Source organism: Zhenhengia yiwuensis (assembly GCF_014384995.1).
In the GTDB taxonomy this organism is placed as follows: domain Bacteria; phylum Bacillota; class Clostridia; order Lachnospirales; family Cellulosilyticaceae; genus Zhenhengia; species Zhenhengia yiwuensis.
In genome coordinates this window covers 173,015-219,099 of record NZ_JACRSY010000002.1, presented here as the reverse complement: position 1 = coordinate 219,099, position 46,085 = coordinate 173,015, and the positions used below count along the sequence as shown (strand labels likewise).

The window sequence follows — 46,085 nt, the reverse complement described above, 5'->3', positions numbered from 1 at the left end:
CGCTACAAGAACAATCATAAAGTGTATTTTTGTCCTTGGAATGAGGCCTTTTTAAGGCTTTTATGAGGCCTTTATGAAGCGTTTTTGAGGCAATTATGAGGCTTTTATGAATTAAATTTGAATAAAGTGTGAATGATGTAGGAAAATGGGTAAAAAAAAGAGGCCATGCACAATGCCTGACCTGTATATTCCCCTTACTTTATCTATTTCTCATCTTCGCCAATGGACTAAAGTCCTGATAGCTTTGTCTAATATCTTCATCTGTTAAATCTAAATATGCCTGCTCAGTTACTGTAACACTGCTATGCCCCAATATTTGACTTAACGTAAAAATATTGCCTCCGTTCATTAAGAAGCGTTTGGCAAAATTATTTCTTAATGTATGTGGTGATACATTCTTTAATCCTATTCGATTACAATAATTTTTGAAATTCTTTTCAAACACAGCATTCTTAAAGCAATTTCCTTGTTGTGTAGAAAAAAGATATTCACTGTTTGTGTAAATATCCTTATATTTCAACCATCTCTTTAATAATAAGTTCATTTCATTTGAAAAATACACTAGCCTATCTTTTTTCCCTTTTGTATTCTGTGCTGGAAGAAATATAGCTCGCTTATTTAAATCTAGGTCTTCTACCTTGATAAGTAGGCATTCTGTTATACGCATTCCTGAATCCATCAAAAGATTTGTAATCGTATAATCTCGAAATTCTACAAAAGAGGATAAGTTAAATGCTCTTAATAGCATCTTAAATTGTACATCGGAGATAAAATCCCTTGCTTTTCTCTTATTAGGCATTGCTTTTAATGTATCGGTTGGATTCTTTTTAACAATTTGGAACTCCATGCAATAAGTATAAAATGCCTTTATATTTCTCAGATAATTATTAACAGTAGCAACTGACACCCTTTTCCCTAAGTCTGCTCTATTATGAGGATTATTACTTTTTCTACTAAGCTCATCAGATACTGTAGTATACTTTCCTCTATCCCTTACATATGTCAGATACTCTACAACAACTTTTTTTGTTACCTTCTGTGCTTTTTCAATTTTGTGTTCCTCTTCACAATATCTTACAAACAATCCTAAGCTTTGCTCATAAGATTTAATCGTTTTGTCGGCTAATCCTTTCGTTCTACAATAAACTAAATAATCTTGTACTTGATAAAAGAATTCTGTAAACATGCAAAAACTCTCCTAACTATTGGAATTTATGCTATCCAATAAATCAAGAGAGTTTATAGGTATATTCTTAAAATGTTAGTTGTCCTAGACATGAAAAAATCCGCTTATAGACCAACTTATAAAAATGTTAGTTGGTGTCACTATTGCTCATAAATCTAGCATTCCCAATACTTTAACTTACTTGCATCTCAAGTCTTAATCTATCAGCAATAAGTGCAATGAACTCGCTATTAGTAGGCTTTCCCTTACCATTGTTTACAGTATAACCAAAGAGTTTATCAATAGTATCCATTTTTCCACGGCTCCATGCTACTTCAATAGCATGACGAATAGCACGTTCTACACGACTTGGTGTTGTATTATAATTTTTAGCAATGGATGGATAAAGTTGTTTGGTAATAGAATTTAAAATATCCATATCATTAATAGCCATAATAATCGCATCTCTTAAATATTGATAACCTTTAATATGTGCTGGAATACCAATCTCATGAATAACACTTGTCACTTCTGTTTCAAGGCTATGTTGAGTGACAACTGGCCTTTGCGCCTTCATACCCATGCTACTATTATTATTTGTAGATAAAATAGCTGAACTTGAGGCAGATGTTGTCATTGTGTCTGCTTTAGTTTGAATAGAACCACCTGTCATAGCTTTAAGCTGTCTAATACGCATTGTAAGCGTATCCATATCAAATGGTTTCACAATATAATATGCTGCCCCTAAGCCTAATGCACGTTCTGTAATTTTATCTTGTCCCACTGCGGAAAGCATCACAACCAGTGGTTTATTAATGTTATTCATCAATTGAATGTTTTCTAAAACACCAATTCCATCTAAATATGGCATAATTACATCTAAAATAAGCACATCTGGCTCACAACTTTTTACCAGTTCACATGCTTCAACTCCATTAGCCGCACACCCTACTACTTCCATATCTTCTTGTTTGTTCAAAAATTCTCTTAAAATCTGACTGAAATCTTTATTGTCATCAGCCAATACGATTTTTATTTTTGTTTCCTGCAAAACGACTCCCCCTACCTGTATAAACTCCAATATTTTACCGAAATATAATAATATTATATCTAATTTTAAACTTTAAATCAATACCATATTCTGGAATATTTTATTTTTTTTACAGTATCTCTATTTTATTTCATTATTAATCATATTTTCGATGAAAATCCCATACCCTTTTGTAGGGTCTTGAATGAAAACATGGGTAACTGCTCCTATTAATTTACCATTTTGTATAATAGGGCTACCACTCATCCCTTGTATAATCCCATTGGTCATTTCCAAAAGTCTTGGATCTGTAATCTCTATAATCATTCCTTTTGCAGGCTCACTTGTATAACGTGCTACTTTTCTAACTTCTATACTATATGCTTTGACTTCATCCCCAATAATATTACTTAAAATTACTGCCTGACCTTCTTCTATCTCATTTTGATAAGCAATAGGCATCGCATTTTTTATAAAAAGTGCCTCTCCTCTCTTATTAAGCGTTCCAAAGATACCAAGTGCTGTATTGGTTTCAATATTACCTAATATATTTCTTGGTGTATATTCAATAATTCCCTTAAGTTCACCAGGTTCTCCTTTTTCTCCTTTTCTAATAGCTGTAATAGTAGCCTTTGTCACCTCTCCTGCTTTAATAGGTAGCAATCTTTTTATATCGGCATCATTAATGCCATGACCCAGTGCACCAAATACTTTAGTTTCTGGATCAAAATAGGTAACTGTTCCAATACCTTGTGTACTGTCTTTTACCCATAAGCCTAATTTATAACTGCTTTCATTTTCACAGTACTCAGGTTTTAAAACAACTTCCATAACTTCCTCTCGACGTTTTACTTTAAGCATTATATCTTGATCTTCATTTTCTTTAATTAGATCTCTAAAGTGCTCCTTTGATTTTAGAGGAACATGCTCTACTTCTAAAATAATATCTCCTTTTTCTATTTTATTTTTACATGGAGATACTTCTTTCCCTCCTGATGTAAAAGAGCTTGTACCCAGAACACATATGCCTTCTGCTTCTACCTTTACACCAATAAGATTCCCACAAGGGACTAGTACCTTAGGCTTTACAACTTCTACATTAACGGTTTTAATAGGAATGTATCCAAGTAAAGAAAGCTCTAAATCATCATTAGTATCTTTTTGTGCCTTAAACGGCCATTTAAAAAGTTCCTCTTCTATTGTACCTTGTGCAATTTGAATATGGTTAGGTAAGAATTTAGAAATAATCATTGGGCTACATATCATAAAGAGAAGTATTAGTGATATGTAACAGAACCATTTCTTAAGTTTTTGATTGTCTTTCATTTTCTGCCACATCCTATCTGTCCTATTTTGCTGTCATATGTTTAAATTCTCCTTTTTAAAATACAATTATTCAGCTTCAAGATAGGTTGACAAGGTAAGATTTACATATAAAAAAAGCATCGCTTATGCGATGCCTTGTTTATAACGATTTGCTGATTCTTTAAGCTCTTTTGCACTTTTTAAAGTACTCTCTGTAATAAAACCACCCATTAAACGGCAAAGTTCTTCTTGAAGCTTGTCATCTGGTAGTGTCATTAGCTGTGTTTTAGTCTGATTGTCTACAGCACTTTTTTCGATTAAATAGTTACGGTCTCCCATAGCTGCAATCTGAGGGAGATGCGTAATGCATATAACCTGTCTTGCTCTTGAGATAACTGCTAGCTTCTCGCCCACTTTCTGCGCCGCAAGCCCACTAATACCTGTATCAATCTCATCAAAAATAACAGTTTCTATACTATCACCTAGTACAAGGACGGTCTTAATAGCAAGCATTACTCTTGAGATTTCCCCACCTGATGCAATTTTTGCAAGTCCATGCATATCTTCACCTAAGTTAGTACGAATGAGGAATTCTACTTCATCTTGCCCATTACGGTTAAACATTTCACTTTGCTGTATAGCCACCTTAAACTGTGCATGGGGCATTTGAAGGTCATGCAGATGCTCATTAATTTGTACTTCTATACTCTCAGCAATATTTTTTCTGCCTTCTGTAAGTTCTAATGCAATAGTATTTAATTTATTTTCTAAATCTGCTATTTCCTGCTCTAATTTTTCTTTATTATGCGTGCTACCTAATAGCTCTTCAAGCTCTTTTTCACAGTTTTGTTTATATACTAGAATTTCACTAATAGAACTACCATATTTTTGTTTTAGTCTATAGATTGTATCAAGTCTTGTCTGAATTTCTTGTAAGAGTTCTGGTGAATATTCAATCTGGTCTGCAAAACGTCTTACTTGATAAGTAATATCTTGAAGATCAGCTTCTACTGCTAAAAGCCTTGCATGAAGGCTCCCTAATTCTTCATTAATATGGCTAACATCTTGTATATGTTGTGTTGCCTTGCCTACAAGTTCTATAGCACCTGCGTGATGCCCATCTGCCTCTAGGGCATCATAAGCCTTCTGACATTGCATAAGAATCTTCTCTGCATGGGATAAAATCTCATATTGACTTTTAAGTTCTTCTTCTTCATGAGTTTTTAGTTTACATGCAGCAATTTCATTAATCTGAAATTCTAGCATATCTTGGAGCTGTAGCTTCTTACGATCATCTGTACTGATTTTACTTAGTTCATTTTTCAAATTCATAAGGCGCTCATAATGTGTTTTATAAGCTTCCTTAAGATGAAGAAACTTTTCGTCTCCAAAGCTATCTAACATATGGACATGGGTAGACACATCTAATAAAGATTGAGGTTCATGTTGACCATGAACATCTATAAGTAGTGCTGCTAAATCTTTCACCACTTGTCTATTACATGTAATACCATTTATTTTATAAACTGTTCGCCCTGATACATATAAAATGCGTTCCATTTCAATAGTTGTATGTGTATAAGGGTAACCATTTTCTTCTAAGTAAGCAATTCCTAGTCCTTTATCATCCTCAAAAGTGAGGCGTACATAAGCACACTGCTCACCTTTCCTGATAATTTGTTTAGAAGTACGGTTACCTATAGCAAATTGAATAGAGTCAATGAGCATAGATTTTCCCGCACCTGTTTCACCGCTAAAAATATTAAGATGATGATGCAAATTCAGTGTAATCTCTTCGATTAGAGCAATGTTTCTAACATGTAAACACGTAAGCATTTTATCACTCCTTATCTTATGAGTTTAATACTTCTTGAAACTTGGCAATCACGTCACCTATCTCTTCTATATTACGAATCGCACAGAAAATCGTATCATCTCCTGCAAGTGTTCCTACAATTTCTTCATAATTAAAGCCATCAATAGCTGCTGCTACAGCATTACCCATACCTGTTAAAGTACGGACAACTAAAATATTTTGCGCTACATCCATAGATACAAAACCAGCTTTAAAAACACGAATGACTTTTTCTGAAATTTGATTTTCATAGTTGGTTAATGCTACATACTTTTGAGCATTATTTTTACCTGCAACTTTTGTAAGCTTAAGCTCACGAATATCTCTAGACACTGTGGCTTGTGTTACTTTAAACCCTGCTTTTTCAAGGTTTTCTGCAAGTTCTTCTTGTGTTTCTATTTCTTGTTTTTGAATAAGACTTAATATTTTCGATTGTCTTTGTTCTTTCATTCCCATAGTTTATTTACGCCTCTCCACTATTTTTTTTCTTAAGATTTCAAAAAAATGCAAGTCAGAAAGCTTAATGAGTTTTGTTGTATAAGGTGCTTTTCTTACTTCAATAAAATGCATAGGAGTAATATTCATTTTCATCTGACCATCTACTACAAGCTCAAGCGTGGTACCATCATAGTTATTAGTTTTAATCTGCACAGCATCTGTATCAGCTACAATAACCGCTCTTGAATAAATGGAGTGCGGGCAGATAGGGGTAATCATTATCTGACTAGCTGATGGTGCTACAATAGGTCCTCCTGCTGAAAGATTATAAGCCGTTGAACCTGTAGGGGTAGCAATAATAATACCATCTGCTGGATAAAGATCTAGAAAATGTTCGTTCACCTTAATCTCGAATTCTGAAATTCTTGAAGAACTCCCCCTTGCAACATAGGCATCGTTAAGCGCATAAAATTTATGTGCCTCTCCTGATGGGTCAATGACTTTGATCATAAGCATCATACGTTCTTCTATTGTATAATCATCTGTTAAAAGTTTTGATAAGAACTGGTCTATCTCAGACATTTCTACATCTGCTAAAAAGCCTAGTCTACCTAAATTGATACCTATAATAGGTTTATCATATAAACAAGCTTTTTGTGCTACGCTTAAAATAGTGCCGTCTCCACCAATGGTAATAAGGACCTCACAGGTTTCATAAAGATGCTCTTCTTCTAAGGTTTGAATAGATTCATCGAGTAAGGAACCTATATGCTGTGTCATATAAACATTAAAATCATGTCCTAAAAGCCAACTTATGACCACCTTTGTTGTTTCTAAATCTTTATCTTTTAAAAGATTGGGTATAATCCCAATATGTTTCATACTCCCCACCTACCTATAATGTATCGTGTGATGCACTCACCACTTTTTCAATAAGTGTGTCCGTTTCTAATGGAAGCTCCTCTGTTGCTTTTTTAAGATAAATTAAATATTCAATATTTCCTTCTGGTCCTTTAATGGGTGAAAAATCAAGCCCACGAATGCTAAAACCAATGCTCTTTGCATATTCCCATACTAAATGAATAACTTGTTTATGCACTTTTGGATCTCTTACAACACCGTGTTTTTCAACTTGTTCACGACCAGCTTCAAATTGTGGTTTAATAAGGGCTACTACTTCTCCACCCTCTTTAATTAAATTATAGACAGGAAGTAAGATTTTTGTCAAAGAAATAAAAGATACATCGATTGAACTAAAGTCGATTTCTTCTGGAATCTGTTCATGGGTTACATAACGCATATTTGTTTTTTCCATACATACAACACGTTCGTCCTCTCTTAACTTCCAAGCAAGCTGTCCGTATCCTACATCAATAGAGTAGACCTTTACTGCACCATTTTGAAGCATACAATCTGTAAAACCACCTGTTGAAGCACCTACGTCCATACAAGTTTTCCCTTCAAGTTCAATAGGAAACTGTGCCATTGCTTTTTCAAGTTTAAATCCACCACGACTTACATAACGCATTTTTTCACGTACTTCTATAGATGCTGTCACATCGACCTTAAGTCCTGCTTTATCTTCTTTTTGTCCATTTACATACACAACGCCTGCCATAATATAAGCTTTAGCACGTTCACGTGATTCCGCAAGGCCTCTTTGCGCAATCAAAATATCGAGTCTTTCTTTATCTGCCATTATGCTCTCTCTTCCTTTATCATTTCTGTAATTGTACTTACCATATCTAATACACTTAAGTGTTCACTTTCTAATAAAGATGGAATATCTCCATGCTCTACAATACCTGTTTTATAGGCAAAGTTATGCAGCTTAGCTTTTAAGCCATGTTCTAACATAAAGGCACCTACTTGCATACCAAAGCCACCTTTTTTCACATGGTCTTCCATTGTGAAGATATAATCATACGTTTTAGCCACTGTCTGAATACCTTCCTCATCCATTGGCACAATACAAGGTGCTTCTACAACTGCTGCTTCTATACCTAAATCTAATAAGGCTTCTCTTACTCTTAATGCTTGTTCTACCATCTTACCTGTTGCCAGTAAGCAAACAGACTGACCTTCTTCTAAAGTTACCATACGAACGTCATCATATTTAAGTTGGTACTTAGGATCTAACTTCACAGTTCCTCTTGGATAACGAATGGCTACTGGGCTATTAAGACGCTTCGCATAACGGAGCGCCCCTTCCATCTCTTCAGGCATTTTGACAGAAAGTACTGTCATATTTGGCATATGGCTTAAATAAGCAATGTCAAATATACCTTGATGTGTTGCGCCATCTTCACCCACTAGACCTGCCCTATCTATTCCAAAGATAACAGGTAAATTCTGAAGACATACATCATGAAGAATCTGGTCATAGGCACGTTGTAAGAAAGATGAATATACTGCAAATACTGGTCTAAAACCTGTAGCTGCCAGTCCTGCTGCAAAAGTTACAGCATGCTGCTCTGCAATACCTACATCGAAGAAACGTTTAGGAAACTGCTTTTCAAAATGGTTCAGTCCTGTACCATCTGCCATAGCTGCTGTAATCCCTATAAGTTTTTCATCTTCTTCACCTAAACTTACCATAGCATAGCCGAAAGCATCTGAAAAAGTATAGCCGCCTGCTTTTTTAGGTGCTACCCCTGCTTTAATATCAAATGGTCCTACTCCGTGATAGCTACTTGGGTTTTCCACTGCTGGTTTATACCCTTTACCTTTAACTGTTTTCACATGGATTAAAATAGGTCCCTTCATCTCTTTTGCATTCTCTAAAATCTCAATAAGGTCATTAAAATTATGTCCATTTATAGGCCCTAAGTATGTAAAGCCCATTTCCTCAAACAATGTATGCTCAATTAGAAAAGTCTTTACACCATCTTTTGTCTTACGCACAGCGCCTACTAACTGACCACCTATAGCTGGAATACGTTTTAACACATCTTCTACGCCTTCTTTTGCACGTAAATAATCTTTACTCGAACGAATATGGTTAAGGTGTCTACTCATACCACCTACATTTTCTGAAATACTCATTTCATTATCATTTAAAATAACAATAAGATTCGTATGCCCTCTACCTGCATTATTCAGTGCTTCATAAGCCATACCACCCGTTAAAGCCCCATCTCCTATAACAGCAATAACGTGACTATTCTCTCCTTTAAGGTCTCTTGAGATAGCCATTCCAAGTGCAGCTGAAATAGAAGTTGAACTATGTCCTGTTTCAAATACATCATGTTTACTTTCTTTACGTTTTGGAAATCCACTCATTCCACCTGTTTTTCTTAAAGTCTTAAACCCTTTTCTTCTACCTGTTAATAATTTATGCACATAAGCCTGGTGGCCTACATCCCATATCATTTTATCTTCTGGCGAATTAAAAACATAATGAAGTGCTATGGTAAGTTCTACAACACCTAAATTAGATGCCAAATGTCCACCTGTTTTAGAAAGAGACTGTATTAAGAATTGACGTATATCTCTTGCTAAAAAGCCTAGTTCTTCTTGATCTATCTTCTTGAGATCCTCTATATTTTTAATACTATCTAATATTTTTAGCATGTTCTCACACTTTCATTAATTACTTATTGTAAATTTATTCATATTTATTAATCATACTAAAAATGACAACCCATAAGATTGTCATTTTAACATTATGGTATAAAAATTAATGCAGTTACAATACCAAGTACAGCACCTGCGGCAACTTGAAGTGGTGTATGTCCAAGTAATTCTTTAAGTCTTACTTCTAGTGTCACATTAGGGTCCTGCATCACGTCAATAATACGATTTAAAAGTGCTGCTTGTTTACCAGCTTCTAAACGCACATTTGCTGCATCATACATAACAATAAAGCTTAGTACTGCTGCTACTGCAAAAATTGCACTATCATACCCATGAAGTTGACCAACACCAATAGCTAACGAAGTAGAAATAGCACTATGTGAGCTAGGCATTCCACCGGAAGAGACAAGTTTATTAAGATCAAGTTTATGATCGTTAATTAAAGTTAAAATGACCTTTAGTACTTGTGCAATAAACCAACTTAATAAAGCTACCATTAAAAGATCATTGCTAAAAAGCTGTGTTAATTGTTTCATTTTTGCCCCCTAATTCCTTCTTTGAACCAGGCTGAATGCCACATGCTCAAGTAGGGATGTATCACCTTCTACACGTTCTAAGCATTTAATCGCTTTCGTTGTAAGTTCCTCTGCAATACTATAGCAAGTGTCTACATCGTAGAAAGATAAATACGTATTTTTTTCATTTTTCATATCACTATGAATAGGCTTCCCTAATTCTTCTACTGTTGATGTAGCATCTAACACATCATCAATAATTTGAAAAACTTTTCCTAAATACTTACCATAAAACGTAAGGGCTGTCACTTCATTAGATGAAGCGCCACCTAATAGCGCACCCATATGAACGGCTGCTGCAATAAGTGCACCTGTTTTATGTAGATGAATACTATCTAGAGTATCTTTATCAATTTGCTTACCTTCACTTTGCATATCCAGAATTTGTCCACCAATCATACCTCTAGCACCACTTGCCTCTGCTAAAACATGTGCTGCCCTAACACGATTCATATCGTCCTGGTTAAGTGCATCTTCTAACATCATTTCAAAAGCACCATTTAAGAGTGCATCTCCAGCAAGAATAGCTGTTGCTTCTCCAAATACTTTATGATTGGTTGGCTTACCACGTCTAAGATCATCATTGTCCATAGCAGGTAAGTCATCATGGATAAGTGAATAGGTGTGAATCATCTCAATTGCACACAAATAAGGGGTAATGGTTTCTTTTCCCCCTACTGCTTCATAAGCAAGCTGCATAAGTAATGGGCGAATACGTTTGCCACCTGCATAAAGGCTATAAGCCATGGCTTCATAAAGCTCCCCAAAACTTCCATGATTATTTGGAATGGCTTCTTTAATCTGGTTTTCTATTCTTTCCCTATAAAGCTCCAGTTTATTCTCCATTATTATCTTCCCCATTCATTTTACTTATTGCATTATGCTCAAGTACATATATTTCCTGCTCTGCCTTTTGAAGTGCTTCACTGCAAAAAGCTGCAAGTTCCATACCTTTTTTATAAGTTTTAATACTTTCATCAAGTGAAAGTGAGCCATCTTCTAAGCTATAAATAAGCTTTTCAAGCTCTTCCATTGCACTTTCAAAGTTTTTTGCTATTTTTTTAGCCATAACCTTATCCTTTCTTTACTACCTCTGCATGTAAAGTCCCCTCTTTAAGTGCTACCTTAATGTAATCGCCTACTTCTACTTGATCCTTATGTGTAATCATTTCACCCGACTTAGTAGTTGTAACACTATAACCTCTTTTTAATGTAAGAAGAGGTGAGAGTTTTTCCATCTTGGTAATCTTATCATTTAAGACATTTCTTGTGAAAGTAAGATGTTTTGTATAGGCCTTTATGAGTTGCTCTTCACTATAGTCTACTCGAATCATTAAATCTCTAAAATATTTTTGTTTATTTTGATAAATCGGGCGTGATAAGAGCTGTTCTAACCTTCTTTTTTCTAGATCTAAGTGCCTTGTTAAATGATGCTTAAGAAGTTCCTTAGACCTATCAATTTTAAGAAGATAGCTTTCTTTATCTGGAATAACAATTTCAGCCGCTGCTGATGGTGTAGCCGCACGTTTGTCTGCTACAAAATCAGAAATGGTGAAATCTATCTCATGTCCTACAGCCGAAACAATAGGAATTTTAGAAGCAAAAATAGCACGTGCTACTGCTTCCTCATTAAAACTCCATAAGTCTTCAATAGACCCACCACCTCGTCCTACAATGAGCACATCTACTAGCCCATCTTGGTTAGCACGTTCAATGGCACTTACAATACCATTTGTAGCGTACTCCCCTTGAACTGCTGTAGGATAAATATAAATAGGAATGGCGTTGTTTCTTCTTTTTGAAACTTGCAAAATATCTTGAATGGCTGCACCTGTGTTTGAAGTAATAACCCCCACCTTCTGCGGATAAGTTGGGAGAGGCTTCTTATATCTTGGGTCAAAAAGCCCTTCTTCTTCAAGCTGCTTTTTAAGTCTTTCAAACTGTTCGTATAAAGTACCCTTGCCCTCTTTTTCTACTTCAATCACATAGCACTGATACTGCCCTGTCTTCTCATAAAGGGAAATACGCCCTCTTACATAGACTTTAAGGCCTTCCTTCAAGGTGAAATCCAAGGTAGCTGCATCTTTGGCGAACATCACTGCACTGATGCCTGCACGCTCATCTTTGATTGTAAAGTAAATATGACCTGACTGATGGTATTTACAGTTGGATATTTCACCTGAAAGCCATACATCAGATAAAAGATAGTCTTCTTCTAATAAATGACTTACATATCTATTAATCTCGGATACAGCTACAACTTTTCGTTTCATTCTTACTCCTCAATTGATTTCGCAATATTTCCAAGTATACCATTGATGAATTTTGGTGATTTATCTGTACTATAAACTTTCGCAATTTCAATGGCTTCGTTAATAGCTACTTTTTGTGGGATATCTTCTCCCCATTTCAGTTCATAAACTGCCATGCGTAAAAGCATATGGTCTACTTTTGCAATACGGTTTATGGACCAGTTTGTACTGCTCGCTTCGATGATAGAGTCGATTTCTTCTTGATGCTGTAATACACCGTTAAATTCATTTACGATAAAGTCTTTTACTTTACCTTTCATATCTTGTGTGTAACCTTCTAATAAAAGGTTTGCATCCTTTTCTGGATGGAAAGTCATCTCATAGAGCATTTTCATTATAAGTTCTCTTGCTTCACGTCTTGTCATTTTTATCTCCTCATTAATGAAAGCTAACCCCAAAAAGAGGTTAGCTCACTGTGTTTAGTGTTCTTCTTGCGCTTTAGTTTTTGAAAAATCAACACCTACTACATGTACATCTACAGATTGTACGTCAAGTCCTGTCATTGTTTCAATAGAATTTTTCACTTTTTCTTGTACTTTTAAACATACTTCTTGTATTTTAACACCGTATTGTACCACAATAGAAAGGTCTGCAAATACTTCATGATCACTTACTTCAATTTTCATACCTTTTGAAGCTTTTTTGCCTCTAATTGTTTGAACGATATCATTTTTGTTACCTGCGATTGCATAAACACCCTCTACTTCTAATGCAGCAATTTCAGCGATTACTGCTATAACATCATCAGCAATTTGAACCTCGCCTACTTCTTTGTTATCTAAATCTACATCGATTACTTTATTTTCTTCCACAGTAATTGCCTCCCATTTTCTTTATTTATATAAATACCCAACTTGCAAACTAATCATACACCTTGGGCATTTAAAGAATATGTACTTTTATACTTATTATATCAAAATATACAAAAGTTGCAAATTAGATTTGTACGAAAAAAGGGCCAAAAGGTAAATTTTTACCCCTTGACCCGTATATGTATTAGTTAGATGCTGATTGATTATTCACTTTTAAACAAGATATTTTGATTTTACCTACTGAATAACCTGTTTTTCTTTGAACGATTTCTTCAATTTGAGCAATCTCTTCATCTGTTAAAGCATCATCTTTATTAACGACTACATCTACTGTATCTTTATCCATTCTTACAAAGACATCTTTAAAGCCTTTTGCACGAAGAAGTGATTCAGCACCTGCTTCTTTCTCAATGCGATCTTGAATGGTTAAAAGACTTTCAGCAGCTTTTGCTTTTGAATCTTTATCAAGATTTGGATCTGCTACATACTCATTAAGCTTTTCAATTTGCTCAGCTCTTGATTGCTCTCTAAGCATTTTTTCTTCAGCGAAGTAGCTTACTTCTACTACTTTTTGATCTGTTAGCCCTTCTTCTTCTACATCTTTATTAGTTTTGTTAGCAATAACAACTTCTTTGCTTCCTACTGCAGCATCTGGTGTAGATACTTCTACACTTAACCCATCCATATCCTCCATATCCTCCATTTCATCTGGAGGAAGTGTTTCCATCACACCATATTCATCGAAGAAGTCTTGATCAAGTTCACTGTCTGCAACTGGAATAGTTGCTTCATTCATATCTGGAACGCTTAAGTTAGCTGGTGCTTCTGTTAAACTTAGGTACGCTGCAATAGCGATCATAAAAACAAGTACTGTTACAATAACCTGATTTCTCTTAAACTGAAACATATAAGAACCCCCTCTTAATTATTGACCATCTTATAGACAGCTATTTTATGTACTGGAACATCTAAGAGCGATGACACAGATTGTATAATGGCATTTTTAATATTCACATCATCCGCTCCTTCTGCTAAAACAAGTACACCTTCAACTTGTGGCTTGTTTTCTTTGATGATGAAAGGTGTTCCGCCCTTTTCCATCACCACTTTGCGCTCTACATCTTCTTTTTCACTCGTTTTTTTTGTGCCTGACCCAGTTGTTTCCTCTGTACCTTGCTTGTTTTGAACCACTTCTTCTGCCACTACTTTTTCAGTTGACCCTGATGTTGTAATCATGACTTTGGCATTGCCAGCACCATCAAGATTTCCTAAAATCTCTTCCATTCTTATCTCGAGTAATTCTTCATAAGTCATTTGTCCTGTACTACCTGTGTTTCCTGAGCTAACTTGTACCATTTCTGTACCTTCACTAATGACCGTTTTGGCCGGTTCTGGCAAATAAGTAAGGAGTATGCCTCCTATAACAATTCCCAGAAGGGCAACCCCTATGGTGGTGTTGGCCTTAAGTTTTGGTTTATCCTTACTGCCACTTTTACCCTTCTCCTCGCTCTTATTAGCCTGCCCCTGCCCTGCGGCTATTTGCTGATTGACTCGCTCTCTTACAGGCTGTTCGAGTTGACTAATGCTGCCTACATTAATGGTAAATTGTCTCTTTTCATCTTCTTTATCTACCACTTCATTTCCTCCCCTACTTTAACTATCTTGTACTATAATATATATATTAGTGTTGTCCACGTTATAGAAGTTATTTATGCATTTTTTTATTTCTTTTTCTAATGCACTCTGATCAAGGACCAAACTCTCCGTCTTATCACCTATCCCCACTAGCCCCCCTTCCTCCTTCAAAGCTACTTCTATTTCTAGACTTTCTAAATTAAAATGGCTTCCATCAAGAGTTGCTTTACTTGAAAGTGCTTCGACCTCTACAGGTAAGCTTGTTTCTATAAGACTCTTTAACTGATTTTCTATCTGCGCCTTATAAATAGTGAGCATACTTTCCTCCTGTTTTTTGCGCTCTTCTTCATAAGGTGTATACTTCCCCTCCCTAAACTGCGTTTCATAAAACTGTACATAGCCTGATAGGCTACCCGCTTCTAAAAGAGGGGTACTGGTGATAAGTTTAATCATAGGACTGGCAATCATGTAGACCATTACAAATCCAAGTACTATTTTTAAATATTTCTTTAAATCTGAAGATGGAAAAATCATTTCTACTACAATAACAAATAACATAGTCCATATAATCATCATTAAATACTGCTTCATCTTATCCCCCTCCTTTATGTCATACTTGTTCCTATGCTTGCACAGATAATCATCGAAGCAATGGTCAGCACCACTACAATACCTACTGCACTTAAAATAAATTCACACCCCTTAGCTAGAATTGTCGCAATCTCAGCCATTTTCTTATCACCTATAGGCTGAATTAAAGCGCTTGCAATATGGTAGAGCACCACATGGCTTAAAATCTTAATCAGTGGAATGGCTGCAATGAGTACAACCCATATAATAACGCCTATAGCAAAAGCATTCTTAATAAGTGCACTACAAGACATAATAAATTCTAGCGCCCCACGACTTGCATCGCCTACAATCGGAATAAAAGCTGTAGAAAGATTAATTGCACCTTTCTTAATCGCTACATCTACATAAGGAAGCGTTAGCTTATAAATCCCCATAATGGCAATACTTAAAACAAGTGTTCCCCTCAAAAGCCATTTCATCCCTTTATAAAAAAGGCCTACCAGCTTATCTACTTTGATTTCTTCACTCATTGTACTAACGACTTGCAGCACTATAATGCTAATGATGACAGGAAGCAAAATCTTCTGAATGAAAAAAGTCATCATATTAAATGCCCCAATAATAACAGGCGCTAGTGCACTTGATGATGTAATATAGCCCGACACTGCCATAAAAGCCAATAAGGTTGGAAGTGTAACTTGCATCATTTGAAACAAGTTAGAGATGGTGCTTTGAGCTAACTCTACAATGACAAATAAAGATTGTGTAAGGGTATAAATAACAAGTACATAGCACACGAGAAAAGCTGCCTTTGTCGTGTTTTGGGACTGAAAGGACTGACTTAGCACTTGCAAGATGCTGCATAAGATAACAATTAAAATAAATCTTAAGATAATTTTAAAATATGTATTAAATTCTTTGATGAAGAGCTGTCCTATCTGCATCATAATTTCCTGTAAAGAAAACCGTTCTTCCCCAGTAATCAACTTTGTGACCTGCTCACTTAGATTAAAGTCTTGCATATAGGGTACAGATTGTTTCAGTTGGTCTTCAAGTTCCTTGATTTCCTCCCAGTTTAAAAGGTCAAATTGCTGCTGCAAAATGCCTTGTGTAGAAAGCTGGGATTCTTCCTTTGCCATACAAGGTAAGCATAAGCATACCATAGCAAGTAAAAAGCTTATAAGTACTATTATCCTCTTTTGCATATGACTCCCCCGTCTATCAAATTAACTGCGTAATAAGTTCAATAAGTGCCAGCACAATAGGTGAAGCAAGTACCAAAATAAGTACCTTTCCTGCTAACTGTACCTTACTCGCTATAGCTGACTCTCCTGCATCTTTACAAAGCTGATAGCCGAACTCAGCAATATACGCAATCCCGATAATTTTAAATATAATCTTAAGATAAGTATCTTCTAGACTCATCTTTGTGGATAGATCATTAATAATAGCAAAAATCACTTGCAGCTGTGGCAAAAGTAAAATGAGTAACAAACTACATGCAAAAATACGAATGAGATTCCCCGACATTTTATGCTGTTCCCCAATAAAGAGGGTAAGAATTACAGCTGCTAGCGCGAAGCCAACCAGTTTCATAATTTCCATCTTTCTACCTCCTAGAACATAAACATGGTCTCCACCACTTCAAATAGCTGTAAAATATAGTTCGCAATAATAATGAGTATAAGGGCTGTCCCTCCTAGCGATACCATATTGGCATAAGAATCTTTACCCGCCTGCTTTAAAATCATACTCATAAACATAACCGCCATTGAAAGGCCCCCAATTTTTAAAAGCTCTATCATTTGATCCATCTTTTCTCTCCTCCTAAATAATCAGTATACTGATACAGGCACCAATTAAAATGCCCATCCCTGTTCTAAGTTTGCTTGATTTCTCCTGCTCTTTAAGTGCCTTGTCCAAGATGTTTTTAAATTTGCTTAAATAGAGTTCAATATTAACCTCTTGCATATGCTTATCCAAATATCCTAATCCCCTACCGAACTCATCGAGTTTGTTATAGTCATCTTCATTAAAATGCAGGCTATAAGCCGTTGATGTTAAGGATTTTTGCCATAAGGTGTACACATCATCAATGCTCTTTTCATTAAGATGTCCTGCAAAAGTGGTAAAAATCTCTCCTATACCATATCTCATCTGCTGCCCTATGATAGCACTCGCTTCTTGCAAGGGAGATAATTTATAGCTGATTTCACCCTTTAAGCATTCTAATGCATAAATCAATTCTTCTAGTTCCTTAACTCTTTTTCTATAGTTAAGGTCAATCATAATCCCTGTTAAACTACAACCTGTAAAAACCATTAAAATACCTAAGATTTTTAACATACTTTCACCCTGCTTTTTCTGACATCTTCTATGGCTTCAACAGTACATGGGCCCCTTCTATTAGAAAGCACAACGATTTTTTCAAACAACCCCTTTTCAAGCATGCTACTTAGTACTGGCTTTTTCATACAATCTTCCAGGTCTTTCCCATGTGTACTGCATAAGAGGGTTACACCTGCTCCTAGTACTTCTTCTATAGCCTCCATATCTGCCTTACTACTAATTTCATCCACTGCAATAATATCTGGTGCCATAGCCCTAAGTAGCATACGCATACCTTCTACTTTTGGGCAGGCATCCAGTACATCTGTACGCATGCCCATATTATTTTGTGGTACACCCATATAACAGCCAGCTATTTCTGATCTTTCATCTACTACTCCTACTGTATAGGGGCCAAACCCACTAAAGCCATTACTTAAATTACGGATAAGGTCACGTAATAAAGTGGTCTTGCCACACTTAGGTGGTGAAACAATAAGTGTATGATAAACCTTATCCCGTGAAAGCAGATAAGGCAGGACCTTATCACTGCATCCAAGCACTTCATGTGAGAATCGAATATTGAGTCCACTTATATATTTAAGTGTTTTAACTTTCTGCTCCTCTATTACAGTCTTGCCTACTAGTCCTACTCTATGTCCGCCTTGAATGGTGACATACCCTTGCCTCAGCTCATCTTCTAAGGCATATAAGGAATATCCACTTAAAAACTTTAAAATAGCTTGTACATCTTGAAGCGTTGCCACATAGCCTGCTCCTACTTGGTCAAGACCCTTGTTACTTAACCCATATTCTTTTCCCTCTACAAGTACGATGATCGGCTTATAAGCTCTTACCCTCATTTCCTGAATACTATTACATATAGGATCTTTTATTTCAAGAAGCATACTTTTGAGATTTATAGGCATAATCTCTAAAATGCTGTTCTCTATCATAAAGTTCCTCCTTTGTATAATTTGATACTTTACTATATGCTTAAGCTTGTCTCAGTAGAACTAAAAAACAACAAGAAAAAAAGGCATACAAGATATAAAATCTTGTATGCCTAAGTTCACGCTCAATATGAGGTTTTATGCACGACCCATGTATTCGCCAGTACGTGTATCAATACGAATCATTTCACCTTGTTCAATGAATAATGGAACCATTACTCTTGCACCTGTTTCAACGATTGCAGGTTTTGTAGCACCTTGTGCTGTATCACCTTTAAGACCTGGTTCAGTTTCTGTGATTTGAAGGTCAACGTTGATTGGTGGTTCTACACCAAATACACTACCTTGGTGAGAAATAACTTTAACCATTTCATTTTCTTTAACGAATTTTAAAGAATCACCGATTGCTGTTGCATTTACAGCAATTTGGTCATAAGTATCTACGTCCATGAAGTGATATAATTCACCATCTGAGTATAAGTATTGCATATCTCTACGGTCGATATGAGCTTTTGGTACTTTTTCAGATGGACGGAATGTTTTTTCTACCACACCGCCTGTTTTTATGTTTTTAATTTTACAACGTACGAACGCTGCACCTTTTCCTGGTTTTACATGTTGGAATTCAATAATTTGATATAAGTTACCTTCAAATTCAATGGTAACGCCGTTTCTAAAATCGCCTGCTTGAATCATGGGCTTTCCTCCTAATGTGTTTTTCCTAATATAGTGTAAACTAGATTATTAGATTTTTCAACGATTTTTTGCATCATTCTATAATGATAAGCTCTTTTTTAGAATGTGTAAGGTTTTCTATGCCCTCTTCTGTTACAACTACCATATCTTCAATACGTACTCCACCAAAACCTGGAAGATAGATTCCTGGTTCTACAGTAAGTACCATGCCTTTTTCTATAGTACGTTCTTCAGCTACTGAGAATCTCGGATTTTCATGAATATCAATACCTACGCTATGTCCTAGTCCATGTCCAAAGTAATCGCCGTAACCTGCATCTGCAATAATTTTTCTTGCTACAGCATCTACTTCCTTACCCTTCATGCCTATCTTAATTGCTGCAAGTGCTGCTTGTTGCGCTTCTAAAACCGTATTATAGATTTCAAGATGCTTTTCAGATGGTTGGCCAATCACTACAGTACGTGTCATATCAGAACAGTATCCTTCATAAATACAACCAAAGTCCATCACAACAAAGTCACCTTCATGTAAAGTTTCTTTACCTGGTACAGCATGGCAAAGTGAAGACTTGCTACCTGCTGCTACAATAGGATTAAATGAGTTACCACTTGCACCATGCATACGCATAAATCGTTCAAGTTCAAGGGCAATATCTGTTTCAGTTAAACCATTTTTATACTCCATTGTAATAAAAGGAATGATATGTGAAAAGGCTAGATCACCAATTCTTTCAGCTTCTCTTAATTTCTCAATTTCAGCTGCATCTTTGATTTGACGAAGGTTTTCTACCACTTCTTTTGTTGGCACAAAATTAAAGCAGCTACGCTCCTTAAGTGATAAGTAGGTACTATAATTAGTATGATCACTTTCAAAACCAATATGCTTATCCTTATGACTTTCAGCAATTTCCATAGCTGTTCCAATTAATCCCTTTGTAGTTTGATTTACAATTTCAAATTCTGGGCATTGCATAGTAGCCTGCTCAATATAACGGAAATCTGTAATCAAAATTTGTTTATCCTTTGTAATGTAAACAAGTGCACTTGAACCTGTAAAACCACTTAAATAACGTATATTTGAACGATTTGAAATAAGTATACTATCTAGATTTAAAGCTTCCATTTGCTCTCTTAATTTTTGAACTCTTTTATTTATCATCTTACTCTCTCCTTTATTTTATTTTCAATATTTAGCTATAAGTCTTCTCTTCTTTATCCTTTTCAATACTCAGTACTTGCCTAGAGTTATCTCTTTCTTTATACTTCCTTATTGCTTCTTCTCAATTTTTTATTTCTTTTAAGTAACTTCCTCTTATTCATTCTTTACTTTTTTGATTTAAATATTTTACAAGCCCTGCCAAAGCCATAGTATAACCATCAAATCCAAATCCACCAATAATACCTATACTATTAGCGGCTGTTACTGAATGACTTCTAAAACTTTCTCTTGCATGAATATTTGAAATATGTACTTCTACTACCGGAATAGATACACTTTTAATAGCATCTGCAAGGGCATAGCTATAGTGGGTAAGTGCTCCAGGATTCATAATAATCCCATCTACCTTATTATAATAGCATTGCTGCATAAAATCTATAAGTGCTCCCTCACTATTTGACTGAAAAAATTCCAATTCTACTCCTTTATATTTTTCACTTTCATTCTTAAGCATATGTTTATATTTTTCACTTTCATTCTTAAGCATATGCTCTAAGTCTTTTAATGTCTCATATCCGTAAATTTGTGGCTCACGTATGCCTAGAAAATTGAGATTAGGCCCATTAATTACTGCAATCCTCATCTGTTTTGTTTCCTTTCTCTTATTTTTCCTGTAAAAGTTTTATGATTTTTTTTACCAGTAAATATGGCGTCTCATCTTGACAACCTATAGTATATACTGCACTTTCCTCATAAAGCGCACGTCTATATTGATAAAGTTCTAATAACTGCTCATAACTTTTTGAGAGTGGTCTCTTTTCATCTCCTGCTATCCGGCTATAAAGTACTTCAAATGGCCATTCTAAATAAAAAGTCATCTGCGCCTTTAGAAACTGTCTATTCACTTCTCTCCCTACAGCTCCACCCCCTGTAGAAACAATAGTATTTTTAAGGTTACTTGTTTCTTTTAGATAGTAGGTCTCTAAGTCTCTAAAATATTCCTCCCCTTTTTCATCAAAAAGTTCACGAATAGATTGCCCTGCCTTCGCTTCAATAAGCTGGTCTAAATCCATACAATGCATATTTAATGCTTCCGCTAAATTCTTGGCAAGGGTGCTCTTGCCACACCCCATAAACCCAATTAAATAAATGTTATTCATCTTTAGTTAATCCTTTTCTATATTTCTTCTAACGGATAGATGGTTACAAGTCCTGTTACAGGTCTTACAGTTATTCTAATTTGATAAGGTAAATAGCGATGCTTAACGATAATGGTTCCCGCATAAGAGGGTGACATATCTTGTGCAAATTCTATTTTTGAAGCATCTACAGAATCTCTTTTAAATTCTACGTTAAACTGACTCGGCACTTCATATTGTAAAATACGCGCTCGTTTACCTATAACCTCCATGTAGTTCTTGTCCTTTTCTACACCTTTACTTAAAGCATATGTTGCATTTTCTATGGAAGCTTTTTGCTGCATGACTTGGATTGTTTCTCCAATATGCTCAGCAAATCGCTTCATCTCCTGCCTAGTCTGATAAGTATATCCTCCTGCAAATATCATACTCACAATACTTATAATAGCTATAACGGTTACCATCTCTATTAATGTAAAACCCTTTTTATTCATTGCTATCATCCTAATCAATTCATTTGTCTATCTTATTGAATGATCTCATCAATTTCTCTAACAAATTTACTTCATTTGCTCTAGCTGATTTATAATGCCGCGCTTGATATTTTCTAAAGATGTACGTTCCAGTGTGCAATGATGCATGAGCTCATAAGCTAAAACCGCTTGATAAAATAACATATCAAATCCATTAAGTGTTAAACATCCCTTTTCTTTTGCTTCCTTAAGAAAGCATGTCTCGTCTGGATTATAAATTAAATCCACAGCAATCTTAGCCGTTTTAAGCAAGGTGCCTGTACATTTTGGTATTTGATTTTCTAATTTTCCCATACCTACTCCTGTTGTTTGAATCACATAATCAATAGGTACTTTAGGTAGTTCTTCTTCACTATATACTTCTATCTTATTATAATCTTGTTCTTCAAAATGCTCTTTAAGGAGCTGTGCATTGGCCTTTGTACGGTTAAAAACATGAACACTCTTAGCCTTATCCATAACACTTACTACACTGGCATAGGCTGCTCCTCCACTTCCAATGATTGCTACATTTTTATTTTCATAATCTAAATGGTGACATTCTAATGCCATTCTTAGCCCCATAGCATCTGTGTTATAGCCTTTATAGCCTGTCTCGGTACTTACAAGTGTATTGACTGCCCCTACCTTCTTAGCCATTTCATCTAATGCTTCTACATACTCCATAACTTCTTTTTTATGAGGCATCGTCACATTTAACCCCTTTATATTCAGAGCACGTGCTCCCTTAATCGCTTCCTCTAAATGTGCTGATTCTACTAAAAACGGGACATAGTCTAAAGCTTGTCCCATATGTGCTGCTAATGTATCATGAATAAGTGGCGATAAAGTATGCCCTATAGGATTACCTATTACACCACATACTGCTCTCTTATTTGCCATGTTTTTCATAAAGTTTAATCACCCTTTGCTCAAGTCCCCTCTTAATCTTTGTCATCCATTCGTCCTTATCACTTACCGGCTGAACCAAAATGGTCTTAACCCCCATTCTATTTCCTCCATAAACATCTGTAAAGATTTGATCACCTACAATAGCTACTTCTTCTTTACTTAAATCCATTAACTCTAATGCACGCTTAAAACTTTTAATACGTGGTTTACCCGATTTATGGATAGCAAATACCTTTAAATTTTGGTTAAAGCGCATTACTCTATCTTCTACATTATTAGACATCAAACATATTTTAAATGTTTCATTTCTAAGTGTATTAAAAAGTTCAATAATCTCTTTTGTTGGCTCTGCTACATCATAAGGTACCAGTGTATTATCAATATCAAATATAAGTCCTTTAATACCTTCTTTTTTTAATGCTTCTAGGTCCAGTTCAAAAATAGAACCTAAATAAAGTTTAGGATAAAGCTTTCTCAACATGTTGTCATTTCCTTTCTCTATTAAAGAGGCTCTTTCTTTATAAACTTTATACTTGTAACAGCCTCCTTATTTAATGTCACTAAATATTCGTAATTATAGTATAGCTTATTATGATAATCGCGCAATACTTCTGCTGGAATATTTACACATACGTATTTGAAGTCTTTAGTCGTAGCAGGCCCTATATGAAAACTTATTTGATCCATATCCCACCTAATCGTTTCATCTTCTAACCCATAAGGTGATAAATTTAAGCTGTAGTTTTCCCTATAAGCCCTTTCATCTATTTTAATTTGCTTATAAAAAGCAGGTGCCTGCGTGAGGAATTTTACCCATTCCTCATATCCTTTTAACCAACTCCGTTCATAATTTTTAAAAAACGCTTGGTCCTTAGCTAATAAAAGAGATAAAACTTCTTTAATTTTATTCTGCTCTTTTACGCTGATTTCATCCGTATAAGCCACTTGCTCTGTAGCATGACTCACAAACGGACTGGTCTTTACTATACTTTTCATATTGGCAGCCAGACTACTAGGTATACTTTTATCCATGACTATATCATATTTTTGTTTGATACACTTTCTATCTCCATTTGATATAGGTACCTCCATTGTCACCTCTATGGTATACTCTAAATCTATTTCTCTTGGTCTCATACTGTAAAGTTCTATAGCTCTTACGCTACCTGCTTCTAATCCTACTGTTCTCGTAACTGCTTCATTTTCTATCAATTTCTTTTGTTTTTTGTAAAGCTGCAATAATTCACCTGCATCACTTAAGCTTCGTTCTAAAGGTTGACCTAATACTTCTTCTTGTTGTGCTTTAGTATCATATACACTCATCTTTAAAACCCCAAATACAACAAGTATTAAAGATATACTAACCATTATAATAATTCTTTTTAAACCTCTATTTAAATTCTTATTAAACCCCTTAAACATTTGACTAACTCCCTACTTTCCTTCACATATAGACATTTTGCCCAACCTTCTCCCCTATAACGTCTAATTTGAATTTTTCTTAGCTTTTAAATAACCTACCTCAAGCTCATAAGGTAATGTAAAATAGTAGACCGCATTTTCTACCTTCTTTTCACAATTTGCTGCCTTCTTATTTAGTTTTAAGGTAAGATAAACCGTCTGTGAACTTAAAATACTAAAACCACTTTTAATTCTTGCAATGCTCTCTACTTCATATAAAGGCTTCGTAAGCATCTCTTCTTCTAAAATACTAAATTGTGGTTTTAATCCCTCTAAGATTTCCTGCTTTTTTATAGGTTCCATTTCTTCAATTGACCTTTTAATCCCTTTATCAATTGTCCCCAATGTCTTTTTAATCTTTTCTAGGTTGACTAAATCCTTTTTTAAAGGATTAGATACATCTTGCATATTATAGGGATGCGTCCGGCTTTCTACTTCTAGCACAAGCTCTTGACTCTCTCGATCTCCTTGAATTATATATTTAGGCTTGACCTGATTACTTTGATAAAAATACCCATCTTTGGACTGCGTATGAAATAAACTCTTTGTTACTTCCATGCAAGTCTTGGCTGTATAATACAAATCACAGTACTCCTCTTGCCATTCAGATAAAACCTTAAAAACTTCTTCCTCCTGCATCAATTCATAACCACTCAACTTATTAAAGCGCCCTGCAATACGCTCTCCTTCATTAATTGCCATAGTCTCGGCTGCTAAATACGTATTGGCTGCATACTTTTTTCCCACTACTAACATCTTATAAAGATCTACCTTAGTAAATAGATAAGCAGACCAAGAAAGCATGAGTGACATAATTATAAGTGTATAGAAGAGGGTATAGCCCTTCTCATTTCTTCTCTTTATTTTCTGCTTCATGCAACCCCTCTCCTTTGCTCACTTCTTTTTATCCTCTAGCATCTTTTCTATGACCTGACTTCTATTAACGACCTCTCTTTGCTAAATGCTCCTCGTAGTTCCTTTCCTTCTATCACTCCATACTTCTCTACTGCATGACTACATACGTTTTAAGTATCTTATGCTCCTCATTTTCTTGTTTCGTCACGGCTTCCATTAATATATAACGTGAATCTTTACCAGGTTTTTCCTCTAGCAGTTTAATCATTAGTAGTGGACTTCCTTCTTCCACTGTAAAACGTATGCCATCCAATCCCTTTACATCTCCTACTAAACCTAGAATAATCTTACATGGTGTATGATTAATCCACTCTATATCAAGATTTCTACCCTCTAAGTAGTCTATCCCTTCCCAAATTATAAAAATGGGTTGCACTTCGTTTAAATCTAGAACTTTTGCATTAACTTCTATATGCACTTTATCTCCCCCTAAAGCTACTTCTAAGTCAATCAACTCTCTTGCTTGTTCTATTACTTCACCCTGTGTAATCATAACTGGCCTAAGGGATGTAGATTGTAATGCAATTCCCTCATAATATGAAGGTGTAGCTGCTTTATTACTTGTTCTTCTAAGTGTTAGCGCTCCCTCATCATACAATCTTTTAAAAATCTCTAAGTCAAATACCTCTCCCGATGTAAAATGTACACCCTTTTCAATCTGCTCCCACGTAAGTGTTGTTCCCACTGGAATGTCTTCCATAAGAATACAGTGATATTCATAACGTTGTACTTGCTCTTCTCTGCTATCCACATAATCCTTAAGTATATCTGGTGTTATATACTCTCCCTTTTGTATAGACCTAAGCATAGTTTGCAGTACTTCTTTTCCATATAGAGTAGCTTCTTCAGCCTCCTTCAACTTTTGATAAGATCTTATAGTATAATACATACCCATACTAAAAATTTGTATAACACTCATTATAATTCCTAGACTTACAACAACTTCTAAATAGCTAAAACCTCTATACTTTTTTGTCCCTACCTTCATCCTTATCTCCCTCTAAACGTAGTACAAAAGTTAAATCTGACTTAACCATTGGCTGATCTAAGTTAGTCATTAAAATCTTTTGTAAATTAGAAGCACCCGTTACTCTGAGTAAGTTCTGAACGATTTCGTAAGATTCATAAAAAGTACTCTCATAAGTAATCTGGTAAACTTCTTCCCTAAGTGTTAGTACTCCATCATCCTTAGCTCTACTATTCTGCCTTGTTACTTGTAGATTTTTAATAGGATAACGACTTAAAAAGGTGCGTAATCTTTCAGTCCCTATATAATCTGTCTCATAACTTAAAAACTCTTTTTCATAGCTTTTGATTTGTAAATTCAGTACAGCTTCATAGGCTATGGTCTCTTCATAATGCTCCTGCTGCCTCATATAGTCCTCATAGTATTTCTGCTGCATATCTGCCTGTCTCTGAATCTCCATAAGCTCTCTTAACTGAAAGGGAAACATTCCCCCAAAATATATACCTACTAATATTCCATAAACAGTCACTAATCCTTTACGACATCTTATACTACTCAACATATTTCACTCCCCTAGTCTATCTCTATCCAAATAGTAAAGAGTAGCTCTTCTTTTTGATCACTACTTATGGTATCAAATGTTATCTCTTTGAAATGAGTTATTTCTTTTATCCAATCTATATAGTCTAAGAGATTTTCTCTATAACCTGTATATCCCTTAATCTCTAATGTCTTATTTTCTTGATTTAAGTCATATCCCTGTATATGTAGGGCATTTGTATGTGCTGATTTTAAGTACTCCAAATGTCTTAGTGTCTGCAATTTCTCATTTTGTAATTTTATGTTAGTATTCTCTAAGTCCTTCAAATGCTTTTCCTGATCCAGTATACGTTCTTCCATCTCTACCATACTTTCATAGCTTCCTTGTTTAAGGAACTGACTAATTATCCCTAACTGTTTCGTAATCTGTTCTCTTTTAAGTGTAATCGAAAGACTCATAGCTAGGCTTATAAGGCTCATGGCTAGTAATAACCTAAAGGCTATCTTCTTATTTCGCTGCTTAACATAGTATTTCTTATAGGGTATAGGTACGAGATTCATGCCTTTTTCCTCCCTCGCTCATTTGATGAATTAATCCTATTAAACCGATATAGTTTAACGGACTAGGGCTTAATATGTCCTCAATCTTCTTATTTAACAAACTACCAACTTCTTCCACAACCTCTTTGTTCATATCCCTCTCATACTTATCATTTGCCTGAAGATAAAGCAGCTCTTTTAATTCTCCTCTATTTTCATAAGGATACATAAACTGAATCACTTTAAAAATTTCCCATGCTTCATTCTTTTGTCCTTCTACATTTTTTCTTATTATATGTTCATAAACACATTGGTCAGCTTCATAGAAAATGACATGCCACACCTCTTCTTCTGAGCACAATAGACAATAATGCCCTTCTCTTTTTAGATCTCTTATAACATAAGGTAAGGTATCTCCTAAAGTTGTAATGATGAGTGTATGAAACCCTAAATCCTCTAACCAAAATGTAAACGGAACTAGAAATGTATGGTCTATTCCTCTAATCTGATATCTTTGATACATCCTATCTGACTGCATTCTACACATTTCATAATCTATAGTAGATGTATCTGCAGCTAGGGGTAAAAACTGTGCCTTATTTGTTTCAATATACTCTTTAATTTGTGGATTGATAAAACAAGGCACCTTGATCGTACGTCTTATAACAGCATAAGAAGGTAAAAGAATCCCTATTTTATTGCCTTTAAATTTTTTCTGGCAGAGGATTTGTTCTAACTGAGTTTTCAGATCATTATGCTCTTCAAATTCTCCATTTAAATGCAGTGGTTTCTCCAAATCTATTGAGAGCTTTCTTTCTAAATGACAATGTATGCCTTTTTTTCTAACATTAATCAGCTTTATTTTTTCTCCCATTAATGCTAAACCGATATAATACCCCATAGACCCTCCTTCTATAACTTGTAACGTAAATCTAACTTTAATTGATCTTCTAAATAGGTACCTGTCTCATTAAATACAGTAAGATTTAAAATAAGATAGTCATCTTTTACATCCAACTTTATTTTTAAATCATTATTAATTAAAGTTTGCCTTTGAAAACTAATTTTAAACAGTTTTTCTTCATTTTCTTGTTTTGTGCTTGAATTTTCTTTTAACTCAATTCTTGTTGTTACACTTTCCTTTTTTTTATACATTTCGTAAGGCATATAATAATCTATATAATATAAAAAGTAATGTGTATAATCCCCTTCCATTATGGGCTTTTTACTATGCTTTTCATATTTACAGCTACTCAATGATTTTAAGTTATCTGCTGATTCCCCTATATAAATACATAGATGTGCAGCCTCCTCATATTGCTCTTCAAAGGTACGCATAACTTGATTCATAGCAAGTCTAAGCTCCTGTTTCTCTTTCGTCTTAATGTAAAACTTCGTTCCCGTTCCTATAAACTGTAGTGCACAACAAAAAAAGAAGCTACTTAATACTAATGTTAGCATTACCTCTAAAAGCGTCATACCCTTCTCTTTTCTTTTACCCTGCATTGGCATCTTGCTCCTTCTCACATCTTACCCTACACCCCTTTCCTACTTTAGAACTATTACCTAAATAACTTCAAAATATACTTTCATACTCCTATTTTTTATATTTTTCTCAAAAACACAAAAAGCCACCCTAAGCATGCTCTCCCCCTTAAAATAAGAGCATAACTTAGGATGACTTTTTATAATGTGGCAATTCTTTGATTAAAAGGCTTAAACAGCATTTATTAACCATTTAGCGCTAACCGTCAGGTGCGGCATCAGGTCTTACTTCGCTTTGGTTGCATGATCAGTGTTCTCTAAGTGAAAGGGATGCATACTGCATGTATCACTGCAAGTGTCCTGAGTCAGCTAGCCTAGTCTTAGGATTACCTTAAGCTTACCTTGAGGCTTGCAATTTATAGTTATTAAATGTGGCTTAAAAAGGTTTATCAAAGAATATATATGCCGCATGGAACTCAGCTGCCACCACCAAGCCTGCGGTACCCAGAAATCCACTTTGTCTTTTAGAAGGGGGACTAAAATATCAAAATAGATTTCTAGTGGCGTAGATAGATGAGCTGATCTAGAATGGGCTCGTCTATCTACACTTTTATATTTATTTTTAAGTAACACTTAACCTTATACCTTATATATACACCTTATAAACTCTAAATGCTAGTAAAATTTTAAAAAGTTTTAAATTCTATCAAATTAGATAAAAGTAAAAATGAAATTAGGTTTAAAAAGCCTATAGTATTTTTCAAATCTCTTCTTCCACATTAAAAAAGTAGATTTATAGGAAATCCTTAAAATCTACTTAAAATTTTATTTTATACCATCCATAAATTCATATACCAGCTAATTAGACTTTCTCCATAAAAGAGACTCATGAGTGCCCCAATACTTAAAAAAGGCCCAAAACAAAATTCCAAACTTTCTTTATTACGTCTATACAGCACGAAACCATAAATAGAACCTACTACGGAACCAATTAAAAGTGTTAAGAATACTAAACTTGGAGATGTAAAGAGTCCAATCATCCCTAGATATCTTACATCTCCATACCCCATACCTTCTTTCTTCAAAATCCATAAACATAGATAAAACACTAAGGCTACAGCGCCATAACCTACCATTCCACCTAATAGACTCCGAATGAGAATGCTCCAATCTTGATGCAAATACGCTAAGGCACCTTTTCCAACAATGGCCACAATACTACCCACTACAATAATACGTGTCGGTAAAATCATGTATTTCCAATCCATTAAAGTTAAAATAAATACCACCGTTATAAAAACATAACTTAATACAACTTCTATACTCCATCCAAAACACCAAAAACTATACACATAAGCACACGCAAGAAGTCCATTGAGAAAGGTATATTGATAAAGTTTAAAAGAGGTACTTTCATCATTTGGCATATATACACCTACCAAACTCCCTATAATGAATCCTATAATCCAAATAAAAATGCCCATTATTCCATTCATTTTTATACTTATTCTACTTTCGGTGTATTCTCATCTTTGCCTGTACTTTCACTCTCTTCTGGATACATTCCTAATGTTTCAGTACTCTTACCAGTCCATCCTTTTATACTATCTGGTAGGTCTGCTTCATCAGGTGCATATATAGCTTTTATTTGCTTTGATGAAGCATCTTGCCATACAGCATAGGCACCTTTTAGTCCTTCTAACATCTCCTCTAAGCCATCACTTCTAAATCCTTCATCTTTAATTTCAGTAAAAAATGTAGGATTTTCTGCATACATAGCTGTGGCTGCCCTACCTATCGTTGCAGCTGCAACACGGTTATTAGATATCTTTGCTTTATTGATATAGCCTACTAACGATGGTGCCATCATAGCAACCAGTATACCAATAATTGCAATAACAACAATCATTTCAACCAAAGTAAATCCCTTCTCGTTCTGCTCTTGCTTTTTTACATTTTTTTTCATTCATTATACCTCTCTTTTTTATTAAAATAGTAAATGCTTATTTATTCTAACTATAGCTACATACCTATAGTAAGATCCTTGCTTTACATCCTACCCTTATACTTAATCCATACTATATGAAATTTTCATCAATTCCTCCATAGTTGTACTTCCTTCTAATACCAGTTGTTTCATATTATCATGTAACAAAGTCGTTCCCTGCGTTCTTGCGTATTCTCTTATTTGCTCAACTTTTTTACCTTCATTAATCATTTGTTTCACATGACTATTCACATGAATAATTTCATATAGAGCTGTCCTACCTTTATAACCTGTAAAACCACAAGTTTGGCACCCCTCTGCTCTGTAGAGTCTTTTGGGCTCTACTAAATTTAATTTTTTCATTTCTTCTACTGTACTCATATAGTTTTTTTTACAGTAAGGACATATTTTTCTAACAAGCCTTTGTGCAATAACTCCTACAAGAGAAGCTGAAACCATATAAGGTTCAACACCCATATCTATTAAACGAACAATTGTACTTGCTGCATCATTTGTATGAAGTGTACTAAATACTAAATGCCCTGTAACAGCTGCACGTGTAGCAATAGCAGCTGTCTCTGCATCACGAATTTCCCCTAACATAATGACATCTGGGTCTTGCCTTAAAACAGAACGCAAACCACTAGCAAAGGTAAGACCTGCTTTAGGATTAATTTGCACCTGATTAATACCCACTATTTCTTTTTCTACTGGATCTTCGAGTGTAATAATATTATCTATACCTTGATTACGCTCACTTAAAATAGTATATAGCGTTGTAGATTTTCCACTACCTGTAGGGCCTGTTACTAAAATAATGCCATTAGGACTTTGTATAATTTGATTAAAAAGCTTTTTATCAGACACAGATAATCCTAACTGATCTATTGTAGTTATTGTGTTATCTTGTACATTCAAAATTCTTAGAACAGCTTTTTCACCATGTATGGTAGGAAGTACAGATACACGTACATCGACCTTTTCTCCATTTTTTATGAATTCAAAACGTCCATCTTGAGGAATTCTTTTTTCTGCAATATTTATATTTGCCATAATTTTAATTCGAGTTATAAGGTCACTGTGAGAACTTTTATGAATAGTTATCTTTTCATAAAGTACTCCATCTATACGCATACGTACACGCGTCTGCTCTCTTCCTGGTTCAATATGAATATCACTTGCTCCTAATTTCAAGCCTTGCTCAACAATGCCATTAACTACTTTAATAATAGGGGCATTCTTAATTTCTTCGTCAGTCTTATTATATACATCTACTTTAGGAAGTTTATTTATGCTACTCTCCTGTTTTAGTTGTTCCACTGCCATAAAAGCTTGTCTGCCACTATAATAATATTTTATAACATCCTCAATATCTGCCTTTGTACACATTACTGCCTTAACTTCTAAATGTGTTAATAAGCGAATCTCTTCAAGGGCATAAAGATTAAGAGGATTAGTCATGCCTACAGTGAGTATATGTGCATTTCTTTCAATAGGTACTACCTCATATTTCCTAACGACTTTTTCATCTAGTAAGTTAATAACCTCTTGATCTATGGGACACCTTTTTAGACTCTTATATGGTATTCTAAAATATCTTGCTAAAGACTGAGTAATCTCTTTATCAGTAACATAATCAAGACTAACAAGCCAATCTTTTATAGGTCTATTCAAATCAAACTTTTGCTGTAACTTTATGGCTTCTTCTAATTGATTTCTTGTAATAAGTTTATCTGCTACAAGTATTTCCTCTATCCTCAAATCTTGATTCATTCTCTACTCCTTAATCATTACTGCAAATTCCTTATATAGTTTTTAATCTGCTATTATCCAATACTCCCCATCATTTCATACATTGGTGGTAAAATAGCACTTATAATAGTAGCCACTATAATCCCTAGAATCATAATCATACTAGGTTCTAATAGAGTAACCATCTTCTGTACTGCAGACTCTGCCTCCTCATGATAAAAAGCAGCTGCCTTATAAAGCGCCTTTTCTAAACTTCCAGACTCTTCTCCTATCAAAATCACACTCGATAGCATAAGTGGAAAAACATCTACTTGCCTTATGGCATTCGATAAAGCAACACCTTTAGTTACCTCTTGTTTTACATGATTTAACTTACTATGAATATACATATTATTCATAATCCCTTGTACAGTATCTAAAATACTGATTAAGGACATTCCTGATGCATAAAGTGTAGCAGTTGTCTCTGCAAATCTAGCACTTAGTATAATGATATTTAACCTCCCTATAATAGGCAGAGTTAACTTCATTTGATCAATCCATTGCTTAAAACTTTTCATTTTAAAAAGTAGACTAAAAGTTCCTAGTAAAATGACATTGATTAAAAGGATAACGCCCCAGTAATTTTCTATTCCATTGCTTATAGCCATGAGTAGCTGTGTACTAAAAGGTAATTCCCCATAATCTGCAAACATCTCTACAAAAGTAGGCACTACTAAAAGCAGTAGTATTAATATTACTAAAAAAGAGATAACTCCTAAAATAATCGGATAAGCCATAGCATTTTTCACCTTATTTTGAAGCTTATTCTCACTCTCATAATGTTTAGCCATTCTTTCTAGTATTAAGTCTAATGTACCACTTTCTTCTCCACACCTAATCATACTAATTAGTAAATTAGGAAATGCCCTTTTTTGAAGTTTTAAACTCCGAGAAAATTCAATTCCTTTTTGCAGATCTTCATATACATTTTGTAAAATGTTTTTAAATTTAAACTCTTTTTCCTGCTGATACAAAATATATATGCACTTAATTAATGGTATATCTGATCCTAGCATAATAGCTAACTGTCTACAGAATATCGTTAATTGTTTTACAGAAATCCTATATTCTTTTATAAATGTTTTATGATTAGTTTCTCGGTAAGAAAGACAATAAATTTGTTTTTGTTGCAAGTAATTAAAAAAGGCTTCTCTGTCTTCTGCCTGCAGACTCCCCTTATACATATTCCCCTTACTATCTTTTGCCTTATATGTGAATAGCTTCACTTTTCTCCCTTCTCTTCTCTTAAAATTCATATTTAATTTAATTATTACATAATTCTAACAATATTATTCAAATCATTCATAAAAATAAAAATAATTTTTATCATTAAGTAAAAATACCACTGATCTTAAATTTATCAGCGGTATTTTTCAGTTTATGTATTATAATGCTCTCCTAATATCCCTTACCTAGTATACAAAAGAGAGGTAATACCTTAAGGGTACTACCTCTCTTTTGTATACTATATGTGTACTATCTCTATTTCATGTGAATCTCACATGTTTTTTAGATTTAATACAATTCTTATTTTTGCATTGCTTCTTGGATTGCAACAGCTACTGCTACTGTAGCACCTACCATTGGGTTGTTACCCATACCAATAAGTCCCATCATCTCTACGTGAGCTGGTACTGAAGAAGAACCTGCAAATTGTGCATCTGAGTGCATTCTTCCCATTGTATCTGTCATACCGTATGAAGCAGGACCTGCGCCCATGTTATCTGGGTGAAGTGTACGTCCTGTACCACCGCCTGAAGCTACTGAGAAGTATTTTTTACCTTGTTCAATACATTCTTTTTTATATGTTCCAGCTACTGGATGTTGGAAACGTGTTGGGTTAGTAGAGTTACCTGTGATAGATACGTCTACACCTTCTAAGTGCATGATTGCAACACCTTCACGAACATCGTCAGAACCATAGCAACGTACTTTAGCTCTTTCACCAGTTGAGTAAGCTGTTTCTTTAACGATACTTACTTTACCTGTAGCGTAGTCGAATTGTGTTTGAACATATGTAAATCCGTTAATACGAGAAATAATATGAGCAGCATCTTTTCCAAGACCATTTAAGATAACTCTTAAATCTTCGCTACGAACTTTGTTTGCTGAACGAGCGATACCAATAGCACCTTCTGCAGCAGCGAAAGATTCGTGACCTGCTAAGAATGCGAAACATTTAGTTTCTTCTCTAAGAAGCATAGCTCCTAAGTTACCATGACCAAGACCTACTTTACGATCATCAGCTACTGAACCTGGGATACAGAAAGCTTGAAGACCTTCACCGATTGCTTCAGCTGCATCAGCTGCTAAAGTACAACCTTTTTTAATTGCGATAGCTGCACCTACTACGTAAGCCCAACATGCATTTTCGAAAGCGATTGGTTGGATTTCTTTTACAAGGTTGTAAGCATCTACACCTTTTTCATCACAAATAGCTTTTGCTTCATCTAAGTCTTTAATACCGTATTGGTTTAATACAGCATTGATTTGGTTAATTCTTCTATCATAAGATTCAAATAATGGCATATTACTGCACCTCCTTCTTACTCGTGTCTTGGGTCGATTTGACGAGCTGCGTCATCGAATCTTCCGTATTGACCTGTAGCTTTTTGCATTGCTTCTGCTGGTTCCATACCTTTTTTGATCATATCCATCATTTTACCAAAGTGGATGAATTGGTAACCGATGATTTCATTGTTTTCATCAACACCGATTTTTGTTACATAACCTTCAGCCATTTCAAGGTATCTTGGTCCTTTAGCTGTTGTTGCGTACATTGTACCAACTTGGCTACGAAGTCCTTTTCCTAAGTCTTCAAGACCAGCACCGATTGGAAGACCACCTTCAGAGAAAGCTGTTTGAGTTCTTCCGTATACGATTTGAAGGAATAATTCTCTCATTGCTGTATTGATTGCATCACATACTAAGTCAGTATTTAATGCTTCTAAGATTGTTTTACCAGTTAAGATTTCTGCTGCCATCGCTGCAGAGTGTGTCATACCTGAACAACCAATAGTTTCAACTAATGCTTCTTCAATGATACCGTTTTTAACGTTTAATGTTAATTTACATGCACCTTGTTGTGGAGCACACCAGCCTACACCGTGTGTAAGACCACTAATATCTGTAACTTCTTTAGACTGAACCCATCTTCCTTCTTGTGGAATTGGAGCTGGTCCGTGATTAGGTCCTTTTGCAAGAGGACACATTTGTTCTACTTCATGTGAGTACATCATCGCTATGACTCCTTTCTACTCAAACGATTTAAAGACTTGCTTTAAATCAAATTTTTAACAACCATCCCTATTGTATAATCGTATAAGAAAGATGTCAATATGTTAGTCTTTTTACAAGAGAGGTCGCAATATAGCAAATAGTCATAACAACTACAATGGTTGCACCTGCTGAGGTTCCTAATACATAGGCAAGCCATAGGCCTACAAGTCCACTGAAAAGCGCGAAAAAGATAGAATAAAGATGATACTGTCTCATATTACGTGCTACATTACGGCTGATAGCCCCTGGTAAAATAAGAAAAGCATTAATGAGCATGACACCGATCCAAGGAATACATAAAACAACTACAACTGCTACAATACAAGTAAAAAACATTTGAAGTCTAAGGGTATGAATAGCTCTGCTATTAGCTAAAGATACATTCAGACTTGTAAGAACCAAATCATTAAAAATAAAATACCAAAATACAAGAACCACTATACTTACTAAAATAAGTATCCTTAAATCTTCAAGCTGAATACTTAATAAATCTCCTATGAGATAATGTGTATACTGATTGAAGTTACCATTTCTAGAAAGCAACATAGTACCTAATGCTACTGTTCCAGCAGAAAAAATACCGATAATAGTATCTGTTGTTTCTTGATGCTTATAACTAAAGTAAGCAATAAGCATACCTAGTATAACTGCTAAAATAAGCATGGATAAAGTATGATTAGAAAAACCTAATAAAACGCCAATACCTATTCCTGTTAAAGCACTATGCCCTATAGCATCTGAGAAGAAAGCCATTTTTTGATTAACAACCATTGTACTCAGTAATCCTAGCATTGGTGCTGCAATCAAAATCCCTAAAAAAGCATTTTTCATAAACTCCATACTTAAGAAGTCAAAGGGAAATAAAAAATCTATAAGATTATAAAGAATTTCTGTCATCTTATACGGCCTCCTACATAAAGTTGTTTCTGATTAACTGCTTCTTCTCTTACTTCTTCAGGCTTCCCAATAGCTAACACCTTTTTATTCAGCAGCACCGCTTGATCACAAATGTGTTCTAAAGCTTCAATTTCGTGAGTAATCAGTACAATAGCCATATGATATTTAGATTTTAAATCATGTACTGTCTCATAAAAGAGCTTCTGACCATTCACATCTACTCCAGAAATAGGTTCATCTAAGAGAAGCAAATCTGGCTTTGGCTGAAGGGCAAGGGCTAAAAGTACACGTTGTAGCTCTCCACCTGAAAGTAAACCTATTTTACGGTCAATAGCATAATCTAACTTCACTTCTTTTAAAGCTTTAAGTACTTCTTCTCTAAAAGATGTATTCATTTTAGCCCATATAGGTCTTTTCTGCATACAGGCAGTAAATAAATCTAAAGTTGTAAGAGGTGTCGTGCGGTCAAAGTTCAGATGCTGTGGCACATACCCAATAATAGGTCCATGTGTTTTTTTCTCATTCTTATGGATGTGCTGTTTAATCTCTCCTGTATAATGCATCTCACCAAGCAAAGTCCTAAAAAGTGTTGTTTTACCCGCGCCGTTAGGTCCTACAATAGCCGTAATCTCATTACAATGCAGATGAAGATTAATATGTTCTAATAAAGTCATACCTTCTTTGCAAACTGTTACATCTCTAAGTTCTGTACAGCAAAATTTACACTCATTCATTCATTAAACGCCTCTTTCAATATCTCTATATTTTTTTTCATACGTACTACGTATTCAAACTCTTCTATACTACTTTGTATACCTGACTCCTGCCCATTTACAAATGCATCTATTACATAGATTTGACAAGGCATTTCGTTTTGAAGCATTTTTAGTATGGCTAAATCCTGATTTTTAGCCTCTGTCACGATCACCTGTACATTTTCTTCTTGCATATGCTCCACTAAATGTTCAATTTGTTTAGCTGAAGCATTTTCATAACTGCCTTCTGGAATAGTCTCTACCACATCTATACCTAAATCCTCTAGCATGTAAGTAAATGCGTCATGTACGCTAACTACTTTTAAGTTTTCCCCCTCTCCCTTAAAATCCTCTTTAACAGTCTGCTCTAGTTCTCTTAAGGCATTCATATAAGCTGTAGCATTTTCTTGATAAACTTTGGCATAAGCAGGGTCAATTGCCATAAGTCCTTTAGCAATTTCTTCAATCTGCATAATAGATCCTTCTATACTTAACCATATGTGGTCATTCACTGTGCCATGGTCATGATTATGATGATGATGACTATGTGCTTCTTCCTCATGTAAATCTTCCTCCGATGTATGTACATCTTCACCTGCAAAGAGCTGCTGTTCAATCTCATGACTTGCCTCTATAATTTTCAAATCTTGATTTTGTTTATAGGCTTTTTCAATAAAATTCTCACTGCCAAGGCCATTCGTCACCAGTACATCTGCATCATATAATTTTTTAGCATCTTGTACTGTAAGCTGATAATCATGAAGACATCCTACTGTCTGACTCGCCATATTCACAAGTGTATGAGGCGTGTTTTTCATAATTTCTTTTGTATGCATATACATAGGATAAAAGGATGTAACGACTGTTAACGATTCATCTGAATCTTCTACAACATTCCCATGTCTTACCTGATATTTATAACCAATAAAAAGTATGTATATAAGTATACATATTGTTATTATGACGTTTTTTTTCTTCATCTCTTAAACTACTCCTTTCATATCGTACTTAATCTTATTATAGTTAATTGAGAATAAAAATCAATATAAAAAGTTCAGAATGTAAAAACTCTGAACTTTTTATGCTTTACTTCACTCTATAGATGTTAGCTTCCTTGGTGCTCTTAATATGACTTCTACCTGTACAAACACTCATTTGACCACTATCAAAAAGGTAAGGTAATAAACTTAATTTTTCATCTAAATCTTTTAAATTACATTTTACAATTTCTTTTTGCAGTTTTAAAAGCTTTTCTGGCTTTATCCCTAATAAAATCATTTTTTCAATTTGAATTCCTTTTTCTAAAGGATTACCAATAAAATTAAGTTGATTCTGAACCTGAGAAAGGGCATCAATACGTGCTATATTTAGCGCTTCTTCATCTAGCTCTTCCCTTAACACAGAGGATAAAACTGTAATATGCTTAATAGAAGCTAGAATATCTGGATCACGATAGGTGTAAAGAATAAGATTGTTAGGATAGCTTGCAATCATGGTACTACCATAAGCGCCTTGCTCTAGTCGGATATGTGGACGTAAATATTGATTCGTAATGTAAGACGCCATCACATAATCTTTGCCATCTAATTGATCCTGCCCTTTATCGTAGCTAAAGAGTAAATAATCTACAGGTGTATTTTTATAATATATGTTAAGGTTCGCCGATTTTATGAAACTATATTCCATTTCTACATTTTTTTCTACAGGATTGGCTTTAAAATAGTTCTCATATTTTTTAAGCTGTTCTTGATTAAAGCTCTTATCCCCCTGTATACCTATTACACTGCCTTCTACAGGTTTTGTTTTACCAGCAATCTCTTTAATAGCCTCTATATAAGCTGTTGAATGACTATTCTTCATGTATGCACAATAGGTATAAAGAGGATAGTGGGTTTCAAACAAATAACGTTTATATCCGCTCTGAGCAGAAGTATTAAGCCATTTAAGTGTACCTAACACATCACTAGAAAACTGCTCTTTAAAACGATTCATAAAACTTTGAAGTTGTGCCTCATACCACACTGCATCTTTCTCTAAAAGTGCTTCATTCACCTCATTAAAGGTTTTCATAATATCTTGATCTTGATTACTAATGACACTTATCTTCAAATAAGGGCAAAGTTTTTCCCTTTCTACTGCCATCACATCAATATCCATCACTTCTTCAAAAGGTGTTCTTTCACTAGCCGCCTTCCCTAAAAATTCACTGTATAAAAACAAAGCAGGTAACTCTTCTTGCGGCACAGAATCTGTAGGTAAATAAAGCGTTGTACGTTTTAAAGCTCCGTTACTTTCCGTTACAATATATTTAATGTGCTCTTTCTCATAAATCTTATAAGGAAGCACTTCTTCTACCATTAATGATTTAAGAGATATATCTGGTAATGGTAAGTGCTTAGTCTCTTGCTGCCAAGTTCCTATTTTGCCGATAAGTTCCTGCCAATCTTCCTTTTCTTCTTGAGAAGGTGTCTTAAGTCCTGCCATATCTATGGATTTAGGAAGCAAATAGATGGTCATAGTGGGGCTTTCTAAAATTTCTGTTTTATAACTATCTGAAATAGTTTCTATTTCATTAATATACGCTCTATCTGTAAAGTAGTAATCACTTGATTTATCATGTGCCCATGCATCTAAAAAAGTTTGTGAAATCTCTATACCTCTGATAGTGGATTCATCTTCCCTGCACGCAATCAGTTTATTTTTTGCAATAATATCTTTTTCTATTTCAAGATTTTTAGGAGCTTTACAAACCCCCTCTAAAGTCTCTTCTAATATTTGTTCATACTCTTCCATATGTGCTTTAGGTATATCTAGCATGACAATAGAGTAGGATGGATATTTTAAATCATTATCTTTTACAATTTGAACTTTTGGAACACCTCTGGCTTTCATGGTCTTCATGAAATAGGACTGTTCATCTACGAGATAACTACTTACCCATAGATCCATCTCTAACATTTCTTTACTTGTTAAATCTCTTTCAATCACAAAACTTTTAATCAGATACCCACTGCTTCCTTGACTGTTAAAATAACATATTTTCTTAGGCACATCTAGAGTAGGCATTACATTAACATCAATAACTTTATCCGTTAAGACAAAAGATTTAAAACTCTCATCTATCTCTTCTAATACTTCTCCTATATTTAAGTCTCCATAAAGTACAATCATCATATTCCCAGGATAATAAAAATTTTTATAAGTCTCTACAAAATTTTCATATGTTAACTCTGGAATAAATGCTGGATCACCACCACTATCATGCTCATAATGAGTTCCTTCATATAAGCTTTGTCTAATAGCTCTAAAAATCTGTCTACCTGAATCGGTACTTGCACCCTTCATTTCATTATATACCACGCCTCCATATTGATTGGTAGTAGGATTATAATGGAAAGATTCTTCATAAAAACTATAGGGATTCTCAAGCATTTTAGGATTTAAGATACTGTCTAGATAAATAGACATTAGTGTTTTAAAACAAGCTTTATGTGAGGTTGCAAAAGGAAACATGGTCATATCTGAACTCGTCATAGCATTCATAAATAGATTAGGATATTTACTACTTGCATCAAAAAAAAGTGTAGAAGACGGATAAGACTTAGAACCTGTAAAAAGGGTATGTTCAATAATATGATTTACCCCTGTATTATCTGTAGTAGGCGTTTTGACACCTAAGGTAAAACTCATATTAGGATCGTCATTCTCTACCCATACTAATCTAAGTCCCGTATCCTTATGCCTATACTCATGCAATATATCCTGACCACAGTTTCTCTTACTCGTTTCTACAAAAGCTGTAGATTTTGCTCCTACAGGCAATAAGTAGATGAAAAAAATAAGTCCTATTAACCCTAATAAAATATTTAATTTTCTCTTTTGCATGGCGCCATCTCCTTTTAATCTATGGACATAGCTTATGCATTCTCTTCTCATTTATGTGTAGCGAATCTGTTTAATCTATACTATAATGCTTATGAAGACTTTTTAAGGATGTGAGAAAATGAATTTTCGTATACAAAATGATTATTTAACTGCCATCATCAAAGATGAGGGAGCAGAACTTTGTGAGCTTCTAGACCAAGATCAAGTGCAATATATTTGGACTGCTGATAAAGCTTATTGGGGCAGACATACACCTATTCTCTTTCCTCTTGTTGGAAAAGTAACAGGGAATAGCTATACTGTAGAAGATGAAACTTTTAATCTTGGTCAACATGGTTTTGCACGCGACTATACTTTTGAAGTTGCACATCAAACTGAAACGAGTATTACCTTTATCCTACATAGCAACGAAGAAACTAGACGCCTTTACCCTTTTAATTTTACTTTAAAAGTAACTTATAGCTTAGTAGAAAATACACTTGCTATTGGCTATGAAGTCATTAATGAAGATGATAAAGAAATGGCATTCAAAATTGGTGCACATCCAGGCTTTAGATGCCCTCTTTTTGAAGATGAAAAAATGGAAGACTATACCCTTACTTTTGAAAAAGAAGAAGAAGTACGCTTTATGCCACTTACACCAGCAGGTTACTTCAACCGCACAGAAAGTACTATGGTTACAAGACCTCTTACTATAAGCCCTGAGCTTTTTGCTAAAGATGCCCTTGTATTTGCAGACTTTACAAGTAAATCAGTTACCCTTTCTAGCAAAAACCATAATAAAGCTGTAGAAGTTGGCTTTGAAAACTTCCCATTTTTAGGTATATGGTCACCTGCTAGTCCATCCCCATTTGTATGTATTGAGCCATGGTATGGTCATGCAGATTATGAAGATGAAGCACCTAACTTTATGACTAAAACAGACCTTAACCGTCTTATGCCACATGAAAGCTTTACATGTACTCATACTATTACGATTAAATAAGGACTACTTTTAGTAGTCCTTATTTTCTTGTTTATTCATAGCTACTCTAAGGCAGGGCATATATTATAGGTAGTAATCATTTATTTTAAAGGAGGTATATAATGTATCCACCTATTTATCCCCCTGTTCTTTCCCGTCAATCTACTGGTTCACTTATTGTAGAAACTACAACTGACCCTGCTATTGGCCCACTTAGGCCCTTACCTGGCATACAAATTACTGTTAAAGAACGTCAAGCTACTGGTGAGCGTATCGTTGCACAGCTTGTTACCAATGCAAATGGGCAAACTCCTGTTATTCAGCTTCCAGCACCACCTAGTGAATTAACTGAGGAACCTCAAACAACCGAACGCCCTTATTCACCTTACGTTATTGAGGCACAAGGTGAGACTGTTATTCCTATACAAATTAATGGTACCCAAATTTTTTCTACTATTCGCTCTATTCAGCCCATTCGTCTTACTCCCAGTGAAGCACCTATACCCGTTGTGGCTTCAAGACAAGACGTAGAAGAAAATATTATTATTGGTCCACCTACTTTATATGGAGACTATCCCCCTAAAATTCCTGAAACCTCTATCAAAAATACTGCTACTCCAGGTTTTATTGTACTTCCTGAAGTTGTGGTTCCAGAATTTATTATTGTTCACGCGGGTTCTCCTAATAACAATAGCGCCTCTAATTATACCGTAACTTATAGAGATTATATTAAAAATGTTGCCTCTTCTGAAATTTATCCTACATGGCCTACAGAAACTATTCGCGCCAATGTTATAGCGATTATTTCTTTTACGCTTAACCGTGTCTATACCGAATGGTACCGTAACAAAGGCAAGAACTTTACAATCACCAACTCTACAGCCTTCGATCATGCCTTCTTCTTTGGTAGGGATATTTTTGATACGATCTCCGAGCAAGTTGACCAGATTTTTGATATCTATTGTAAACGTCCTGGCGTAGAACAGCCACTTCTTACTCAATACTGTGATGGTGCTAAGGTATCTTGTCCAAATTGGATGACACAGTGGGGAAGTAAGGCTTTAGGAGATGAGGGACGCTCCTATGATGAAATTCTTAGATTCTATTATGGTGAAGATCTTACCTTCCCTAATGCACCTGTTGTAGCTGGTGTCCCTGAGTCCTATCCTGGCACACCACTTCGCCTTGGTGATAGTGGCCCTGCTGTACGTACTATTCAAGAGCAGCTTAACCGTATTTCTAATAATTATCCACTTATTCCAAAAGTACGTACCTCAGGCAGTTTTGACGAGGCTACTCAAGAATCCGTTAGAACTTTTCAAAATATTTTCCATCTTACACTAGACGGCATCGTAGGCAGAGATACTTGGTATAAAATCTCTGAAATCTATGTAGCTGTATCACGTATTGCTGAGCTCATGCCTTAAACAAACAAAAAAACAACAAGTTTAGTGCTTGTTGTTTTTTACTCTAAAAATTAAGTTGATCTATCCTCATTTCGACATATTATCTGTTTTATGAGGAGTACTTTTATCTTTTTAATACGCTTTATGCTTATAGGGCTTCTTATACTCCGTAAACAAATAGATCCACACCAAGATTTAGCTTTTAAGACTTATAGTATAAGTGGTCTTGTCTTTATTCTAGGAAATATGTTTTCAACCTTTTTATCCCCCTATAAAGACCTTTCTATTTTAGGTAATCTTACACGTTTTTTGGAGTTAGGTGTGGTACTTTGCTATGTCATGGTCATGTTTTACTGTTATAGTATTTTGAAAAACTAAGTAATGGACTGCTCTTCTATGGAACCGAAACTATACAGGAAGTTTTGTAAGCTTATATGTCCCTTTTTCCTTACCGTTACAATTGCTACGGAAAACTTCAAGAAACATATGGGCTACTGGCTTGTTACCTTCTGTAGTATTTATATGACTTTTACCTGCGTAGACAAACCTCACAATACTTATCTTAAAATCTGGATTAATCAAGGACTTCCTATTCTTCTTAGCTTCTTAGTTCTTTGTACAATCTATCTTCTTCATGCTCTTAAATTCTACACGCTAAGTGAGGTCTTAGGCATAGGCTTTACGCTGGCTATCGTAGACTATTTAGGTGCTCGTTTCTTTTCTGGGTGCTTCTAGATGCTAGTATGGCTTATAATATAGTCTATAGAAAAATAAGTTAGGCCTTATTCCTTAGGAAGAGGGTTTACTTTTTTACTTTTATTTTGCATAATAAAGATTATTATATTAAACGAGGTAAAGAAAATGAGTATCGTCTTTAAGCAAACTATTATTCATATTTTAGATCTTTCACATGATATGCCTATATTATCTGCAAGTCCTATCACCTTAACAGATGATACTGAGGCTTATATTACGAGTTACTTAGCAGACCTTTTTGACAACCACAGTGTATGTAAGGCTGTTTTTGAAGATACTTCTATGTGGTATGAACTACTTCAAAATGGTCTACAAGATTTTTATGCATTTTCCTGTGATTTAGCACATCAGTTTTATGCTTATATGCAAACTTTTGAGACCATCTCGAGTGGGGACCTTATTATTACCCATTTTGAACGTGATACCATTCCATATTTAGCCTTCTTCAAGCTTAACTATAAGGAAGCTTACACTCATACTGTAGATCAAGATATTCACGGCCCTATCAATCAGCTTATTAAGCATAAAACCATCTTCCATGATACAGTAAGCAAAATCCAAGAAGCTGCTATTATTAATTTGGAGACCTTTAATCTCCTTCTACTTGACATTCATAAAGAAAAGTATGTACATACCCTTCTTGGCTGCACAGCACCTCTTTCTACTAAGCAAAAAATTAAGGTAGTAGAAAAAGTTATTACAGAAGCCATTGAGGAAAACTTTGAGAACAAAGTAGAAGCTCTTTCATTTGCCAAAAGCAATTTGGCTAAAAGTATAGAAAGTACAAGCAGTATTATGCTAGATGATGTACTCCATGACACCTTTGGTGATCATGAAGAACTTATTACTTCTTGTATGAATTCTTTTGAAGAAAAAGGGATTACAGACCCTGTGATTGAGCTTCCACAAGCTGAAAAAGTAGGTAGAAAATACACTTCTCATAAGATTAAAACAAATACAGGTATTGAACTTAAACTACCAACTCAACTTCTTAATGACCCAGATACTATCGAATTTATTAATAATCCAGATGGGACACTCTCTATTTTGCTTAAAAATATAGGCTCTGTTATTAATAAATAAAACAAGGCTGTAGTAGCTTTATCTACCTTAGTAGGTCATAAAGCTACTACAGCCTTTATATTACTGATTACTTTTAATAATGATTTTTATAAATCCTATTCTGTCTTAATAGCAGAAAGTGCAGATAATCCCATAGCACGTCTTGCTGGGAAATAACCTGATATAAGCCCTATAACAGTAGAGAATAGGAGTGCTGCAAGTGCTAGCCATGGTGGAATGATAGATACATTACTACCACCACTTCCTAGCATAGCAAACATCTCACCTGCAACCTGTGGCCCAAACTTATTAAGAGCATAAGATAATAAATAGGAGAACAATACCCCCACCGTACCCCCTAAAGCACCAATAACAAGCGCCTCTACAAGAAACATTTTCTTAATATCTGTAAGCTTT

General features: G+C 34.9%; 51 protein-coding genes (1 of these 51 cut by a window edge). 4 read left to right on the top strand and 47 right to left on the bottom strand.

Going from position 1 to position 46,085, the window contains the following annotated elements; all coding sequences use genetic code 11:
- Nucleotides 1–199 precede the first annotated feature (199 nt).
- The 46 genes from H8718_RS02170 to H8718_RS01945 form a co-directional block, all read right to left on the bottom strand.
- Nucleotides 200–1,186: a tyrosine-type recombinase/integrase gene (locus H8718_RS02170; RefSeq protein ID WP_249331351.1), complete on the bottom strand. Its 987-nt coding sequence runs from the start codon at nt 1,184–1,186 to the stop codon at nt 200–202.
- Nucleotides 1,187–1,358: 172 nt separating this feature from the next.
- Nucleotides 1,359–2,216, bottom strand: coding sequence for a sporulation transcription factor Spo0A (gene spo0A, locus H8718_RS02165; protein ID WP_177669482.1), 858 nt, complete (start codon nt 2,214–2,216; stop codon nt 1,359–1,361).
- A gap of 120 nt (nt 2,217–2,336) precedes the next feature.
- On the bottom strand, nt 2,337–3,521 hold the full coding sequence (gene spoIVB / locus H8718_RS02160; protein ID WP_249331350.1) for a SpoIVB peptidase: 1,185 nt from the start codon (nt 3,519–3,521) through the stop codon (nt 2,337–2,339).
- Between the two features lie 123 nt (nt 3,522–3,644).
- Nucleotides 3,645–5,336, bottom strand: a complete 1,692-nt coding sequence (gene recN / locus H8718_RS02155; RefSeq protein ID WP_249331349.1) for a DNA repair protein RecN — start codon at nt 5,334–5,336, stop codon at nt 3,645–3,647.
- A 16-nt stretch (nt 5,337–5,352) separates the two neighbouring features.
- Complete coding sequence (gene argR, locus H8718_RS02150; protein ID WP_177669995.1) at nt 5,353–5,805, bottom strand: arginine repressor; 453 nt, start codon at nt 5,803–5,805, stop codon at nt 5,353–5,355.
- A 9-nt stretch (nt 5,806–5,814) separates the two neighbouring features.
- Nucleotides 5,815–6,675: an NAD(+)/NADH kinase gene (locus H8718_RS02145; protein ID WP_249331348.1), complete on the bottom strand. Its 861-nt coding sequence runs from the start codon at nt 6,673–6,675 to the stop codon at nt 5,815–5,817.
- Between the two features lie 13 nt (nt 6,676–6,688).
- On the bottom strand, nt 6,689–7,492 hold the full coding sequence (locus H8718_RS02140; RefSeq protein WP_177669474.1) for a TlyA family RNA methyltransferase: 804 nt from the start codon (nt 7,490–7,492) through the stop codon (nt 6,689–6,691).
- The gene (gene dxs / locus H8718_RS02135) at nt 7,492–9,366 is read right to left on the bottom strand and encodes a 1-deoxy-D-xylulose-5-phosphate synthase (protein ID WP_249331347.1); all 1,875 of its coding nucleotides are present in this window, start codon (nt 9,364–9,366) and stop codon (nt 7,492–7,494) included. The genes H8718_RS02140 and dxs overlap by 1 nt, the downstream gene beginning before the upstream one ends.
- A gap of 92 nt (nt 9,367–9,458) precedes the next feature.
- On the bottom strand, nt 9,459–9,905 hold the full coding sequence (locus H8718_RS02130) for a divergent PAP2 family protein (protein WP_177669472.1): 447 nt from the start codon (nt 9,903–9,905) through the stop codon (nt 9,459–9,461).
- A gap of 9 nt (nt 9,906–9,914) precedes the next feature.
- Nucleotides 9,915–10,790 carry a polyprenyl synthetase family protein gene (locus H8718_RS02125; RefSeq protein ID WP_177669470.1) on the bottom strand — a complete coding sequence of 292 codons (876 nt, stop codon included), beginning with the start codon at nt 10,788–10,790 and terminating at the stop codon, nt 9,915–9,917.
- Nucleotides 10,780–11,013, bottom strand: a complete 234-nt coding sequence (xseB, locus tag H8718_RS02120; protein ID WP_177669468.1) for an exodeoxyribonuclease VII small subunit — start codon at nt 11,011–11,013, stop codon at nt 10,780–10,782. The genes H8718_RS02125 and xseB overlap by 11 nt, the downstream gene beginning before the upstream one ends.
- Before the next feature lie 4 nt (nt 11,014–11,017).
- A complete protein-coding gene (gene xseA / locus H8718_RS02115) occupies nt 11,018–12,217 on the bottom strand; it encodes an exodeoxyribonuclease VII large subunit (protein ID WP_249331346.1) in 1,200 nt (399 codons plus the stop codon).
- A 2-nt stretch (nt 12,218–12,219) separates the two neighbouring features.
- Nucleotides 12,220–12,621 carry a transcription antitermination factor NusB gene (nusB, locus tag H8718_RS02110; protein ID WP_249331345.1) on the bottom strand — a complete coding sequence of 134 codons (402 nt, stop codon included), beginning with the start codon at nt 12,619–12,621 and terminating at the stop codon, nt 12,220–12,222.
- A gap of 54 nt (nt 12,622–12,675) precedes the next feature.
- Nucleotides 12,676–13,068 carry an Asp23/Gls24 family envelope stress response protein gene (locus H8718_RS02105; RefSeq protein ID WP_177669462.1) on the bottom strand — a complete coding sequence of 131 codons (393 nt, stop codon included), beginning with the start codon at nt 13,066–13,068 and terminating at the stop codon, nt 12,676–12,678.
- A 184-nt stretch (nt 13,069–13,252) separates the two neighbouring features.
- Nucleotides 13,253–13,975: a SpoIIIAH-like family protein gene (locus H8718_RS02100; protein ID WP_177669460.1), complete on the bottom strand. Its 723-nt coding sequence runs from the start codon at nt 13,973–13,975 to the stop codon at nt 13,253–13,255.
- A gap of 14 nt (nt 13,976–13,989) precedes the next feature.
- Complete coding sequence (locus H8718_RS02095; RefSeq protein WP_177669458.1) at nt 13,990–14,703, bottom strand: hypothetical protein; 714 nt, start codon at nt 14,701–14,703, stop codon at nt 13,990–13,992.
- An 18-nt stretch (nt 14,704–14,721) separates the two neighbouring features.
- On the bottom strand, nt 14,722–15,294 hold the full coding sequence (locus H8718_RS02090; RefSeq protein ID WP_249331344.1) for a stage III sporulation protein AF: 573 nt from the start codon (nt 15,292–15,294) through the stop codon (nt 14,722–14,724).
- Nucleotides 15,295–15,308: 14 nt separating this feature from the next.
- Entirely contained in the window at nt 15,309–16,481 is a 1,173-nt protein-coding gene (locus H8718_RS02085; protein ID WP_249331343.1) for a stage III sporulation protein AE, read from the bottom strand.
- A gap of 16 nt (nt 16,482–16,497) precedes the next feature.
- Entirely contained in the window at nt 16,498–16,881 is a 384-nt protein-coding gene (gene spoIIIAD, locus H8718_RS02080; protein ID WP_177669452.1) for a stage III sporulation protein AD, read from the bottom strand.
- An 11-nt stretch (nt 16,882–16,892) separates the two neighbouring features.
- Nucleotides 16,893–17,090, bottom strand: coding sequence for a stage III sporulation AC/AD family protein (locus H8718_RS02075; protein ID WP_177669450.1), 198 nt, complete (start codon nt 17,088–17,090; stop codon nt 16,893–16,895).
- Between the two features lie 13 nt (nt 17,091–17,103).
- Nucleotides 17,104–17,622 (bottom strand): stage III sporulation protein AB, encoded by a 519-nt coding sequence (locus H8718_RS02070; protein ID WP_249331342.1) that lies wholly within the window; start codon nt 17,620–17,622, stop codon nt 17,104–17,106.
- Nucleotides 17,616–18,560, bottom strand: a complete 945-nt coding sequence (spoIIIAA, locus tag H8718_RS02065; protein ID WP_249331341.1) for a stage III sporulation protein AA — start codon at nt 18,558–18,560, stop codon at nt 17,616–17,618. The genes H8718_RS02070 and spoIIIAA overlap by 7 nt, the downstream gene beginning before the upstream one ends.
- Nucleotides 18,561–18,695: 135 nt before the next feature.
- Nucleotides 18,696–19,253: an elongation factor P gene (gene efp / locus H8718_RS02060; protein WP_177669444.1), complete on the bottom strand. Its 558-nt coding sequence runs from the start codon at nt 19,251–19,253 to the stop codon at nt 18,696–18,698.
- Between the two features lie 73 nt (nt 19,254–19,326).
- Nucleotides 19,327–20,412: a M24 family metallopeptidase gene (locus tag H8718_RS02055; RefSeq protein WP_249331340.1), complete on the bottom strand. Its 1,086-nt coding sequence runs from the start codon at nt 20,410–20,412 to the stop codon at nt 19,327–19,329.
- Between the two features lie 157 nt (nt 20,413–20,569).
- Nucleotides 20,570–21,055 carry a type II 3-dehydroquinate dehydratase gene (gene aroQ, locus H8718_RS02050; protein ID WP_249331339.1) on the bottom strand — a complete coding sequence of 162 codons (486 nt, stop codon included), beginning with the start codon at nt 21,053–21,055 and terminating at the stop codon, nt 20,570–20,572.
- 19 nt (nt 21,056–21,074) lie between these two features.
- Nucleotides 21,075–21,572, bottom strand: coding sequence for a shikimate kinase (locus tag H8718_RS02045; protein WP_177669440.1), 498 nt, complete (start codon nt 21,570–21,572; stop codon nt 21,075–21,077).
- Nucleotides 21,573–21,589: 17 nt separating this feature from the next.
- The gene (locus H8718_RS02040) at nt 21,590–22,045 is read right to left on the bottom strand and encodes a type II secretion system protein (protein ID WP_249331338.1); all 456 of its coding nucleotides are present in this window, start codon (nt 22,043–22,045) and stop codon (nt 21,590–21,592) included.
- A gap of 66 nt (nt 22,046–22,111) precedes the next feature.
- Nucleotides 22,112–22,975 (bottom strand): shikimate dehydrogenase, encoded by an 864-nt coding sequence (gene aroE, locus H8718_RS02035; protein ID WP_249331337.1) that lies wholly within the window; start codon nt 22,973–22,975, stop codon nt 22,112–22,114.
- Nucleotides 22,956–23,456, bottom strand: a complete 501-nt coding sequence (locus H8718_RS02030) for a YqeG family HAD IIIA-type phosphatase (protein ID WP_249331336.1) — start codon at nt 23,454–23,456, stop codon at nt 22,956–22,958. The genes aroE and H8718_RS02030 overlap by 20 nt, the downstream gene beginning before the upstream one ends.
- 20 nt (nt 23,457–23,476) lie before the next feature.
- Nucleotides 23,477–24,298 (bottom strand): hypothetical protein, encoded by an 822-nt coding sequence (locus H8718_RS02025; protein ID WP_249331335.1) that lies wholly within the window; start codon nt 24,296–24,298, stop codon nt 23,477–23,479.
- A 162-nt stretch (nt 24,299–24,460) separates the two neighbouring features.
- Nucleotides 24,461–25,312: a hypothetical protein gene (locus H8718_RS02020; RefSeq protein WP_177669432.1), complete on the bottom strand. Its 852-nt coding sequence runs from the start codon at nt 25,310–25,312 to the stop codon at nt 24,461–24,463.
- 127 nt (nt 25,313–25,439) lie between these two features.
- Complete coding sequence (locus tag H8718_RS02015; RefSeq protein WP_249331334.1) at nt 25,440–26,339, bottom strand: hypothetical protein; 900 nt, start codon at nt 26,337–26,339, stop codon at nt 25,440–25,442.
- Nucleotides 26,314–26,880: a hypothetical protein gene (locus H8718_RS02010; protein ID WP_249331333.1), complete on the bottom strand. Its 567-nt coding sequence runs from the start codon at nt 26,878–26,880 to the stop codon at nt 26,314–26,316. The genes H8718_RS02015 and H8718_RS02010 overlap by 26 nt, the downstream gene beginning before the upstream one ends.
- A gap of 11 nt (nt 26,881–26,891) precedes the next feature.
- A complete protein-coding gene (locus tag H8718_RS02005) occupies nt 26,892–27,419 on the bottom strand; it encodes a hypothetical protein (RefSeq protein ID WP_249331332.1) in 528 nt (175 codons plus the stop codon).
- On the bottom strand, nt 27,394–28,299 hold the full coding sequence (gene pilM, locus H8718_RS02000; protein ID WP_249331331.1) for a pilus assembly protein PilM: 906 nt from the start codon (nt 28,297–28,299) through the stop codon (nt 27,394–27,396). The genes H8718_RS02005 and pilM overlap by 26 nt, the downstream gene beginning before the upstream one ends.
- Before the next feature lie 11 nt (nt 28,300–28,310).
- Complete coding sequence (locus H8718_RS01995) at nt 28,311–28,910, bottom strand: PilW family protein (RefSeq protein WP_249331330.1); 600 nt, start codon at nt 28,908–28,910, stop codon at nt 28,311–28,313.
- A gap of 803 nt (nt 28,911–29,713) precedes the next feature.
- Nucleotides 29,714–30,379: a prepilin peptidase gene (locus tag H8718_RS01990; protein ID WP_249331329.1), complete on the bottom strand. Its 666-nt coding sequence runs from the start codon at nt 30,377–30,379 to the stop codon at nt 29,714–29,716.
- Between the two features lie 8 nt (nt 30,380–30,387).
- Complete coding sequence (locus tag H8718_RS01985; protein WP_177669419.1) at nt 30,388–30,849, bottom strand: type II secretion system protein; 462 nt, start codon at nt 30,847–30,849, stop codon at nt 30,388–30,390.
- A gap of 102 nt (nt 30,850–30,951) precedes the next feature.
- A complete protein-coding gene (locus H8718_RS01980; protein WP_249331328.1) occupies nt 30,952–32,643 on the bottom strand; it encodes a GspE/PulE family protein in 1,692 nt (563 codons plus the stop codon).
- 53 nt (nt 32,644–32,696) lie between these two features.
- Nucleotides 32,697–33,890, bottom strand: a complete 1,194-nt coding sequence (locus H8718_RS01975) for a type II secretion system F family protein (RefSeq protein WP_177669415.1) — start codon at nt 33,888–33,890, stop codon at nt 32,697–32,699.
- Between the two features lie 301 nt (nt 33,891–34,191).
- The gene (locus tag H8718_RS01970) at nt 34,192–35,193 is read right to left on the bottom strand and encodes a GGGtGRT protein (RefSeq protein ID WP_177669413.1); all 1,002 of its coding nucleotides are present in this window, start codon (nt 35,191–35,193) and stop codon (nt 34,192–34,194) included.
- A 17-nt stretch (nt 35,194–35,210) separates the two neighbouring features.
- Nucleotides 35,211–35,903: an iron-sulfur cluster assembly scaffold protein gene (locus H8718_RS01965; protein WP_177669412.1), complete on the bottom strand. Its 693-nt coding sequence runs from the start codon at nt 35,901–35,903 to the stop codon at nt 35,211–35,213.
- Nucleotides 35,904–35,997: 94 nt separating this feature from the next.
- Nucleotides 35,998–36,840, bottom strand: coding sequence for a metal ABC transporter permease (locus H8718_RS01960; protein WP_177669410.1), 843 nt, complete (start codon nt 36,838–36,840; stop codon nt 35,998–36,000).
- Nucleotides 36,837–37,574 carry a metal ABC transporter ATP-binding protein gene (locus tag H8718_RS01955; protein ID WP_249331327.1) on the bottom strand — a complete coding sequence of 246 codons (738 nt, stop codon included), beginning with the start codon at nt 37,572–37,574 and terminating at the stop codon, nt 36,837–36,839. The genes H8718_RS01960 and H8718_RS01955 overlap by 4 nt, the downstream gene beginning before the upstream one ends.
- A complete protein-coding gene (locus tag H8718_RS01950) occupies nt 37,571–38,575 on the bottom strand; it encodes a metal ABC transporter substrate-binding protein (protein WP_249331326.1) in 1,005 nt (334 codons plus the stop codon). The genes H8718_RS01955 and H8718_RS01950 overlap by 4 nt, the downstream gene beginning before the upstream one ends.
- Before the next feature lie 106 nt (nt 38,576–38,681).
- Nucleotides 38,682–41,480: an insulinase family protein gene (locus H8718_RS01945; RefSeq protein WP_249331325.1), complete on the bottom strand. Its 2,799-nt coding sequence runs from the start codon at nt 41,478–41,480 to the stop codon at nt 38,682–38,684.
- Nucleotides 41,481–41,598: 118 nt separating this feature from the next.
- Here H8718_RS01945 and H8718_RS01940 point away from each other — a divergent pair, with 118 nt between their 5' ends.
- The 4 genes from H8718_RS01940 to H8718_RS01925 all read left to right on the top strand — a co-directional run bounded on the left by H8718_RS01940 (nt 41,599) and on the right by H8718_RS01925 (nt 45,689).
- Complete coding sequence (locus H8718_RS01940) at nt 41,599–42,465, top strand: aldose 1-epimerase family protein (RefSeq protein WP_249331324.1); 867 nt, start codon at nt 41,599–41,601, stop codon at nt 42,463–42,465.
- Nucleotides 42,466–42,566: 101 nt separating this feature from the next.
- Nucleotides 42,567–43,871: a peptidoglycan-binding domain-containing protein gene (locus tag H8718_RS01935; protein WP_249331323.1), complete on the top strand. Its 1,305-nt coding sequence runs from the start codon at nt 42,567–42,569 to the stop codon at nt 43,869–43,871.
- A 375-nt stretch (nt 43,872–44,246) separates the two neighbouring features.
- Nucleotides 44,247–44,585, top strand: a complete 339-nt coding sequence (locus H8718_RS01930; RefSeq protein WP_249331322.1) for a hypothetical protein — start codon at nt 44,247–44,249, stop codon at nt 44,583–44,585.
- Between the two features lie 126 nt (nt 44,586–44,711).
- Nucleotides 44,712–45,689 carry a nucleoid-associated protein gene (locus tag H8718_RS01925; RefSeq protein ID WP_177669399.1) on the top strand — a complete coding sequence of 326 codons (978 nt, stop codon included), beginning with the start codon at nt 44,712–44,714 and terminating at the stop codon, nt 45,687–45,689.
- 95 nt (nt 45,690–45,784) lie between these two features.
- Here H8718_RS01925 and H8718_RS01920 read toward each other — a convergent pair whose 3' ends face one another.
- Nucleotides 45,785–46,085, bottom strand: the 3' end of a protein-coding gene (locus H8718_RS01920) for an ABC transporter permease (RefSeq protein WP_249331321.1). Its footprint extends 1,049 nt past the window's final position; 301 of the gene's 1,350 nt are visible here — the last part of the coding sequence; the start codon falls outside the window, past its right edge — the gene reads right to left on this strand; its stop codon occupies nt 45,785–45,787.

Excerpts from the sequence above, each read along its gene's own strand:
- H8718_RS01940 (WP_249331324.1), top strand. The coding sequence starts at position 41,599 with ATGAATTTTCGTATACAAAATGATTATTTAACTGCCATCATCAAAGAT.
- H8718_RS02020 (WP_177669432.1), bottom strand. The coding sequence starts at position 25,312 with ATGAAGCAGAAAATAAAGAGAAGAAATGAGAAGGGCTATACCCTCTTC.
- spoIVB (WP_249331350.1), bottom strand. The coding sequence starts at position 3,521 with ATGAAAGACAATCAAAAACTTAAGAAATGGTTCTGTTACATATCACTA.
- H8718_RS02100 (WP_177669460.1), bottom strand. The coding sequence starts at position 13,975 with ATGTTTCAGTTTAAGAGAAATCAGGTTATTGTAACAGTACTTGTTTTT.
- spoIIIAA (WP_249331341.1), bottom strand. The coding sequence starts at position 18,560 with ATGATAGAGAACAGCATTTTAGAGATTATGCCTATAAATCTCAAAAGT.
- H8718_RS02010 (WP_249331333.1), bottom strand. The coding sequence starts at position 26,880 with ATGTTGAGTAGTATAAGATGTCGTAAAGGATTAGTGACTGTTTATGGA.
- xseA (WP_249331346.1), bottom strand. The coding sequence starts at position 12,217 with ATGAAACGAAAAGTTGTAGCTGTATCCGAGATTAATAGATATGTAAGT.
- H8718_RS01950 (WP_249331326.1), bottom strand. The coding sequence starts at position 38,575 with ATGAAGAAAAAAAACGTCATAATAACAATATGTATACTTATATACATA.
- H8718_RS01985 (WP_177669419.1), bottom strand. The coding sequence starts at position 30,849 with ATGAAAAAAAATGTAAAAAAGCAAGAGCAGAACGAGAAGGGATTTACT.
- H8718_RS01960 (WP_177669410.1), bottom strand. The coding sequence starts at position 36,840 with ATGACAGAAATTCTTTATAATCTTATAGATTTTTTATTTCCCTTTGAC.
- H8718_RS01965 (WP_177669412.1), bottom strand. The coding sequence starts at position 35,903 with ATGATGTACTCACATGAAGTAGAACAAATGTGTCCTCTTGCAAAAGGA.
- H8718_RS02025 (WP_249331335.1), bottom strand. The coding sequence starts at position 24,298 with ATGAGTGTATATGATACTAAAGCACAACAAGAAGAAGTATTAGGTCAA.
- H8718_RS02090 (WP_249331344.1), bottom strand. The coding sequence starts at position 15,294 with ATGAAGCAGTATTTAATGATGATTATATGGACTATGTTATTTGTTATT.
- H8718_RS02170 (WP_249331351.1), bottom strand. The coding sequence starts at position 1,186 with ATGTTTACAGAATTCTTTTATCAAGTACAAGATTATTTAGTTTATTGT.
- H8718_RS02005 (WP_249331332.1), bottom strand. The coding sequence starts at position 27,419 with ATGAATCTCGTACCTATACCCTATAAGAAATACTATGTTAAGCAGCGA.
- recN (WP_249331349.1), bottom strand. The coding sequence starts at position 5,336 with ATGCTTACGTGTTTACATGTTAGAAACATTGCTCTAATCGAAGAGATT.
- H8718_RS01955 (WP_249331327.1), bottom strand. The coding sequence starts at position 37,574 with ATGAATGAGTGTAAATTTTGCTGTACAGAACTTAGAGATGTAACAGTT.
- aroQ (WP_249331339.1), bottom strand. The coding sequence starts at position 21,055 with ATGAGGATTGCAGTAATTAATGGGCCTAATCTCAATTTTCTAGGCATA.
- H8718_RS02145 (WP_249331348.1), bottom strand. The coding sequence starts at position 6,675 with ATGAAACATATTGGGATTATACCCAATCTTTTAAAAGATAAAGATTTA.
- H8718_RS01935 (WP_249331323.1), top strand. The coding sequence starts at position 42,567 with ATGTATCCACCTATTTATCCCCCTGTTCTTTCCCGTCAATCTACTGGT.
- H8718_RS01980 (WP_249331328.1), bottom strand. The coding sequence starts at position 32,643 with ATGAATCAAGATTTGAGGATAGAGGAAATACTTGTAGCAGATAAACTT.
- H8718_RS02015 (WP_249331334.1), bottom strand. The coding sequence starts at position 26,339 with ATGAAGGTAGGGACAAAAAAGTATAGAGGTTTTAGCTATTTAGAAGTT.
- efp (WP_177669444.1), bottom strand. The coding sequence starts at position 19,253 with ATGATTCAAGCAGGCGATTTTAGAAACGGCGTTACCATTGAATTTGAA.
- H8718_RS02130 (WP_177669472.1), bottom strand. The coding sequence starts at position 9,905 with ATGAAACAATTAACACAGCTTTTTAGCAATGATCTTTTAATGGTAGCT.
- H8718_RS02045 (WP_177669440.1), bottom strand. The coding sequence starts at position 21,572 with ATGAATAACATTTATTTAATTGGGTTTATGGGGTGTGGCAAGAGCACC.
- H8718_RS01925 (WP_177669399.1), top strand. The coding sequence starts at position 44,712 with ATGAGTATCGTCTTTAAGCAAACTATTATTCATATTTTAGATCTTTCA.
- argR (WP_177669995.1), bottom strand. The coding sequence starts at position 5,805 with ATGAAAGAACAAAGACAATCGAAAATATTAAGTCTTATTCAAAAACAA.
- H8718_RS01930 (WP_249331322.1), top strand. The coding sequence starts at position 44,247 with ATGGAACCGAAACTATACAGGAAGTTTTGTAAGCTTATATGTCCCTTT.
- H8718_RS02125 (WP_177669470.1), bottom strand. The coding sequence starts at position 10,790 with ATGGAGAATAAACTGGAGCTTTATAGGGAAAGAATAGAAAACCAGATT.
- H8718_RS01990 (WP_249331329.1), bottom strand. The coding sequence starts at position 30,379 with ATGAATGGAATAATGGGCATTTTTATTTGGATTATAGGATTCATTATA.
- nusB (WP_249331345.1), bottom strand. The coding sequence starts at position 12,621 with ATGACAAGACGTGAAGCAAGAGAACTTATAATGAAAATGCTCTATGAG.
- H8718_RS01995 (WP_249331330.1), bottom strand. The coding sequence starts at position 28,910 with ATGCCAATGCAGGGTAAAAGAAAAGAGAAGGGTATGACGCTTTTAGAG.
- H8718_RS02055 (WP_249331340.1), bottom strand. The coding sequence starts at position 20,412 with ATGATAAATAAAAGAGTTCAAAAATTAAGAGAGCAAATGGAAGCTTTA.
- pilM (WP_249331331.1), bottom strand. The coding sequence starts at position 28,299 with ATGGGGTATTATATCGGTTTAGCATTAATGGGAGAAAAAATAAAGCTG.
- H8718_RS02085 (WP_249331343.1), bottom strand. The coding sequence starts at position 16,481 with ATGCAAAAGAGGATAATAGTACTTATAAGCTTTTTACTTGCTATGGTA.
- spoIIIAD (WP_177669452.1), bottom strand. The coding sequence starts at position 16,881 with ATGGAAATTATGAAACTGGTTGGCTTCGCGCTAGCAGCTGTAATTCTT.
- H8718_RS02075 (WP_177669450.1), bottom strand. The coding sequence starts at position 17,090 with ATGGATCAAATGATAGAGCTTTTAAAAATTGGGGGCCTTTCAATGGCG.
- H8718_RS02070 (WP_249331342.1), bottom strand. The coding sequence starts at position 17,622 with ATGTTAAAAATCTTAGGTATTTTAATGGTTTTTACAGGTTGTAGTTTA.
- aroE (WP_249331337.1), bottom strand. The coding sequence starts at position 22,975 with ATGAAAAACATGGCAAATAAGAGAGCAGTATGTGGTGTAATAGGTAAT.
- dxs (WP_249331347.1), bottom strand. The coding sequence starts at position 9,366 with ATGCTAAAAATATTAGATAGTATTAAAAATATAGAGGATCTCAAGAAG.
- H8718_RS02040 (WP_249331338.1), bottom strand. The coding sequence starts at position 22,045 with ATGAATAAAAAGGGTTTTACATTAATAGAGATGGTAACCGTTATAGCT.
- xseB (WP_177669468.1), bottom strand. The coding sequence starts at position 11,013 with ATGGCTAAAAAAATAGCAAAAAACTTTGAAAGTGCAATGGAAGAGCTT.
- H8718_RS02030 (WP_249331336.1), bottom strand. The coding sequence starts at position 23,456 with ATGTTGAGAAAGCTTTATCCTAAACTTTATTTAGGTTCTATTTTTGAA.
- H8718_RS01945 (WP_249331325.1), bottom strand. The coding sequence starts at position 41,480 with ATGCAAAAGAGAAAATTAAATATTTTATTAGGGTTAATAGGACTTATT.
- H8718_RS02140 (WP_177669474.1), bottom strand. The coding sequence starts at position 7,492 with ATGGCAGATAAAGAAAGACTCGATATTTTGATTGCGCAAAGAGGCCTT.
- H8718_RS01970 (WP_177669413.1), bottom strand. The coding sequence starts at position 35,193 with ATGCCATTATTTGAATCTTATGATAGAAGAATTAACCAAATCAATGCT.